Annotated in this window: 53 protein-coding genes and 1 pseudogene (2 of these 54 only partly in view); 33 read left to right on the plus strand and 21 right to left on the minus strand. The window is 73.6% G+C overall.

Going from position 1 to position 57,166, the window contains the following annotated elements:
- The 6 genes in view from ACYQ77_RS36040 to ACYQ77_RS36065 are tightly spaced (at most 10 nt apart) and all read left to right on the plus strand, a layout consistent with a single transcriptional unit that may run on beyond the window.
- A protein-coding gene (locus tag ACYQ77_RS36040) for a LysM peptidoglycan-binding domain-containing protein (protein WP_459719797.1) crosses the window boundary here: on the plus strand, positions 1–526 show its 3' portion. The gene continues 305 nt to the left of window position 1, outside the view; the window shows 526 of its 831 coding nt (coding positions 306–831); the start codon falls outside the window, past its left edge; it ends in the stop codon at positions 524–526.
- On the plus strand, positions 523–2,832 hold the full coding sequence (locus ACYQ77_RS36045; protein WP_459719800.1) for a phage baseplate assembly protein V: 2,310 nt from the start codon (positions 523–525) through the stop codon (positions 2,830–2,832). The genes ACYQ77_RS36040 and ACYQ77_RS36045 overlap by 4 nt, the downstream gene beginning before the upstream one ends.
- A 10-nt stretch (positions 2,833–2,842) precedes the next feature.
- Positions 2,843–3,244, plus strand: coding sequence for a GPW/gp25 family protein (locus tag ACYQ77_RS36050; protein ID WP_459719802.1), 402 nt, complete (start codon positions 2,843–2,845; stop codon positions 3,242–3,244).
- Positions 3,244–5,196, plus strand: a complete 1,953-nt coding sequence (locus ACYQ77_RS36055) for a putative baseplate assembly protein (protein ID WP_459719805.1) — start codon at positions 3,244–3,246, stop codon at positions 5,194–5,196. The genes ACYQ77_RS36050 and ACYQ77_RS36055 overlap by 1 nt, the downstream gene beginning before the upstream one ends.
- A complete protein-coding gene (locus tag ACYQ77_RS36060; protein ID WP_459719808.1) occupies positions 5,193–5,708 on the plus strand; it encodes a phage tail protein in 516 nt (171 codons plus the stop codon). Before ACYQ77_RS36055 ends, ACYQ77_RS36060 begins: the two co-directional genes overlap by 4 nt.
- Positions 5,705–7,279 carry a zinc ribbon domain-containing protein gene (locus ACYQ77_RS36065; RefSeq protein WP_459719811.1) on the plus strand — a complete coding sequence of 525 codons (1,575 nt, stop codon included), beginning with the start codon at positions 5,705–5,707 and terminating at the stop codon, positions 7,277–7,279. Before ACYQ77_RS36060 ends, ACYQ77_RS36065 begins: the two co-directional genes overlap by 4 nt.
- Here ACYQ77_RS36065 and ACYQ77_RS36070 read toward each other — a convergent pair whose 3' ends face one another.
- Positions 7,280–9,847, minus strand: a complete 2,568-nt coding sequence (locus ACYQ77_RS36070; protein WP_459719813.1) for a BTAD domain-containing putative transcriptional regulator — start codon at positions 9,845–9,847, stop codon at positions 7,280–7,282.
- A 121-nt stretch (positions 9,848–9,968) separates the two neighbouring features.
- On the opposite strand from ACYQ77_RS36070, the gene ACYQ77_RS36075 reads away from it, so the two are divergent.
- From ACYQ77_RS36075 to ACYQ77_RS36090, 4 genes are all read left to right on the plus strand, one after another.
- Positions 9,969–11,294, plus strand: a complete 1,326-nt coding sequence (locus tag ACYQ77_RS36075; protein WP_459719815.1) for a COG1470 family protein — start codon at positions 9,969–9,971, stop codon at positions 11,292–11,294.
- Between the two features lie 79 nt (positions 11,295–11,373).
- Positions 11,374–12,003 (plus strand): helix-turn-helix transcriptional regulator, encoded by a 630-nt coding sequence (locus ACYQ77_RS36080; protein ID WP_459719818.1) that lies wholly within the window; start codon positions 11,374–11,376, stop codon positions 12,001–12,003.
- Between the two features lie 4 nt (positions 12,004–12,007).
- Positions 12,008–13,015 (plus strand): S-methyl thiohydantoin desulfurase domain-containing protein, encoded by a 1,008-nt coding sequence (locus ACYQ77_RS36085; RefSeq protein ID WP_459719820.1) that lies wholly within the window; start codon positions 12,008–12,010, stop codon positions 13,013–13,015.
- 149 nt (positions 13,016–13,164) lie between these two features.
- Positions 13,165–14,769, plus strand: a complete 1,605-nt coding sequence (locus tag ACYQ77_RS36090; protein WP_459720061.1) for a PucR family transcriptional regulator — start codon at positions 13,165–13,167, stop codon at positions 14,767–14,769.
- Here the strand turns inward: ACYQ77_RS36090 and ACYQ77_RS36095 are convergent.
- The 3 genes from ACYQ77_RS36095 to ACYQ77_RS36105 all read right to left on the minus strand — a co-directional run bounded on the left by ACYQ77_RS36095 (position 14,738) and on the right by ACYQ77_RS36105 (position 17,292).
- The gene (locus tag ACYQ77_RS36095; RefSeq protein WP_459719823.1) at positions 14,738–15,889 is read right to left on the minus strand and encodes a lytic transglycosylase domain-containing protein; all 1,152 of its coding nucleotides are present in this window, start codon (positions 15,887–15,889) and stop codon (positions 14,738–14,740) included. The two genes, ACYQ77_RS36090 and ACYQ77_RS36095, sit on opposite strands and share 32 nt — an antisense overlap.
- 96 nt (positions 15,890–15,985) lie before the next feature.
- The gene (locus ACYQ77_RS36100) at positions 15,986–16,330 is read right to left on the minus strand and encodes a hypothetical protein (RefSeq protein ID WP_459719826.1); all 345 of its coding nucleotides are present in this window, start codon (positions 16,328–16,330) and stop codon (positions 15,986–15,988) included.
- Positions 16,331–16,407: 77 nt separating this feature from the next.
- On the minus strand, positions 16,408–17,292 hold the full coding sequence (locus tag ACYQ77_RS36105; protein WP_459719828.1) for an amidohydrolase family protein: 885 nt from the start codon (positions 17,290–17,292) through the stop codon (positions 16,408–16,410).
- 145 nt (positions 17,293–17,437) lie between these two features.
- Between ACYQ77_RS36105 and ACYQ77_RS36110 the strand changes: the two genes are divergently transcribed.
- The 8 genes from ACYQ77_RS36110 to ACYQ77_RS36145 all read left to right on the plus strand — a co-directional run bounded on the left by ACYQ77_RS36110 (position 17,438) and on the right by ACYQ77_RS36145 (position 25,892).
- On the plus strand, positions 17,438–18,808 hold the full coding sequence (locus ACYQ77_RS36110) for an MFS transporter (protein WP_459719831.1): 1,371 nt from the start codon (positions 17,438–17,440) through the stop codon (positions 18,806–18,808).
- A 9-nt stretch (positions 18,809–18,817) separates the two neighbouring features.
- A complete protein-coding gene (locus ACYQ77_RS36115) occupies positions 18,818–19,366 on the plus strand; it encodes a TetR/AcrR family transcriptional regulator (protein WP_459719834.1) in 549 nt (182 codons plus the stop codon).
- 632 nt (positions 19,367–19,998) lie between these two features.
- On the plus strand, positions 19,999–21,069 hold the full coding sequence (locus ACYQ77_RS36120) for a FecCD family ABC transporter permease (RefSeq protein ID WP_459719837.1): 1,071 nt from the start codon (positions 19,999–20,001) through the stop codon (positions 21,067–21,069).
- A gap of 13 nt (positions 21,070–21,082) precedes the next feature.
- The gene (locus ACYQ77_RS36125; protein ID WP_459719840.1) at positions 21,083–22,027 is read left to right on the plus strand and encodes an ABC transporter substrate-binding protein; all 945 of its coding nucleotides are present in this window, start codon (positions 21,083–21,085) and stop codon (positions 22,025–22,027) included.
- Complete coding sequence (locus ACYQ77_RS36130) at positions 22,024–22,785, plus strand: ABC transporter ATP-binding protein (RefSeq protein ID WP_459719843.1); 762 nt, start codon at positions 22,024–22,026, stop codon at positions 22,783–22,785. Before ACYQ77_RS36125 ends, ACYQ77_RS36130 begins: the two co-directional genes overlap by 4 nt.
- 31 nt (positions 22,786–22,816) lie before the next feature.
- Positions 22,817–23,419: a TetR/AcrR family transcriptional regulator gene (locus tag ACYQ77_RS36135; protein ID WP_459719846.1), complete on the plus strand. Its 603-nt coding sequence runs from the start codon at positions 22,817–22,819 to the stop codon at positions 23,417–23,419.
- Complete coding sequence (locus tag ACYQ77_RS36140) at positions 23,416–24,273, plus strand: crotonase/enoyl-CoA hydratase family protein (RefSeq protein WP_459719848.1); 858 nt, start codon at positions 23,416–23,418, stop codon at positions 24,271–24,273. Before ACYQ77_RS36135 ends, ACYQ77_RS36140 begins: the two co-directional genes overlap by 4 nt.
- A gap of 2 nt (positions 24,274–24,275) precedes the next feature.
- Positions 24,276–25,892, plus strand: a complete 1,617-nt coding sequence (locus ACYQ77_RS36145; RefSeq protein ID WP_459719850.1) for an AMP-binding protein — start codon at positions 24,276–24,278, stop codon at positions 25,890–25,892.
- 359 nt (positions 25,893–26,251) lie between these two features.
- Here ACYQ77_RS36145 and ACYQ77_RS36150 read toward each other — a convergent pair whose 3' ends face one another.
- Positions 26,252–26,824: a sigma-70 family RNA polymerase sigma factor gene (locus tag ACYQ77_RS36150; protein WP_459719853.1), complete on the minus strand. Its 573-nt coding sequence runs from the start codon at positions 26,822–26,824 to the stop codon at positions 26,252–26,254.
- Positions 26,825–26,887: 63 nt separating this feature from the next.
- Between ACYQ77_RS36150 and ACYQ77_RS36155 the strand changes: the two genes are divergently transcribed.
- Positions 26,888–27,604, plus strand: a complete 717-nt coding sequence (locus tag ACYQ77_RS36155) for a zf-HC2 domain-containing protein (RefSeq protein ID WP_459719855.1) — start codon at positions 26,888–26,890, stop codon at positions 27,602–27,604.
- Positions 27,605–27,631: 27 nt separating this feature from the next.
- Positions 27,632–28,207 (plus strand): copper resistance CopC family protein, encoded by a 576-nt coding sequence (locus tag ACYQ77_RS36160; protein WP_459719858.1) that lies wholly within the window; start codon positions 27,632–27,634, stop codon positions 28,205–28,207.
- An 8-nt stretch (positions 28,208–28,215) separates the two neighbouring features.
- On the opposite strand, the gene ACYQ77_RS36165 is transcribed toward ACYQ77_RS36160, so the two are convergent.
- From ACYQ77_RS36165 to ACYQ77_RS36225, 13 genes are all read right to left on the minus strand, one after another.
- Positions 28,216–29,586: a WXG100 family type VII secretion target gene (locus tag ACYQ77_RS36165; protein ID WP_459719859.1), complete on the minus strand. Its 1,371-nt coding sequence runs from the start codon at positions 29,584–29,586 to the stop codon at positions 28,216–28,218.
- Positions 29,586–29,888 carry a WXG100 family type VII secretion target gene (locus ACYQ77_RS36170; protein WP_459719862.1) on the minus strand — a complete coding sequence of 101 codons (303 nt, stop codon included), beginning with the start codon at positions 29,886–29,888 and terminating at the stop codon, positions 29,586–29,588. The genes ACYQ77_RS36165 and ACYQ77_RS36170 overlap by 1 nt, the downstream gene beginning before the upstream one ends.
- Positions 29,885–30,283, minus strand: coding sequence for a YbaB/EbfC family nucleoid-associated protein (locus ACYQ77_RS36175; RefSeq protein WP_459719865.1), 399 nt, complete (start codon positions 30,281–30,283; stop codon positions 29,885–29,887). Before ACYQ77_RS36175 ends, ACYQ77_RS36170 begins: the two co-directional genes overlap by 4 nt.
- On the minus strand, positions 30,273–31,007 hold the full coding sequence (locus tag ACYQ77_RS36180; RefSeq protein ID WP_459719867.1) for an ESX secretion-associated protein EspG: 735 nt from the start codon (positions 31,005–31,007) through the stop codon (positions 30,273–30,275). The genes ACYQ77_RS36175 and ACYQ77_RS36180 overlap by 11 nt, the downstream gene beginning before the upstream one ends.
- Positions 31,004–31,342 (minus strand): hypothetical protein, encoded by a 339-nt coding sequence (locus ACYQ77_RS36185; RefSeq protein WP_459719870.1) that lies wholly within the window; start codon positions 31,340–31,342, stop codon positions 31,004–31,006. The genes ACYQ77_RS36180 and ACYQ77_RS36185 overlap by 4 nt, the downstream gene beginning before the upstream one ends.
- Complete coding sequence (locus ACYQ77_RS36190) at positions 31,329–32,432, minus strand: WXG100 family type VII secretion target (protein ID WP_459719872.1); 1,104 nt, start codon at positions 32,430–32,432, stop codon at positions 31,329–31,331. Before ACYQ77_RS36190 ends, ACYQ77_RS36185 begins: the two co-directional genes overlap by 14 nt.
- A gap of 80 nt (positions 32,433–32,512) precedes the next feature.
- Positions 32,513–34,663, minus strand: a complete 2,151-nt coding sequence (locus ACYQ77_RS36195; RefSeq protein ID WP_459719874.1) for a helix-turn-helix domain-containing protein — start codon at positions 34,661–34,663, stop codon at positions 32,513–32,515.
- Between the two features lie 96 nt (positions 34,664–34,759).
- Complete coding sequence (locus ACYQ77_RS36200; RefSeq protein WP_459719876.1) at positions 34,760–35,311, minus strand: DUF308 domain-containing protein; 552 nt, start codon at positions 35,309–35,311, stop codon at positions 34,760–34,762.
- A gap of 92 nt (positions 35,312–35,403) precedes the next feature.
- Positions 35,404–36,639, minus strand: a complete 1,236-nt coding sequence (locus ACYQ77_RS36205; protein ID WP_459719878.1) for a threonine/serine exporter family protein — start codon at positions 36,637–36,639, stop codon at positions 35,404–35,406.
- Positions 36,636–37,079, minus strand: a complete 444-nt coding sequence (locus ACYQ77_RS36210) for a DUF6069 family protein (RefSeq protein WP_459719881.1) — start codon at positions 37,077–37,079, stop codon at positions 36,636–36,638. The genes ACYQ77_RS36205 and ACYQ77_RS36210 overlap by 4 nt, the downstream gene beginning before the upstream one ends.
- Positions 37,076–37,201, minus strand: coding sequence for a hypothetical protein (locus ACYQ77_RS36215; protein WP_459719883.1), 126 nt, complete (start codon positions 37,199–37,201; stop codon positions 37,076–37,078). Before ACYQ77_RS36215 ends, ACYQ77_RS36210 begins: the two co-directional genes overlap by 4 nt.
- Positions 37,202–37,228: 27 nt before the next feature.
- On the minus strand, positions 37,229–39,841 hold the full coding sequence (locus ACYQ77_RS36220; RefSeq protein ID WP_459719886.1) for a LuxR C-terminal-related transcriptional regulator: 2,613 nt from the start codon (positions 39,839–39,841) through the stop codon (positions 37,229–37,231).
- A gap of 169 nt (positions 39,842–40,010) precedes the next feature.
- The gene (locus ACYQ77_RS36225) at positions 40,011–40,241 is read right to left on the minus strand and encodes a hypothetical protein (RefSeq protein WP_459719889.1); all 231 of its coding nucleotides are present in this window, start codon (positions 40,239–40,241) and stop codon (positions 40,011–40,013) included.
- 417 nt (positions 40,242–40,658) lie between these two features.
- On the opposite strand from ACYQ77_RS36225, the gene ACYQ77_RS36230 reads away from it, so the two are divergent.
- The 11 genes and pseudogenes from ACYQ77_RS36230 to ACYQ77_RS36280 all read left to right on the plus strand — a co-directional run bounded on the left by ACYQ77_RS36230 (position 40,659) and on the right by ACYQ77_RS36280 (position 50,859).
- Positions 40,659–41,126 (plus strand): DUF7144 family membrane protein, encoded by a 468-nt coding sequence (locus ACYQ77_RS36230; protein ID WP_459719892.1) that lies wholly within the window; start codon positions 40,659–40,661, stop codon positions 41,124–41,126.
- 4 nt (positions 41,127–41,130) lie between these two features.
- A complete protein-coding gene (locus ACYQ77_RS36235; RefSeq protein ID WP_459719895.1) occupies positions 41,131–42,249 on the plus strand; it encodes an AI-2E family transporter in 1,119 nt (372 codons plus the stop codon).
- A gap of 16 nt (positions 42,250–42,265) precedes the next feature.
- Entirely contained in the window at positions 42,266–42,778 is a 513-nt protein-coding gene (locus ACYQ77_RS36240; protein ID WP_459719898.1) for a DUF1269 domain-containing protein, read from the plus strand.
- Positions 42,775–43,263, plus strand: a complete 489-nt coding sequence (locus tag ACYQ77_RS36245; protein ID WP_459719900.1) for a DUF6292 family protein — start codon at positions 42,775–42,777, stop codon at positions 43,261–43,263. The genes ACYQ77_RS36240 and ACYQ77_RS36245 overlap by 4 nt, the downstream gene beginning before the upstream one ends.
- Positions 43,264–43,365: 102 nt before the next feature.
- A pseudogene (locus ACYQ77_RS36250) lies at positions 43,366–44,441 on the plus strand (M24 family metallopeptidase).
- Complete coding sequence (locus ACYQ77_RS36255) at positions 44,438–45,772, plus strand: APC family permease (RefSeq protein ID WP_459719903.1); 1,335 nt, start codon at positions 44,438–44,440, stop codon at positions 45,770–45,772. The pseudogene ACYQ77_RS36250 and the gene ACYQ77_RS36255 overlap by 4 nt, the downstream one beginning before the upstream one ends.
- Before the next feature lie 3 nt (positions 45,773–45,775).
- Positions 45,776–47,206, plus strand: a complete 1,431-nt coding sequence (locus ACYQ77_RS36260; protein ID WP_459719906.1) for an APC family permease — start codon at positions 45,776–45,778, stop codon at positions 47,204–47,206.
- Positions 47,203–47,631, plus strand: coding sequence for a hypothetical protein (locus ACYQ77_RS36265; protein ID WP_459719909.1), 429 nt, complete (start codon positions 47,203–47,205; stop codon positions 47,629–47,631). The genes ACYQ77_RS36260 and ACYQ77_RS36265 overlap by 4 nt, the downstream gene beginning before the upstream one ends.
- A complete protein-coding gene (locus tag ACYQ77_RS36270; protein ID WP_459719911.1) occupies positions 47,624–48,997 on the plus strand; it encodes a M20/M25/M40 family metallo-hydrolase in 1,374 nt (457 codons plus the stop codon). The genes ACYQ77_RS36265 and ACYQ77_RS36270 overlap by 8 nt, the downstream gene beginning before the upstream one ends.
- Complete coding sequence (locus ACYQ77_RS36275) at positions 48,994–49,422, plus strand: DUF7144 family membrane protein (protein WP_459719914.1); 429 nt, start codon at positions 48,994–48,996, stop codon at positions 49,420–49,422. The genes ACYQ77_RS36270 and ACYQ77_RS36275 overlap by 4 nt, the downstream gene beginning before the upstream one ends.
- 78 nt (positions 49,423–49,500) lie before the next feature.
- Entirely contained in the window at positions 49,501–50,859 is a 1,359-nt protein-coding gene (locus ACYQ77_RS36280) for a hypothetical protein (protein WP_459719917.1), read from the plus strand.
- Positions 50,860–50,972: 113 nt separating this feature from the next.
- Here the strand turns inward: ACYQ77_RS36280 and ACYQ77_RS36285 are convergent, their stop codons facing one another.
- The 3 genes from ACYQ77_RS36285 to ACYQ77_RS36295 all read right to left on the minus strand — a co-directional run bounded on the left by ACYQ77_RS36285 (position 50,973) and on the right by ACYQ77_RS36295 (position 54,410).
- On the minus strand, positions 50,973–52,373 hold the full coding sequence (locus ACYQ77_RS36285) for a hypothetical protein (protein ID WP_459719920.1): 1,401 nt from the start codon (positions 52,371–52,373) through the stop codon (positions 50,973–50,975).
- 112 nt (positions 52,374–52,485) lie between these two features.
- The gene (locus tag ACYQ77_RS36290; RefSeq protein WP_459719923.1) at positions 52,486–53,349 is read right to left on the minus strand and encodes an NAD(+)/NADH kinase; all 864 of its coding nucleotides are present in this window, start codon (positions 53,347–53,349) and stop codon (positions 52,486–52,488) included.
- Positions 53,350–53,879: 530 nt separating this feature from the next.
- On the minus strand, positions 53,880–54,410 hold the full coding sequence (locus ACYQ77_RS36295) for a histidine kinase (protein WP_459719926.1): 531 nt from the start codon (positions 54,408–54,410) through the stop codon (positions 53,880–53,882).
- Between the two features lie 196 nt (positions 54,411–54,606).
- Here ACYQ77_RS36295 and ACYQ77_RS36300 point away from each other — a divergent pair, with 196 nt between their 5' ends.
- Together ACYQ77_RS36300 and ACYQ77_RS36305 are read left to right on the plus strand one after the other, a co-directional pair.
- On the plus strand, positions 54,607–56,517 hold the full coding sequence (locus ACYQ77_RS36300) for an Hsp70 family protein (protein WP_459719929.1): 1,911 nt from the start codon (positions 54,607–54,609) through the stop codon (positions 56,515–56,517).
- Between the two features lie 140 nt (positions 56,518–56,657).
- On the plus strand, positions 56,658–57,166 hold the 5' portion of the coding sequence (locus ACYQ77_RS36305) for a sigma-70 family RNA polymerase sigma factor (protein WP_459719932.1). The gene runs 13 nt beyond the window's last position; 509 of the gene's 522 nt are visible here — the first part of the coding sequence; it begins with the start codon at positions 56,658–56,660; its stop codon lies off the right edge, out of view.

Here is a 57,166-nt window from a genome sequence, read left to right on the forward strand (position 1 = left end):
GCTCGACCTCGGCTCGGTGAGCGCCGCCGCGGCGAAGCTGACGTCGATGGGCGGCGGTGGCACGAACAGCACGTCGTCCACGAAGGACACCAGGGGCGCCGCGCTGCTCGCCCGGCCCGTCTACTACCGGCTGCCGGTCCTGCTGTTCAGCTGGGGCATCCACGGACCGCGCGGCTCGAACCTGCCGGTCACGCTGGAGAAGGTGACGGTCGAGTACCAGCGGTTCGACCCGCTCGGCATCCCGGTGTGGGCGAAGTTCTCCCTGACGCTCGTCGAGTACACCGCGCCGAAACCCCGGACCAACCCGACGTCCGGCGGGGTGCCGGGCCGGGCCACGCACACGCTGTCGCAGGGCGAGAACGTCGTGCAGATCGCCAACCGCGCGTACGGCTCGCCGAACGCGTGGCGCGCGGTGGCGGAGGCGAACGGCATCGACGACCCGCTGCGGGTGCGGCCGGGGCGGACGTTGTCGCTGCCGCCCGCGGAGACCGTGGACGCGGCCGTGCGGGAGGAGGAGGCGTCGTGACGGACCCCGTGGAGACGATCGCCAACGTCGAGGCGACCGGCAGGCCGAGCGTGCTGGTCGACGGCGCCGCGCTGACCCCGGAGGCCGCGAGCAGGCTGCTGCGCGTGGTGGTGGACAACGACGTGCACCTGCCCGGCATGTTCGAGCTGACGTTCCTCGACGTCGACGGCACCGCGCTGAAACTCGCACGCATCACGATCGGCGCCGCCGTGACGGTGTCCGGCGCGAGCGGGACCGGGCAGCCGCTGCCGGTCATCGTCGGTGAGGTCACCGCGATCGAGGGCCTGGTGCAGGGCATCACGATGCGCACGCTGGTGCGCGGGTACACCGCGGCGCACCGGTTGCAGCGGGCCCGGCGCAGCCGCAGCTTCCTCAACGTCACCGACGCCGACGTGGCGCGGCAGGTGGCGACGCAGGCGGGGCTGCGGGTCGGCACGGTCGTCGCCACCAGCACCACGCACGCCTACCTCGCGCAGGTGAACCAGACCGACTGGGAGTTCCTGTCCGCCCGCGCCGCCGAGATCGGCTTCGAGATGGGCGTGTCGAACGGGCTGTTCTACTTCCGGCCGGGCAGCGGCAACGCGACCGCGGCGGGCGGCGGCGTGGCCGGGCGGATCCGCGGCGCCGCCGCGCGGGTCGCGGGCGGCGGCACGACCGTGCCGGTCCGCTTCCCCGACAACCTGATCAGCTTCCGGCCGCGGATCACCGCGGGCAACCTCACCCCGGACGTCGAGGTCCGGGTGTGGGACCCGATGGCGCGGCAGGCGATGGCGCAGACCGCGACGACACCGTCGGGCAGCACCCCGTCGCCCAACTCGCTGGGGCGCCAGTTCGCGGGCAGCCGGCTCGGCGCGCTCGGCGGCGCGCTGGCGGGCGCGGCGAGCGCACTGGCGTCCGGCAACGTCGGCGGCGCGGTGAGCGGGATGAGCTCGGCCGTCCAGTCGGCGGCATCGCAGGCGACCGGCGGGCTGCTCGGTTCGCCCGTCGGCTACCTCGGACCGCCGCCGAGCCCGACCGCGCACGTCATGGTGGACGAGCCGTTCGCGGACGCCCGCAGCATGGCCACGTCCGGGCCGATGGTCGCGAGCGCGCTCGGCACCGACTTCGGCAGCACCTTCGCCGAGGCCGAGGGCGAGGCGAAGGGCAACGCCGCGATCCAGCCGGGCGGCAAGGTCGACGTGCAGGGCGTGCAGTCGGTGTTCGCGGGCACGTGGACGGTGTCGCGGGCGCGGCACGTGTTCGACGACTCCGAGTACGGCTACCGGGTGGTGTTCTCCGCGCACGGCAGGCAGGACCGGACCGTCCTGGGCCTGACGTCGAAGAGCAGCAGGCGCGCCGCCGGGCGGGGTGTGCTGGACGGCGTGGTGTGCGGGGTGGTGTCCAACTGCGCCGACCCACTCGGCAAGGGCCGGGTGAAGGTCGCGCTGCCGTGGCTGTCGCCGGACTTCGAGACCGACTGGGCGCCGAACGTGCAGTTCTGCTCCGGTCAGCGCGGCGGCGCGATCTTCATGCCCGAGATCGGCGACGAGGTGCTGGTCGCGTTCGAGTTCGGCGACGTGCGGCGGCCCTACGTGCTGGGCTCGATGATGAACAACCACACGCAGTGGAGCATCGCCCGCTCGGGGCCGATCTTCGCGGGCGGTCTCATGGGGCTGGCGAGCGCGGCGGCCGGTCAGGCGGCGGGCGCGGCCGGTTCCGCGCTGGGCGCGTCGGCGGGACCGCTGGGTGCCATGGCGGGCAAGGCGATCGGTGAGACAGCCGCCGCGCAGGCGACGTCGGCGATCGCGAGTTCCGGCGCCACCCTCGCGCCCGGCATGGTCAGCGAGGTCAACCACCGCGGGTTCGTGTCCAGCACGGGGAACGCGCTGCTGTTCTACGACGTGCCGCTGCCGCTGCCCGTGCCGACGCAGGCCGACGTCGGCGCGGTCGCGGGTGTGTCGCTCGACAACGCCGGTGGCACCGGCACCGGCGGCGGCTCGCTCCTCCCGCCCGGCACCGGCGCGCTCGGCTCCGCGGTGCGGCTCGGGTCGCAGAACGGCGAGTTCGGGTTGACCGTCGACCAGGTCAACGGTGGCGTGAGCCTCACGGCCAAGCCGATCCTCGGCGTCACCACGATCCCGGTGCCCAGCATCAACATCGCCGCGGAGAACGGCTTCGTCAACATCGCGTGCGGCGAGATGGGGATGATGCTGGTCGACGGCGGCGCGAACCTGATCATCAAGTCGGCGGCCGCGATCACGCTCGAGGCGCCCACGGTCAACGTGGTGGGGCTGCTGACCGTCAACGGCGTCCCCATCCCCCTGTGAGGTACCGGACATGGACGACTTCATCGGCCGCGGCTGGTCGTTCCCGATGGACGTGACCGCCAACGGCACCATCGCCACCATGGGCGGCCCGCGCAAGCTGGAGCAGGCCATGGCCATCGTGCTCACCACCTACCCGGGTGAGCGGCCGTTCCGGCCCGCGTTCGGGTCCCGGTTGCGGGACTTCGCGTTCGAGGGCGCGTCGGTCGACGTGTTCGCGGCCATCGAACGGGAGGTGCGGGACTCGCTCGGCATGTGGGAGCCGAGGGCCACCGTGCGGGACGTGACGGTCGCCGCCGACCCGGACCGGCCGAACCTGCTGCACATCGACATCACCTACGTGGTCAAGGGCGAGAACGACGAACGCAACCTCGTTCACCCCTTCTACACGATTCCCGACGAGGGGGACTACTGATGGTGCTGCCCGCGCCCAGCCTCGACGACCGCCGGTTCCAGGAGTTCGTCGACGACGCCAAGCGGTACGTGATGCGCCGCTGTCCGGAGTGGACGGACCACAACGTGTCCGACCCCGGCGTCACGCTGATCGAGACGTTCGCGTTCATGACCGAGCAGCTGTGCTACCGGCTCAACCGCGTGCCGGACCGGCTGTACGTGAAGTTCCTGGAACTGCTGGGGTTGCGGATGCTGCCGCCGACGCCGGCCGAGGTGCCGGTGACGTTCTGGCTGTCCACACCGGCCAGGTCGCCGCTGGTGATCCGGGGCGGCACCACGGTGTCCACGACCCGGACCGAGAGCGAGGACGCGGTCGTGTTCACCACGCTCGCGGACCTGCCGGTGCTGCCGACGTCGATCAGCGCGGTGCGGCGCGTCACCGGGCGCGGGGTGGCGAGCGAGAACCAGACGAACGCGATCGAGATCGGCCAGGAGTTCCCCGCGTTCGACGAACCACCGCAGCTCGACGACGCGCTGCTGATCGGGCTCGCGGACCCGGCGCCGAGCTGCGCGGTGCGCATCGACTTCGACGGCGAGACCTCCGGTGTCGGCGTGAACCCCAAGCACCCGCCGCTTGCGTGGGAGGCGTGGACCGGTGCGGAGTGGACGGAGTGCGCGGTGACGACCGACGAGACGGGCGGGTTCAACCGGCCGGGCCGCACGGTGGTCCACCTGCCCGCCGGGCACGAGGCGAGCGTGATCGAGGACCAGCGCGCCGGGTGGCTGCGGGTGCGGGTGGTGGAACCGCTGCCCGGCCAGCCCGCGTACAGCTCGTCGCCCGTCGTGCGGTCGCTGACCGCGGGCACGGTCGGCGCCACGGCCAGGGCGCTGCACGGCGAGGTGGTGGAGTTCGAGGAGCTGGGCGAGTCGGAAGGCGTGCCGGGGCAACGGTTCCGCGTGCAGCGCACGCCCGTGCTGTCCGGCGCGCACCAGGCCGCGCTGGAGGTGGCGACCGACGACGGATGGGCCGAGTGGACCCGCGTCGACAACTTCGCGGCGAGCGGCCCGGACGACCGGCACTTCGTGCTGGACTGGGTGGCGGGCGAGGTCGAGCTGGGCCCCGCCGTGCGGCTCGAGGACCGGACGCTGCGCCAGTACGGGGCGGTGCCGCCGCCGGGAACGCGGATCAGGATGCGGCGGTACTACTGCGGTGGCGGGGTGCGCGGCAACGTCGCCCGGTACGCGGTGGACACGCTGAAGGGCTCGATCCCGTTCGTGGCCGGGGTGACGAACCTGCACCCGGCCGCGGGCGGGGTGGACGGCGAGACGCTCGACGAGGCGAAGGCCCGCGGCCCCATCATGCTGCGGACCCGCAGCAGGGCGGTGACGGCGGAGGACTACGAGGCGATCGCGCGGGAGGCGGCGCCGGAGGTGGCGCGCATCCACTGCCTCACGGCGGGCGAGGACGACGTGGCGCACGGCGCGGTGAAGGTGCTGGTGGTGCCCGCGGCGTCGCAGGTGGCGCGGGAGCTGGTGTTCGCGGACCTCGTGCCCGCCGAGGGGACCCTGGAACGGATCGCGCGGCGGCTGGAGGACGTGCGGCTCGTCGGCACCCGGGTGCTCGTCGAACCGCCGCGCTACCGCGGTGTCACGGTGGTGGCCCGCCTCGTGGCGCGGACCAGGCTCGACCCGGAGGAGATCCGGGTGCGCGCGCTGGCGGCGGTGTACGGGTACCTGAACCCGTTGACCGGCGGGGAGGACGGCACGGGGTGGCCGTTCGGCAGGCGGGTCACCCACGGCGAGGTGTTCGCGCTGCTGCAGTCGGTGCGCGGTGTGGACGTCGTGGAGGACGTGCGGATCTACGGCGCGAACCCGGTCACCGGCGAACGCGGCGCGGAGGTCAGCCGGCTGCCGGTCGGCGCGGGCGGGCTCGTGTTCTCCTACGACCACCAGATCCGCGTGGAGCGGTCATGAGCCTGCCCTCGCCGTACCCCCTCATCGACCACCTGCCCGCGATCTTCGCGGACAGCCCGTTCGCGGTGCGCTGGACGGCGGCGTTCGACGACGTGCTCGCGCCGCTGATCAACACGATCGACTGCGTGCACGGGTACGTGGACCCGCTGCTGGCGCCGGAGGAGTTCGTGCGCTGGCTGTCCAGCTGGTTCGGCGTGCTGCTGGACGAGAGCTGGCCGGTGCAGGCGCAGCGGGCCGTGGTCGCGGAGGCGGTGGACCTGTTCCGGATGCGCGGCACCATGGCCGGCCTGCGGCGCCACCTGGCGGTGGTGGTGGACGGCGAGGTGACCATCACGGAGAGCGGCGGCACGTCGGTGTCGGTGCGGCCGCGGCCGGACCCGCCGTCGGACGTCGAGCACTGGGTGCGGGTCGTGGTCCGCCCCAACGGCCCCCTGTCGGAGGCGGCGGTGGAAGCCGTGGTCCGCGCGGCGAAGCCCGTGCACGTGGCCCATTCGGTGGAGGTGGCCCGGTGATCGTCTGCACGATGTGCGGCAACCACAACGACGACGCGGCCGCGTTCTGCGGGGACTGCGGGAAGTTCCTCGAGTGGAACGGGGAGAAGGTGGCGCCACCGCCCGAGGTGGTCGTGGTGGTGGTGGAGGAGCCACCGTCGGCGGTGGCGGAACGGCTGACCTGGTGGGGCCGCGTGCGGCGGCGGGTGCGGTCGTGGTTGCCGGAGCGGGTGTACGTGGAGTCGGGCCGTCCCGCGGCGGCGGCGGTGGCGACGTGGACGTCGGAGGCCGAGCCGCCTGTGGTGTCGCCGCCGCCTCCGCCCGGTGGGAAAGCTCCGCCACCTCCGCCTCCGGGGGCCAGGAAGGCACCGCCGCCACCACCCGGGGCGAAGAAAGCGCCGCCGCCGCCTCCAGGGGCGAAGAAAGCACCTCCTCCCCCGCCGGGAGCGCAGAAAGCCGCGCCACCGCCACCACCCGGTGCCAAGAAGGCACCGCCACCACCACCCGGGGCGAAGAAGGAGGCACCGCCACCGCCGGGCGCGGCGGTGCCACCGCCGGGCGCGAAGACGGCACCGCCACCACCAGGAGCCAGGAGCCCGGCCGCGGGACCGGCAACGGCGACCACGAAGGTCGTGCCACCGCCGCCACCCGCCGCGGCCACGGCGCCGGACGGCGACGACGCCGAGCGCGCCATCGACCCCACCCTCGTGGCGGCGCTGGCCCAGCCGGTCAGCGGCACCGCGGAGGCGCGCCCGGAGCAACCACCCGAGCTGGCCCCCGCCCCGGCGATCAAGAAGACCCGCGCCGTGGTGAAGACCAAGCCGACCCGGCGCCTCGAACCCGACGACCTCGTCTGCGCCACCTGCGGCGAGGGCAACGCCCCCACCCGCAACTTCTGCAGCCGCTGCGGTGAGTCCCTCGCCGACGCGGGCGTCGTGCGCCTGGTGTGGTGGCGGCGCCTCTTCCGGCGCCGCACGAAGCGGTTCCCCGCCGGGACGCGACCCGGGCAGAAGGGCACGCGGGAGCACCGGTCGTGGCTCGCCAAGCTCTCGTTGCGGCGGGTGCGGGCCGCGCTCGTGATCATCGGGCTGCTGCTCGGCATGGTCTACGCGCTCTACCCGCCCTTCCGCACCACCGTCTACGAGAACCTGCGTGCCGTGTACCGCAAGATCGTGCCCACGCTCGACCCCATCCGGCCCTCGACGGTCAGCTCGGCGACCGCGATGCCCGACCACGAGGCGAAGTTGCTCGTCGACACGTACAAGGACACCTACTGGGCGGCGCAGCTGGGCGGCGGGCACCCGAAGGTCACGTTCCGGTTCGACGAGAGCTACCTGCTGCGCAGCGTGATCATCCACTCGGGTGCGGCGGACTCGTTCGCGCAGGACGGGCGGCCGTCGATCATCCGCCTGACCTACAACACCGGCAAGACCGAGAACGTCCTGCCGCAGGACAGTTCCCGCGCGCAGACCATCGACCTCAAGAACACGACGCTGGTCACGAGCGTCACCATCGAGATCATGGACGTCTACACCGGCACCGAACGGCAGACCGTCGCGATCAGCGAGATCGAGTTCTTCGCGCTGAAGTAGTCACGCCTCGGCCAGCAGCGCCTGGTACACCTGCCGGGCGCGCCGTGCCGCGCCCGGGTTGCCCTCGCGCTGCCTGGCGTCCGCGAGCAGGGTCCACAGCCGGTGGTCCAGCTCGTCGATCGTCAGCCCGCGCTCGCACAGCTCGACCGCGGCCGCGACGTTCCCGTGGTCCAGTTCGAACCCGGCCAGCTCGGCCGCCACCGCGACGGCGTCGCCGCGCACGGCCTCCCTGCGGGTCAGCACCCACTCCGCGGCGCCCTCCTCCACGAGCAGTTCCCCGCGGTAGTGGTCGAGGACCGCGCGGCCCGCGGCACGCACGCGGTCGACGTCCCGCGCCTGCCGCGCCGCGCGCCACGCACGCACCGCCGCGTCGAACTCCACCACGTCCACCGTGCTGCCGGGCGGCAACCGCAGCAGGTACGCGCTGCCCTGCCGCACCACCCCGCCGGTGTCACCGAGCCGGGTGCGCAGCAACGCCCGCAGGCTGGAGATCGCCACCTGCAGCCGGTGCTTCGCCCGCTTCAGCGGCGCGTCCGGCCACAGCGCCGCCACCAGCCGCTCCTCGTGCATCGGCTGGCCGTACTGCATCGACAGCACGCGCAGGACCCGCCGCGCCTGCGCCCGCAGTTCCCCGAGGTCCACCGGGTCTCCCGCCACCACCAGCCGGAACGCGCCCAGGCACCGCAGCTCGGCGGGCGGGTGCGGGACCGGCTCGACGACGGCGGGCCGGGGCCGGGGCACCACGGGGTGCGGCGCCTCGCGTGCCGGGTCGAGCCACTCCGGCGGCAGGAGCGCACCGAGCCGGTGGGCCCTGCCGAACGCGCCTGCCCGCAGGGCCACGGCATCGGGCCTGCCCGCCCGGATGGCGCCCGCGGTGAGCAGGCACGCCGCCAGCAGCGCGCCCCACTCGTCACCGCGTTCGTCGCAGTCGGCGACGATCGCCGCCGCGTCCGCGCACGCGTCCTCGTCGACGACGGCGCCCGCCGCGCGGGCGATCCGCGCCAGCCACAGCCAGCCCGCGTCCTCCGCCTCGACCGCGAGGAACCCGAACGTCGCGACCGACCCCTCCCCCTCCAGGCACGCCCGCACGACCGCGACGAGCAGCCGCGCCGCCAGCGACACGAACGGGTCCGCCCGCTCCGCGAGCGGTCCGGCCAGCTCGAGCGCGAGCGCGGGCCTGCCGTGCAGCAGCGCCGCCACCGCCCGCCCGAGTGTCCACTCCGGACTGTCCGGGGGCAGCGCCATGGCGACCAGCCGGGCCGGCTGGCCGCGCACCGCGGCGGCGAGGTGCGCGGACACGTCGTCGACGAGCGGGCTGCCGGGGCGGCCGTCCGGGATCCAGTGCGCGAGGCGGGACCGCTCACGGGCGCACTGCCAGCGGTCCCTGCGGTCGGCGAGCCGGTCCTCCGCGGCGAGGTACCGGTCGTAGGCGGCGGCGAACCGGCCGTCGGCACGCAGCCTGCGGGCCTCGGCGAGCAGCACCCACGGGTCCTCGTCGAGCACCGCGCCCGGCACGGCGGCCGACGCGCGGGTGCCGCCGTCCCCGGCGCCGAACCGGTGCAGGACACGCGCCGCCGACACCCAGTCGCCCGCACGGGCGTAGCCGCGGTAGCCCTCCGCCCAGTGACCGGCGGCGACGAGCCTGCGTGCCGAGATGTGGTAGGTCTTCCTGGTCAGGTGCGCGCCGCGCCGCTCGAGGTGGGTCTCCTCCAGCAACCGCTGCAGCAGCGTGTGGAAGCGGTACGCCGGCCCGTCCGACGGGACCCGGAACGTGAGCGCCTGCCGGGCGGCGAGGTCCGCGAGCACCGCGGCGCTGTCCGTGCGGCCGAGGTGCGCGTCGCACAGCGCCGGGTCGAGCACCCCGAACGGGCTGACGTCGACCATGAAGTCGCGCGTGTCCTCCGCCAGCGGGCCGAGCACGTCGCGGGACAGGAACTCGCGCAGCCGCTCCGACGCGGCGAGCGGGTCGGCGAGCGCGGCCGCGCGGGCGGCCGGTGCCAGCAGGAGCGTGTCGAGGTGCACGGTGCGCAGCGCGACGGCGAGCCCCTCGACCCGTTCGCACAGCGCGGCGGCGTCCGCGCCGGGCAGCGGGCTCGCGTACACGTCGGCGAACAGCCGGGCCACGTCGTCGGCGGACATCCGCAGCTCCGGGTAACCGACGCGGTGGACGGGACCCGGCACGTCGGCGACCCGCAGCAGCCGGTCGTCGCGGGTGGCGACGACGAACCGGACGCCGGGCGGCGCGTCGGCGACGAGCGCGGTGAGCGCGGCCGCGTCCAGTGCGTGCGCGTCGTCGACGAACACCGTGCGGCCGTCACTTTCGTGTGCCACGTCGGCGTGCACGGCGGCGAGGTCCCCGGGTGCGCACACGAACGACAGGTGCCCGTCGGTGCGTGCCGCGAGCTGGCGGAGCAGCACCGTCTTGCCCGCGCCCGCCGGGCCGCACACGAGCCGCAACCGGGCGTCCTCGGTGGACTCGAGCGCGGCCAGCAGTGCCGTCCTCGGCAACGTGCCGGTCAGGCGGTCTCGCCGTCTTCCCCGGTTCGATCCGGTCGGGTTCGCAGGCACGTGAGGAAGTTTCACCCTGTGCGACCGGCCTGTCACGGGGCACATCGTCCACCGCGCACCGCCCGCATGGGCAACTCGCACATCGCGAGATGCGCGGGCCGTCTGCCTTCCAGGTCAGCGAATGGTGGCCGCACGGCTGGCTGCCGCCGCCCTCCCCCGGCGCGCGCGGCCCGGCACGCTCACCGGTATGGCCGTGCACGCGATGCTCCGCAGCACCCGGGTCGAGGTCGCGCCCGGCGGTGCCGCGCGCTGCCACGTGCTGATCCGCAACAACTCCGCGGTCGTCGACCAGTTCGTGTTCACCACCCGCGGCGACGTGGCCGGGTGGACCGCGGTGAAGCCCGACCGGGCGAACCTCATGCCGCAGCAGGAGGTGACGGTCGAGCTCACCTTCACGCCGCCGCGGTCGTCCGAGGTGCTCGCGGGCGAGCACCCGTTCGCACTGCAAGTCGCCTCCCGCGAGGACCCGGCGGGCTCCGTGGTGCAGGAGGGCGTGGTCGTCGTCGACCGGTTCACCGAGGTGGCGGCCGGGATCGTGCCGGTCACGTCGTCGGCGCGGCGGGTGGGCAGGCACACCCTCGCGGTCGACAACCTCGGCAACCACGCGCACGGCGTGGAGGTGACCGCGGAGGACGCGGACGCGAAGCTGACGTTCCGGTGCCGGCCGCACGCCCCCCGGCTGGAACCCGGCACGGCGACGTTCGTGCGGGTGCGGGCCCGGCCGAGGAAGTACTTCTGGAAGGGCGAGAACCGCAAGCTGCCGTTCACCGTGAAGGTGCTGGTGCCGGAGTCGGATCCGGTCGAGGTGGCGGCGTCGCTCGAGCAGGGCCCGCTGATCCCCAGCCGCGTCTTCTGGCTCCTGACCGCGTTGTTCGCGCTGCTGATGCTGTTGATGGTGATCGTGTCGATGCTGTTGCGGCAGCGGCCGGTGTCGATCGCGGGCCCCTCCCCGTCGGCGACGTCCACCCCGCCGAGCGTCTCGTCCACGCCGAGCAGGCCGTCGTCGACGACGGCGCCCTCGCGCAGGACGTCGGCGAGCCCCCGGCCGAGGGTCGCGAACACCGGCGCGGGCCGGACCAGCACGTCCGCCGCGCCGGTCACCCGGACCACGTTCACCATCGCCACGCAGGCCTACCCCGGGGTCGGCGGCGGGCCGCAGCAGTTCTCCTACGTCGTGCCGCCCGGCCCGAAGTACCGGGTGACGTCGGTGGTGCTGCGCAACCCGGCCGCCGACAGCGGGCAGGTGCAGATCCGGCACGGGACCGAGGTGATCGGCACCGTCGACCTCGCGGTGGTGGACCGCGACGGCGGCGACGCGGTCACGTTCCGACCGGACGACCCGCCGCTGGTCGCGCCGGGCGAACGCGTGACGCTCGCGGTCACGTGCACCAACCGCCGCGACGCGTGCACGCCGAGCGGGGTGTTCTCGGTCGCGCTCGTGCGCTGAGCAGCGCTGTTGAGCCGGTGTTGAGCGGGCGCACGACAGTGGTGCGCAGACGATCCACCGAAGCGCGGAGGGGCGAGCCATGAGCCAGCGCATCCCTGTTCACGTGACCTCGACCGATCCCATCCTGCAGACCGGGGTGGCCGCGCAGTTGCGGGCACGCCCGGAGGTCGAGCTGGTCGGCAGACCGGACTCGCCGGAGAGCGGCTGCGTGTGCGTCGTGGTGAGCGACGTGGTCGACGACGCCGCGCTGCGGCTGGTGCGCGAGCTGCGCGCGCAGCACTCCCGCCAGGTCGTGGTCGTGTTGTCCACTGTGGACAGCGGGGCGCTGCTGGCGGCGATCGAGGCCGGGGTGTGCGGGGTGGTCACGCGTGCGGAGGCGACACCGGAGCGGCTCGTCACGGCGGTGACCCAGGCGCACGGGATGGGTGGCGTGCTGTCGCCGAAACTGCTGGGGCGCCTGCTGGAACAGGTGAACCGGCTGCAGAACCAGGTGCTCGCGCCGAAGGGCCTGCGGTTCACCGGTCTGTCCGACCGGGAGGCGGTGGTGCTGCGGATGATCGCGCAGGGCATGGAGGTCCGCGAGATCGCGCACGCGCTGTCCTATTCGGAACGCACGATCAAGAACACGCTGCACGACGTGGTGAGCCGCTTCCAGCTGCGCAACCGGACACACGCGGTCGCGTTCGCGATGCGTGAAGGGATGATCTGAGCGGGTGACACACAGGGCGGAGGTGCTGGGCCCCGCCGACGTGCCCGCGCTGGCGGCGGGCGCGACCCTGCTCGCGGCGGGCGCACCGGTCCCCGGGCACGCGCCGGTGCTCGCGGCGCTGGCCGCGCACGGTCCCGTGCGGCTCGCGCCCCTCGCCGGGCTGCCCGGTGAGGCACCGGTCGTCGCGGTCACCGTGCTCGGCGGGCAGGCGTGGCCGGACGACGCCGCGTGGCGGGCGGCGGTGCGGGTGGTCGAGGAGCGGGCGGGCCGCGGGGCCGCGGCGGTCGCCCCGCTGGCGGCGCGGGACGTGCTCGCCGCAGCGCACGCCGCCGCGGCGCTCGGGGTGCCCTGCGCGGACGGGAGCGCCGACGGGCGCGGCGGCAGGCTCGACCTGACCGCGCTCGCGCTCGACGGGCACGCCGCCCACCCCGTGGTGGCGAGCAGGGGCGGGGTGGCGGTCGTGGCCGTGCGGGCGGACAACGGGGCCGCGCACCGCATCGCGACGACGGTGGCCGCCGACATGGGTGGCGCGGCGGTCGCCGCCTACCCGGCCCGCGCCGGGGACTTCACGGGCGGCGCGGTGCGGGAGTGCCTGCTGACCGGACGCGGGCTCCTGCGAGGCGCGCTGCCGGGGACGCCGCTGTTCACCGGCACGGTCGTGGACGTCGCGGGCGGCGACCGCGGCACCGCCACTGTCGCGGGCGGGGACCGGTTGCTGCGAATGGACTACGACGGCACGTACCTCGTCGCGACCGAGGACGGCGTGGTGCGCGCGGCGACACCGGACCTGCTCTGCGTCGTGACGGCGGACCGCGCCGAACCGGTGCCCGCGGCCGGCCTCGCGCTCGGCGGCCGGGTCCACGTGCTCGTGGTGCCCTCGGCGCCGCGATGGCTACTCCACGACGGTCTCTCGGCCGCGGGCCCTCGTCGGTTCGGGTACGACGTCGACCACGTGCGCACCACTGGCACCAGCGGGACCACCCACGGTGTCATGCTCGAGACCGGGACGTGATCTGTCCACACGGCACGCGAAAACCGTATCCGCACAAGGGTTTTCGTCGTTCTACCGGCAGGCGGGCGCGCACGTGGCACAGGGTTGCGGTTCGGGGACGGGCAGGACGCCGGCGGTTCGCGTGGAGCAGAGGAGTGCCGACCGTGTCCATGATGCTCAGCCACCTGCTGTCGTTCGGTTTCTTCCCCGAGCACGTCGTGCTCGCCGCGGACCGGGCGCTGCACAACCCCGTCGCGACGGTCGTCGCGGCGACCGGGCTCGGTGCGGTCGGGAAGGTCGCGCCGATGGCGCTGGTGGTGCTCAGCCGGTCGCACCTGCGTGCCGAGGACGTGAGCACGGACGTCGCCATCCGCGTCGCGGCCGACCGCCAGGCCGCCGGGCTGCTGCTGCAGAACCCGATGGTGCCGGTACCGCTCGCCACCCGGACGCTCGCCGAGCGGGCCGGGGTGCCGCTGGTGCTGGTGGACCACACCGACCCGGACCGGCTCGTGCCCGCCATGGACCGGTTCGTCCGCTCCCCCGGCGCCGCCGACGCCGCGATGATCAGCGTGGTGGCGCACCGGCTGCGCTCCGCGGGCGACACGTCCGAGGACATCGTGCGGATGCTCGCGCAGGCGCTGCGCCACCCGGTCGGGCTGGTCGACACCGAGGGCAGGCTCCTCGCGGGCGCGCTGCCGGGAGAGGCGCTGGTGGCGTGCGCGGCCGGGACGTGGCAGCGCAGCGGCAACCAGTCGGTGCACTCGCTCGGCGAGGACGAGCTGCTGGTCGTCCAGCCGGTGCGCACGGCGCCGTCCGCGCCGGTGAACCTGTCGCTGGCGGCGGTGGTGCCGCTGGCCCCGGCGGCCAGGGTGCGCACGACGAGCCAGGTGCTCGGGGTCGCGGCGTGGGCGGTGGTCGCGCACCTCGCGACGACCGCGGTGCGCCTGGAACGGCAGAGCAAGCAGCACTCCGCGCTGCTCACCCGGCTGCTCGCGGCGGCGGACGACCCGCCACCGCAGGTGCTCGAGCACGCGACGGCGGCGGGCTGGGTGCTCGGCGGCACGCACACCGGCGTCCACGTGCGTGCGCGCGGCGGCACCGATCGCGCGCTGGTCCGCGACCGGCTCGGGGAACGGCTCGGCGCGGAGGGCGTCGCGATGCACCCGGTGCCGGACGCCGACGGATGGTCGCTGTGGACGACGGACACCCCGGGCGGCACCGCGCGCCAGGACGTGGCGGTCGCGGTGCGGCACGCGTTGCTCGCGGTGGAACGGGACTGTCCCGGCGCCCGCCTGTACGCGGGTGTCGGCACCGCCGACGACGGGACAGAGGGGTTGCGCAGGAGCCTGCGGGAGGCGCGGCGCGCGTGCGTGCTGGCCGCCGCGCGGAACACGCCCGGCGCGGTCGAGCACATCGGCACCAACAGCGTGAAACGCCTGCTGTCCAACCACTACCTGACCACCGTGCAGCTCGACCTGGCCCACCAGCTGCTCGCGCCGCTGATGGTGGCGGACGCCTCCGGCGCGCTGGTGCACACGCTGTCGTGCTACCTGGACAACGAGTCGTCCGCGACGGCGGCCGCCGCGGCGCTCGGGGTGCACCGCAACACGGTGCTGCAGCGGCTGGACCGCATCCGCGCGCTGCTCACGGTCGAGTTCAACGACGCCGACGAGCGGCTGGCGCTGCAGCTCGCGACCCGGCTCGTGCAGACCGGACCGCGCGGGGCGGCCGACGCGGAGGACGCTACGGACAGGTCTCGCCGGACGCCTGCGTGACCGGCGCGCCGAGCAGGCCGCCCAGCAGGCCCGTCGCCCCGTCCAGCACGCCGTCGACGACGCACACCACGCCGCCGACCAGTCCGCCGACGGTCCCGGTGAGCACGTCCCCCGGTGCCGGTGCCGGTGCCGGGGGTGTGGTGGCCGGCGGCTCGGGCTCGGGTTCGCCCGGCTCGGTCGGCTCGGTCGGTGTGCCGGACGGCGGCGGCGCCGGGGTGGTGACCGGCGGGGTGGTCGGGTCCGGTGCGCCGGGCGGGGCCGGGGTCGTCGGCGTGGTGGGCGTGCCCGGGCCGGTGACCGGCACGACGGGGTCCGGGAGGTCGGTGAAGCCGGGCACCACGATGGCGCCCTTCTCGTACACGGCCATCCAGGTGCGCACGATGCGCAGGTAGGACGCGGAGTTGTTGTAGCTGAGGATCGCCGCGTCCAAGGCGGCGCCGGTGGCGAGGTCGCGGCCGCCCGCGCACAGGTAGCGGCCCGCCGCGCCGGACGCGTCGAACACGTTGTGCGGGCTGGCGTCGCCGTCGCCGTTGCCGTCGGTCGCCCAGCGCCGCCACGTGCCGGGGATGAACTGCATCGGGCCGACCGCGCGGTCCCAGCGGGTGTCGCCGTCGAAGTGGCCGCCGTCGGTGTCGGCGATCGCGGCGAGGCCCGGGCTGCCGTCCAGCGTCGGGCCGAGGATCGGGTGCGGGGTGGTGCCCGCGCCGTCCACCCGGCCGCCGCGCGCGTGCCCGGACTCGACCTTGCCGATGGCCGCGAGGAGGGACACCGGCAGGTGGCAGCCCGGCATGGTCACCGAGGAGGCGGCGGCCGCGCGCCGGTAGGCCGCGTACACCAGCGCGGGCACCCCGCCCACCGCACCGGCGGGCACCACGGCGATGCCGCCGCCGGGTGTCGTCCGGGTGGCGGGTGGCAGGACCACGGGCGGCGCCGCGCTGTCCGGGACGGGCACCGGGCCGCCGTCCGGTCGCGGCGCCTCGACGGGCGGGATCTCCCGCTCCTCCCTGGCGGGCTGGTCCTGCCGGGGCGGCGGGGCGGCGGCCACCGCGGCCGTCACCAGACCCGCGATCGCGATCGCCGCCCAGGGTTTGCGCGTGCCGCCGTCGCGTCCCACCGCCATCGCACACCCCTTTCCTCTGGGTGCCGACGGTATGGCCGCGCCGACCGCGCCGGTTGCCCCCGCAGGCAACGCCACGGCCACCAGCACGTGCCCTCATTACTCCACAGTGGACTCGGTGCACGAGCACCAGTCGCCGTCACACGGCCTGCCGACTTCGCTGCCGTAGGGGCCCAGGCCGCGCAACGGGGCGAGGAGCTCGGCGCGTTCCTCCTCGGTCACGGCGGGCCGGCCGCCGACCTCGAGGTCCCACGCGGGGGCGCGGGCCCGCACGTCGTTCACGTCGCCGGCCACCCGGCCGGCCACGAACAGCGTGAACAGCGGGTGGTCCGGGAAACTGTTGCGCCGCAACACCCACCACGCGCCGTCCACGCGGGCGGCGTGGACGAACACCGGCGCGCCGGTGCGCCGCCACACGACGGCGCGGGTCAGGTGCTCGGACACGATCACAGCCTGCCCCGCGACCCCGTGGCGTGGCAAGGCGCCCGGTCTCCCGTTCGCGAACCACCCGTGACCGCGGCTCAGCGCAGCCCGAGCACACCGGCGGCGTTGTCCTTGAGCACGAGCGGCAGCACCTCGTCCTTGACACCGAGCGAGGTGAAGTGCTCGATCCAGGTCTCCGGCGCGATGAGCGGGTAGTCGCTGCCGAACAGCACCTTCCGCTTGAGCAACCCGCCCGCGGCCGTGACCAGCTCCGGCGGGAAGTACTTCGGCGACCAGCCGGACAGGTCGATGAACACGTTGCTCTTGTGCGTGGCGATCGAGATGGCCTGCGCCTGCCACGGCACGGACGGGTGCGCGAGGATCACGGTCAGCCCGGGGTGGTCGGCGGCGACGTCGTCGAGCAGCATCGGGTCGGAGTAGCGCAGCTTGATGCCGCGACCGCCGGGCAGGCCCGCGCCGATGCCGTTCTGCCCGGTGTGGAACAACGCGGGCACGCCCAGCTCCTCGATCGCCGCCCACAGCGGGTCGAACCGGGACTCGTTCGGCGCGAAGCCCTGCAGGCTCGGGTGGAACTTGAACCCGCGCACGCCGTACTCGGTGACCAGCGCGCGGGCCTGGTCGACGGCGGCCTCGCCCCGCAGCGGGTCGACCGACCCGAACGGGATCAGCACGTCGGCGTGGTCGGCCGCGGCACGCGCGATCTCCTCGCTCGACAGCGGCGCGCGGCCCAGGTTGGTGCGGGCGTCGACGGTGAACACGACGGCCGCCATGCCGGTCCGCCGGTAGCGCTCGGCCAGGTCCTCGACGGTCGGCGTCCGGTTGTCCGCCGACCTGAAGTACCGGGCGGAGGCGGCCATCAGCTCGTCGTCGAGGGACAGGCAGCCGTGGGCGTCCTGCTCGACGTGCACGTGGACGTCGATGGCGCGGACGGCGTCCAGGTCGATCGCGGGTGTGTAGCTCATCGTCCTCCGATCGGACGGCATCACATTGACCCTGCACGGTGAACAACTGTTTACTCAGGTGGTGAACAACGGTTCACCGTCCAGGACGGGTCACTCCGGTCGCCTCATGATCGTGCTTTGCGGGTGCGGTGTCACCGTGTCGCTGATGCACACGCTGGTGGCGCCGCTGCTGCCGGAGATCTCCCGCACGACGCACCTCTCGCAGGACGCCGCGGCGTGGCTGCTCACCGTGACCATGCTCGCCGGCGCGGTGGGCGCACCGGTGTGCGGCAGGCTCGGCGACATGGTCGGCAAGCGCAGGATGCTCGCGGTCGCGCTGGCGGTCATGTCGGCAGGGTCGCTGCTGGGCGCGCTCAGCTGGGAGTTCTGGTCGCTGCTCGGCGCGCGGCTGCTGCAGGGCGCCGCGTTCGGCGTGCTGCCGCTCGGGATCAGCATCCTCAAGGACGAGCTGCCCGAGGACCGGGTCATGGCGGGCACCGCGACGATGAGCTCCACGCTGGGCGTCGGCGGCGCGATCGGCATGCCGCTCGCCGGGGTGATCGCGCAGGTCATGAACTGGCACGCCGTGTTCTGGGCGGCGACCGCGGTGTCGGTGCTGGCGCTCGTGCTGGTGCTGGTGTTCGTGCCGGAGTCACCCGTGCGGTCCGGTGGGCGGTTCGACGTCGTCGGCGCGCTGGGGCTCGGCGCCGGGCTGGTGGCCCTGCTGCTGGCGGTCTCGCAGGGCAGCGCGTGGGGCTGGGGCAGCCCGGCGACCGTCGGCCTGTTCGCCGGGTCGGCGGTGGTGCTGGCGCTGTGGGCCGTCCACCAGCTGCGGGTGCGGCAGCCGCTCGTGGACCTGCGGACCTCCACGCGTCCGGTGGTGCTGCTGACGAACACGGCGACCGTGCTCGTCGGCGTCGGCATGTTCGCGAGCTTCATGCTCACGCCGCTGACGCTGCAGGCGTCGACCGCGACCGGGCACGGCTTCGGCGTGTCGGTGATGGTCGCCGGGTTGTGCATGGTGCCGATGGGTCTGGGCATGCTGTTCTTCTCCCCGCTGTCGGCGCGGTTGTCGGCGCGGCGCGGCGCGCACGTGACGCTGCTCGTCGGCGCGCTCGTGATGGTGGCGGGGAACGTGGCGCAGGCGCTGCGGCCGGGCACCATCCCGCTGCTGATGGTCGTGCTGATGGTGCTGTCGATCGGGACCGCGCTGTGCTTCTCCGCGATGCCGACGCTGATCATGGCGTGGGTGCCCGCGACCGAGACGGCGTCGGCGAACAGCCTCAACTCGCTGCTGCGCACGATCGGCACCAGCACGTGCGCCGCGGTCGGCGGCACGTTCCTGGCCGCGTACCCGATGCGCGTCACCGGCGAGGTCGTGCCCTCGGCCACCGGTTTCACGGTGACGTACTGGATGGCCGCGGCGGCAAGCCTCGTCGCGGCGGGCCTCGCTCTGGCCGTGACCGCGGTGATCCGCCGCAGCGCGCGCACCACCGCCGAGGAGACCGTCACCAGCGCTGACCTGGCGGTTCAGTAGGCTCCCGCCATGGGCACCCCGGAGGCGGGCGACACGCGGCTGACGATCGTGCGGGCCGCGCGGAAACACTTCACGAACGGCGCGTTCGCCGAGGTGGGGCTGCGCGACATCGCCCAGGACGCCGGCGTGAGCGCGGCGCTGATCGTGAAGTACTTCGGCAGCAAGGAAAACCTGTTCGCCGAGGCGATTTCCTTCGAGGCCGAGGCCGGGGCGTTGCTGGACTGCGAGCTCGACCGGCTCGGTGAGCACCTCGTCCGCACTCTGCTCGACCTGCATGACCGGGCCAGTTCGGATCCGTTCCTGCGGGCGGTGATGGCTGCATTCCGGCCCAACGGGGCGCATTTCTCGGCCACGTTTCAGCGGCACTTCACCGAGCCGCTCGCCGCGCGGCTGACCGGACCGGACGTTCCTCTTCGGACCGCGATGATCTGTGCGCACCTCGCCGGGCTTGGCGCGGTGCGGGTGGCGGTGAAGTTGCCTGGCGTCACCCGGTTGTCTGTTGAGGAGACTGTCGCCGTTTTCGGGCCTCTGTTGCAAGGGCTCATCACACCGGGGTGACTCTCTCCGGCGGGGTCCTCTGCGGGGGTTTCGCGGTCCTGGGTTTGTCCTCGCCGGACGGGCGTCCTCGCCGGAGGGCGTCCTGCCGGACGGGCCTCCTCGCCGGAGGGGCTGGTCTCCGGGATGGCAGGGGGTCTTGCACGGGGCTGGGTTGGCAAGGACTGGTGTCCGTGGCTGCCTGCCATCCCGTCGACCTCCCACGGGCTATCACACCGCGTCAAGGGGGCCCGGGCGGTTTGGTCTTCGGGTTGCGTCGGGCTTCCGGGCCCCCTTGACACGGCGTGATCGGGCTTCGCCAGGTCGACGGGATGGCAGGCAGCAACCCTTGTGGTGAGCTGCGCTCGGCTTGGGCGGGCGCAGCCCGCTTCGCGGGCCGGGCGCTGCGCGCCCAACCCGCGAGTCTCCCGTTCAGGACTCGCGAGTCCCCCGTTCGGAGCTGGCGAGTCTCCCGTTCGGAGCTGGCGAGTCTCCCGTTCGGAACCACCGTCCATCGACGCGGCCCCAGCCCACCCCTGCTGTGGTGAGCCCCACTGCGACACCTTCTCGCCATCCTTAGGCTGTTGCAAGTAAGTTGCATCAATAGTGGTCGAACACGAGGGGGCGGTGTGGCGCTGGGCAGCACCAGCATTGAGGTGGCGGACCTCGATGACGACCTCGGCCACGCCGCCCGTCGGCGGTCGACCGCCCTCTGGGTCGGCGGGCTGTCGGCCGCTCTCCTGGTCACGCTCGTCCTCGCCGTCGGGATCGGGGCCGTCGCGATCGATCCCGCCACCGTCGCGCGGGTCGTCGGGCATCACCTGCTCGGCCTGCCTTCGGACATCACGTGGACCACCGCCCAGAACTCGATCGTCTGGCGGGTGCGGTTGCCGCGCGTCGTGCTCGGGGCGGTGGTCGGTGCCGCCCTGGCGGTGTGCGGGGTGGCCCTCCAGGCGATGGTGCGCAACCTGCTCGCCGACCCCTACCTGCTCGGCGTCACCTCCGGGGCGTCGACCGGCGCGGCCGCGGCCATCCTCTTCGGGCTGGGTGCCGGGTTCGGCGAGCACGCGCTTTCCGTCAGCGCGTTCCTCGGGGCGCTCGGCGCGTCCGTCGCCGTGTTCGTCGTCGCTCGGGCCGGTGGGCGGATCACCTCGCTGCGGCTGCTCATGGCCGGGGTCGCCGTCGGCTACGCGCTCTACGCCGCCACCAGCTTCCTGATCTTCGCCGCCGACTCGGCTGAAGGGGCTCGGTCGGTGCTCTTCTGGCTGCTCGGCTCGCTCGGGCCGGCTCGCTGGTCGTGGCCGCTCGCGATCGTCGTCGTGGTGGTGTGCCTGACGATCGCGCTCCTGATGGTCTGGGGGCGCCGCCTCGACGCCCTCGCCATCGGCGACGAGACCGCCCACACCCTCGGCGTACCACCGGCCCGCTTCCGCGTGCGGCTACTGCTCGTGGTCTCGCTGTGCGTCGGGGCGGTCGTCGCGGCGTCCGGGGGGATCGGGTTCATCGGGCTGGTGGTCCCGCACGTCGCCCGGCGGTTCGTCGGCGCGGCGCACGGGCGGGTCATCCCCGTGGCGGCGCTGATGGGCGCCATCTTCCTCGTCTGGGCCGACGTCGCCGCGCGCACGCTGCTCGAACCGCGCGAGCTGCCCATCGGCATCATCACCGCCCTCGTCGGCGCTCCGTTCCTGTTGCTCCTCGTCCGGCGTTTTCACGCGCACGGCACCTGAACCAAGGAGACCCGTGCGCCGCCTGTGGATCCTGACCATCGCCCTGTTCGCCACCGCCTGCGCCGCGACCACCGACGCCGGCAGCGGCGTGACCGTGCGGAACTGCGGCACGGACGTCACGTTCGACGCGCCGCCGGAGCGGATCGCGTTGCTCGAGAGCGCGCCCGTCCCGATCCTGCACGGGCTCGGCGTGCTCGACCGGGCCGTGCTGCGGGCGGGTGCGTTCCCCGCGGCGTACTACGACGCGGCGACCAACGCCGCGATCGCCGGCATCGAGTCGCTCGGCGAGGACCTCGACGAGAGCGGGCACCTGCGGATCTCGCAGGAGGCGATCATCGCCCGGCAGCCGGAGCTGGTGCTCGGCCTGCCAGACGGCATCACCCGCGAGGGTCTCGCCTCCTCGGGCATCGACGCGCTGGTGCAGCCGGTGTACTGCCCCGACGGCGTGGCCGCGACGACCTTCGACGACCTCCACGAGCAGATCGAGCTGTACGGCCGGGTCTTCGACCGCGCAGGCGAAGCCGACCGCATGGTCACCGACCTCCGCGAACGTGTGGCCGCGGTCGAGGAATCCGTTGCCGGGCAACCGGAACGCACGGCGGCCGTGCTCTTCCCCACCGTCGGCGGCGGCAGCGGCTACGCGTACGGGAACCGGAGCATGGCGCACCCTCAGCTCGAGGCGGCCGGGTTCCGCAACGTCTTCGCCGACGTCGACGAGCGGGTCTTCGAGGTCACCACCGAACAGCTCATCGACGCCGACCCCGACGTGCTGGTCCTGCTCCACGTCGACGGCGATCCCGGCGACGTGCGGGACGCGCTCGTCAGCCTGCCCGGCGCCGACGGTCTGCGTGCCGTGCGGAACGACGACATCCTGGTGCAGCTGTTCAACTTCACCGAGCCGCCCACACCGCTGTCGGTGACCGGGCTGGAGCGCATCGCCGAACGGTTCGCGCGGTGATCACCGCCGAGTCCGTCTCATTCGGCTACGGACCCGGCCTCGTGCTCGACGGGGTCGTGGTGTCCGTGGCACCCGGCCAGGTCGTCGGCCTGATCGGGCCGAACGGCAGCGGCAAGACCACGTTGCTGCGCACGCTCTACGCGGCGCTGACCCCGCGCGCGGGACTGGTCACAGTGGACCGAACGCCGGTCGGCGACCTGGCGCCCCGCGACCTCGCGCGCCGGCTTTCCGTTGTGGCACAGGAGGGTGCGAGCGAACTGCCGCTCACGGTCACCGACACCGTCCTGCTCGGCCGGGCGCCGCACCTGACGACGTTCCAGCGCCCCGGCCGCGACGACCACCGCATCGCCGCCGCGGCGCTGACCAGGGTCGGCGCCCGGCACCTGGCCGGCCGCGTGTTCGCCGGGCTGTCCGGCGGCGAGAAGCAGCGCGTGCTCATCGCGCGGGCGCTGGCGCAGCAGACCTACCACCTGCTGCTCGACGAACCGACCAACCACCTCGACATCCGGTACCAGCACGAGGTCCTGCGGCTCGTCCGCCGCCTCGAGGTCACGACCGTCGTGGTGCTCCACGACCTCAACCTCGCCGCCCGCTACTGCGACGAACTCGTCCTGCTCGACGCGGGACGGGTCGCCGCGGCGGGCACACCCGACGCCGTCCTGCGCCCGGAGGTGCTGGAGCCGGTCTACGGCATCGGCGTCCGGCGCGTCACCACCGACGACGGTCTCCAGCTGCTGTTCCGCCCCCTCGACGATTGACAGTCAGATGTGACTGTGAAACGGTGCGCGCATGCCCACCGGTGTGCGGACGGCGCAGCGCGAGGCCACGAGGCGCCGGATCCTCCAGGTCGCGGTCGACCTGCTGGTCGAGCGCGGCCTGGCCGCCACGACGACCGTGGAGGTGCAGCGGGCGGGCGGGTTCAGCCGCGGCGCGCTGCTCCACCACTTCCCCACGCGGGAAGCCATGCTCGGCGCCACGATCCGCACCCTCATGGAACACAACGAGGCGGCGGTGCGGGCGGCCGAGGCCGAGGTCCCCGCCGGGCTGGACCGCGTCGAACGGGCCGTCCGCGTGCTGTGCCGGACCGTGACGCGGCCCGCGTTCGCCGCCGAACTCGAGCTGTGGGCGGCCGCGCGCACGGACACCGCGCTGCGGGACGTGCTGCGTCACGAGGAGAAGCGGGCCCGGGTGGACCTGTACCGGGTGGTCGGCGAGGTGTTCGGGCCGGACCTGGTGTCCGCCGAGCGCTACCCGCTGGTCGCGGCGCTGACCGTGCAGTTCCTGCGGGGGCTGGCGATCTCCGACGTGCTGCGCGGCGAACGGGGCGCCGAGCGGCTGGTGACCGGGTGGGCCGAGGTCGTGCGCACGATGCTGGAAGGGAGCGGCACATGATCACCTACGAGGTGCGGGACCGCAAGGCGTACCTGACGTTGAACCGGCCCGACCGGCTCAACGCGATCACCATGGAGATGGCGCGCCTGCTGCGCGAACTGGTCGACCGCGCCAACGAGGACCCCGACGTGCACGTGATCGTGTTGCAGGGCAAGGGACGCGCGTTCAGCGCGGGCTACGATCTCAAGCTGTACGCCGAGCAGGGCGACGTCATGCAGCCGCCGGTCTGGGACCCCATCAAGGACTACCAGCACATGAAGCGCAACACCGACGACTTCTTCAGCCTGTGGCGCTCGCTGAAACCGACGATCGCGAAGGTGCGTGGCTACGCCGTCGCCGGGGGCAGCGACATCGCGCTGTCGTGCGACCTCGTCGTGATGGCCGAGGACGCGCGGATCGGGTACATGCCTGCGCGGGTGTGGGGGTGCCCGACGACCGCGATGTGGGTGTACCGGCTCGGCGCGGAGCGGGCGAAGCGGATGCTCCTGACCGGCGACACCATCGACGGCGCCACCGCGGCCGCGTGGGGCCTGGTGGTGGCGGCGGTGCCGGACGCCGAGCTGGACGCCGCGGTGGAGGCGCTCGCGGACCGCATCGCCGGCGTGCCGGTCAACCAGCTGGTGATGCAGAAACTGATGATCAACCAGGCCTACGACAACATGGGCCTGCAGGGCACACAGCTGCTGGCGACCCTGTTCGACGGGATCACCCGGCACTCGCCGGAGGGCCGCTGGTTCCAGGAGTTCGCCGCGCAGCACGGGTTTCCGGCCGCGGTGCGGTGGCGTGACTCGGGCAGGCCGATCCCCGACGGCGGCGGCCCGATCCCGGCCGGCGCCGAACTCGACGAGGAGTGAGCATGGCAGCGTTGTCGTACCGCCCCGCGGACACCAGCCGTCCGGTGCTCGACCTGACCACGGGCGACCTGCTGCGCGCGGTCGCCGCCGACGCGGGTGACCAGACCGCGCTCGTGGAGGTCGCGCCGCCCGGTGCGCCGTCGCTGTCCGGCGCCGACCGCACCGACCGGACGTGGACCTACCGCGAGCTGCTCGCCGAGGCGGAGCAGTGCGCGCACTGGCTGCTGACGCGGTTCGCGCCGGGCGACCGGATCACCGTGTGGGCGCCGAACATCCCCGAGTGGGTCGTGCTGCAGTACGGCGCGGCGCTGGCCGGCCTGGTCGTGGTGACCGCCAACCCCGCGTTGCGCGCGGCCGAGCTGCGGTACGTGCTCGAGCAGTCCCGCTCGTCGGCGCTGTTCCACACGGCCGGGTTCCGCGGCAGCGACATGACCGCCATCGCCCGCGAGGCGACCGAGCTGCCGGCCTTCTCCTTCGCCGACTGGCAGGACACGGTCCGCGCCCACCGGGACGGCGGCACGCTGCCGACCGTGCGGCCGGAGGACGCCGCGCAGATCCAGTACACGTCCGGCACCACCGGGTTCCCCAAGGGTGCCCTGCTGCACCACCGCGGGCTGGTGACCAACGCCCGCTTCATGATCGACCGCACCCGGTTGCGGCACGGCGGCGTGCTCGCGTCGGCGATGCCGCTGTTCCACACGGCGGGCTGCGCGATGGGTGTGCTCGGCACCGCGCACCAGCGCGCCACGTTGGTGCTGTGCCGGCTGTTCGACCCGGCGCTCGTGCTCGACGCGGTGGCGCGGCACGGCGCCGACCTGCTGGCCGGTGTCCCGACGATGCTCATCGCGATGCTGAACCACCCCGGGTTCGACCGGTTCGACCTGAGCGGCCTGTCGTGCCTGCTGTCCGGTGGCAGCCCCATCCCGCCCGAGCTGGTCCGCCAGGTCGAGGACCGGTTCGGCGCCAGTGTCACCGCGGTGTACGGCCAGACCGAGCTGTCCCCGGTGGTCAGCCAGACCAGCCCGGACGACACCCCGGAGGACAAGGCCCTCACGGCGGGCCGCCCGCTGCCGCAGCTGGAGGTCGCGATCCGCGACCCGCTCACGGCGGAGGTCGTCCCCCTCGGCGAGCAGGGCGAGATCTGTGCCCGCGGCTACCAGACCATGCTCGGCTACTTCGACATGCCCGACCGCACGAGGGAAACCGTCGACGAGGACGGGTGGCTGCGCACCGGCGACCTCGGCACCCTCGACGCCCGCGGCTACCTGACCGTCACCGGCAGGCTCAAGGACATGATCATCCGCGGCGGCGAGAACATCTACTCCGCCGAGGTCGAACAGGTGCTGTTCACCCACCCCGAGGTCCGCGAGGCCACCGTCCTCGGCCTACCGGACCCCCAGTGGGGCGAGGTCGTGGCGGCGGTGGTCGTACCGGCACACCCGGACCACCCCCCGACGGCGGCGGAACTGCACGCCCACTGCCGAGCCCACCTGGCACCCCACAAGACCCCGACCCACTGGTTCCACACCACGGAGCTCCCCCTGACCGGCTCCGGCAAGATCCAGAAGTACCGCCTACGCGAACAACTGGACGCCGCGACCCTCCCACCCCTCCCCTGACCCACCCGCGAGTCCCCCGCCCAAACCCCGCGAGTCCCCCGTTCAGGCCCCGCGAGTCTCCCGTTGAGAACCCGCGAGTCTCCCGTTGAGAACCCGCGAGTCCCCCGTTGAGGACGCGCGAGCCTCCCGTTCAGGACCGGCGAGTCGGCGTTTCGGTGCTGTCCGTGCGACGCGAACCGGCGACTCGCATGTTCCGAACGGGAGACTCGCGGGTCCCGGGACGGAGACTCGCGGGTCCCGGGACGGGGACTCGCGAGTTCCGAACGGGAGACTCGCGAGTTTCGGAAGGGCGACTCGCGAGTTCCGGGAGGGAGACTCGCGGGGTCCGAACGGGAGACTCGCGGGGTTCGGGGGGGGGGTTAGATTGCGTCGTGTTCTTGGGTTTTGTCGGTGGACAGCAGGTCTTGTCTTGCTCTTGCCACCCGGGAGCGGATGGTGCCCACCGGGACGCCGCAGACCTCCGCGGCCTCCACATAGGACATGCCGAGGACCTGGGTGAGGACCAGGGCCTCCCTGCGTTCCGGCAGGAGTGCGCCCAGGAGGACGTTGACCTCCACGACGTCCTCGAAGCCCGGGGCGGACTCGGTGCTGTCGGCGTGCAGGCGGTCCGCGGCCTGGGTCCAGTCCACCGCGCCCGTGGTCCGCGGGCGGGACGTGACCATCCTGATGTGGTCGACGACGGCCCGGCGGGCGATGGACATCAGCCACGTCCGCGCGCTCGCGCGGCCCGCGAACGACGGCAGGCTCGGCAGTGCGCGCAGGTACGTCTCCTGCGTGAGGTCGTCGGCCAGGCCGACGCCGCCCAGGTGCGCCACCAGCCGCCACACGTCGCGCTGCGTGGCGCGGACGAACCGCTCCAGCGCGCCCCTGTCCCCCTTGCCCGCGGCGATCGCCAACGCGGTCAGCTCGTCAGCACCACCCGGAGTCGCCACGGCGTGGAGGGTAACCGAGAATCCGCCGGGAACCACAGGCCCATTCGGCACGACAATGAGACTGTGGAGTGCCTCACGTGTCGCGAGTCCCTGTCGGCCAGACTGGACGGCGAGGCCGAGCCCGTCCCGGCCGCGCAGGTCGACGCGCACCTGGCCGGGTGCGGTGCGTGCCACGCCTGGCTGCGACGCGCCGAGGAGCTGAACCGGCTGGTGCGGGTGCGGCCCGCCGCGCCGGTCCCCGACCTGACCCACGCCATCCTCGCCGACGCGCCCGTGTTCGAACCCGAGCAGGGCTGGGGTGTCCGGGGCGCGCTGGTGTGCGTCGCGGTCGCGCAGGTGGCGCTCGGGCTGAGCCAGCTCGTCGGCGCAGGCACCGCGCACGCGCACGCCGGGCACCTGCTCAACGAGAGCACCGCGTGGAACCTCGCACTCGGCATCGGCATGCTGTGGGCCGCGTTCCGGCCCCGGGCCACGACCGGGCTCGTGCCCATGCTGGCCGGTTTCCTCGTCGTCCTCTTCGCCTACTCCGCGCATGATCTCCTCACCGGCGCGGCGCCGGTCACCCGCGTGCTCGGGCACGGCCTGCTCCTGGTGGGGCTCGTCCTGATGATCATCGTCGACCGGCGGCACCACCCGCACACGCCGGAGTCGGCCCGGGCCGCCCAGCCGGACACCGCGCACGGCCGGGCCGACGGCACGGTCGAGCCGAGCGACCTCGACGTCGCGACCCCCACCGGCCGTCCCCACCTCCGCCCGGCCGGCCACCACCGCGCGGCCTGACGACGGCCACGAAACCCCGAGGAACCAGTGCACCCACGACGACTCGCAGCCGCGTTCCTGCTCAGCGCGGCGGCGGTGCTCGCCACCGCGACCCCGGCCGCCGCGCACGCCGAGCTGATCGCCAGCGACCCCGTGCGGGACGCGACGCTCGCCGCCCCGCCCCAGCAGGTCCAGCTGACGTTCAACGAACCGGTGTCCCTCGACGACGACCCCGTCGTCGTCACCGGACCGGGGAACGTGACGTGGACGGTCGGGCAGCCGGTGGTCGCCGGCGCCGTGGTCACCGCGCCGGTGCGGGCGAACGGGCCCGCCGGCCGGTACACGCTGATCTACCAGGTCCTCTCGCACGACGGGGACGCCGTCACCGGCAGCGTCTCGTTCACGCTCACGGCGGCGGCGCCCCCGCAGGCCACCACGACAACGACGACGACAACGGAGCAACCACCGACGACGACGGCCACCACGTCCGCCGCCGTCGCGCCCGCGAGCGACCCGGACGACGGGGTCCCGGTCTGGGTGTGGCTCCTCGGCGCGGTCGCGGTCCTCGCCGCCGTCGTGGTGGTGGTGTCGCGGGCAGGGCGGTCCCGCGGCACCGGTTCCTGAACGGGCGGTCAGGAACCCAGCTCGCGGAGGGCGACGACCTCCGACGGAACCACGTAGTCCTCCTCGTGGTCCTCGACCACCTCGTACTTGCGGTGGTGCTCCTTGTCGCCGTCGCCGGCGGGGTGCGCGGCGCCCATGGCCCCCATCGGCATCGCGGCCGGCGTGCCGCCACCGGACCCCCGGACCACCTGCGCCCTGCCCGTCTGGCGGGTGGTGTCGCCACCACGCCCGCCCGCGACGCCCGCCCCCGACGGCAGACCCGGCGCGACACCACCGGTCTGCACGCCACCGCCGCCGAAGCCGCCGCCGGGAACTCCCCCGCCGTGACCGGACAGGCGGGCCGAATCCGGCGCACCACTGTGGACCGACGGGATGGACGGCATCGACGGGACCGCGCCCGACGACCGCGTCGACGGGTACGGCAGCCCGGCCGAACCTGCGGCGGAGCCCGGGTCGCGGTAGCCGGGCATGGCGCCGGGGGACGCCGAACCGCCGGACGACGAAGACGTGGGCGAGCCGGACGGTGCCGCACTGCCGGGATCGGCCGCCGCCATCGTGTCGGCGAACTCCTGGCCGCTCATCCGGTCCGCGCCGCCCTGACCGCCGCCCGCACCGCCCTCGCCCGACGCCTGGGCGGCCACGCTCTGCCTGCTGATGCCCGACAGCGCCTGGTTGATCAGGTCGACGATGGCCATGCCGCCCTGCACCAGCTTCATCAGGTTCTCGCCGCTGGCCAGCAGCGCGGCGAGCTTCGCGGCGATCCGCAGCGCGTACTCGACGGCGATGCCCACGCACGGCGGGATCGCCTCCACGACGCTCTGCCCGAAGGTCTCCCCGGCCCGCGCGATGGCCTGGGTCATGATCGGCACGATCTGCGCGACCGCCTCGGCGATCAGCTCGGTGACCTCCGCGATGGCCTGCGCCACGACCTGGCCGGCGCCGACGATCGCGCTCGCCACCGTGGTGCTGCCCTGGCCGAGGCCCGCGATGCCGTCCGCGTGCTGCGCGGCCGCGTCCCGGTACTCCGTCGCGGCGGCGCCGGACCACCCGGAGGTCTGCGTGTTCGCCGACGCCCGGTATGCGTCGGCGACACCGCCGATGTCCTGCCCCGCGGCGCCGAAGTCCTGCGACCCCGACGCGACCGAGGCGGAGTTGCCGCCCTGCAGCTGGGTGAGCCCGTCACCGAGGAACGACACGAGCGGCATGAACCAGCCGAGACCGGCGGCGGCCAGCCCGGACAGCGGGTTGAGCGTCGCCTCCAGCAGGCCGAGCGGTGCGCCCGGCACACCGAGCCCGGGCGCCACCCAGCCCTTGGCCTGCACGGCGTCGTCGGTCGCCTTCAGGTCGACGACCATCTGCGCGGTGTTCGTGTCGGTCATCAGGGGTACTCCCGGTTGAGGATGGTGGCGTTGTCGCCGTCGGTGTTCTCGTAGCCCGCCGCCGTCCTGGTGAGGCCGGTGCTCAGCTCGGCCACCGAGGACGACGTGCCGGTGACCGAGTTGGCGACCTGGGTCATGGCGCCCTGCAGGCCGGTGGACAGGAACCGGGCGAACAGCCCGAGCGCGAGGTCGGCGAGGCCGCTCGGCAGCCGCCCGCCGATGGCGGACAGCGCCTCGGCGATGTCGCCGACGTTGCCCGCGTGCCCGTGGAGCTGTCCTGCGTCGACGTCGAAGTCGGTCATTGCGTGATCTCCGGGTTCGCGAAGTAGTCGTCGTCATCGGGGTCCCTGGTCGCCGGCACCCCGGCGGGCAGGTACTGCTTGATCACGTCCAGCGCGGGGGTGTCGCCGAAGTACCTGGTGGAGATCCCGGCGATCTGGGCACTGACCGCGTGCCGCGCCTTCCGCGTGGTCTCGAGGATCAGCCGCGCGAGGTCGTCGGCCTCGAGCGTGCGGGCCGCCGGGGTGAGCCGGAGGTCCTCGAGCGTGCCGCTGGCGCTGACCCGCACCGCCACCTCACCGCGCGGCGAGGACGCGGTGCTGCCGACCTGCCCCAGGCGCGCACCGGCCTCCTTGGCGCGGGTCGCGATCTCGGTGAGCCGCTTGTCGTACTGCGCGAGCCACTCTTCAGGATCCATCGTGTTCCCTTCTGGCGATCATGGCCACGTCGTGGAGTGCGAAGCGCAGCTCGTTCTGCCGCAACGAGTTGACGCTGATCCACCCGTCGTCCGCGCGGTGCACGCGCACGCGCCCACGTGGACCGTCCAACCACGACAGTTCGGTGTCGCACCTGGTGGTGCCGCGGTGGTCGCGGCGGCTCCCGCCGAGCTGCCCGGTGCCGGTCAGCTCGGGGACGACCACCTCCAGCTCCGCGAGCACCTTCGGGTCGTCGCCGCCCGGCGGGAGCGTGATCGGCATGAGCACGGCGGGGTCGGCCTCGGGCACCAGCGCGGCCAGCTCCCCGGCCAGCGCGTTCTGCGCGACGCGGCGGATCCGCACCCCGTTCGCGGCGTCGTCGCCGGTGAGGGGCTGGTGGCAGACCAGTGCCCACGACCGGTAGACCATGGCCACGACACCGACCGCCCCGTCCGGCCCGGTCAGCACGAGGTCGACCGTGCCCCGGTACTCGCGCAACGCCGTGACCACCTCGGCGGCGATGCCGAGCGGGCCGCGTTCCCCCGCCAGGCCACGCGCCCGCAGCGTCACGCCGGCCGCGGCGAACAGCACCTCCCGCTCCCCGGGGATCCGGCCGAACTCCGGCACCCGCAACGGGAACGGGAACGGCGTGCCCGCGTGCGTGGCGAGCAGGTCCAGTTCGACCAGGCCGAAACCGACCCCGTCGAGCACGGGCGCGGCGGTCATCCCAGCGTTCCCTCGTCGGTGAGCCGCCACGCGATCTCGGCGTCGCCGTCCCGGTAGCGGTCCACGGTGTCCCGCAGCGCGCGGTGGTAGCTGGCGAGCTCGCCGTCGGCGGCGCTGACCTCGCCGGTGAGCCCGGCCGGTCCGGCTGCCTCGCGCAGCCGCGCCGCCAGGTGCAGCGCGGGTGGCGCGGTGCCGAGCGGTGGTCTGCGCTCGGCCAGCCGCCCCGCCGTGGCGACGAGGCCGTTCGTCTGGTCGCCGATGTCGGTGAGCGTGCGGACCTGCCCGGTCAGCTCGTCGGTCAGGACCTCGAACCCGTGCGACTTACTGGAAGCCAATGTCGTTCTCCCTCTCGGTCACGGCCCCGATCACCGGGGCGCTGGTCCGCTCGTCCACCGCGAACAACCCGTTGTCCACGTTGGGCAGCCGGGTCTCGTGACGCTTGTCGTGCTCCTCGTCGCCCGGCCGCGCCGCGGACGCGGGCGCGAAGAACCCGCCCGGCCCCATCGCGCGCTTCGCCGCCTCGGACAACGCGGCGCTCTCGGCGGCGAGGACGCCCTGCACGGGCGGCGGCCCGCCGCCGACGAGCCCGCCGGGGCCCGGGGTGGCGCCGCCGACCAGCCGCGACCACGGCACCCCGCCGGTGCCGCCACCCGCGGACAGCCCGCCCGCCGACAGGCTCGCCGCGCTGGTCGTCGCGCCGCCGTCCTGCGCGGCGCCCTTCTTCCCGTCCACCGCGTACTGCCGCGAGGTGGTGGCGCCCGGCCGGGTGGGCACGACCTGGCGGCTGCTGTTGTGCAGGCTCGACTCGTACTGCTGCATCACCCGCACCGCCTCGGCCTTGGACGCGCCCGCGACGGCGTCGGCGGTGAAGATCCGGGCGCCGCCGACCAGGATCGCCTGGATCGGGTGCAGTGGCCCGGCGCCGACCGCGCTCGTCGCGAGCGTCATGGGGTCCGGCGGCGGGGGCGGCATGGTGTTGCGTGCGACGGCCAGCGCGTCACCGGCGTCCGCGGCCGCCTTCTGGACCGTGCCCGCGCGGGCGCCCGCGTTCCAGATCCGGTCGGACAGCTCGGCGAGCCGGTCCGCGGCCAGGTCCGCCGCCTGGCCCTGCCAGTTCGCCCGCAGCCCGTCCGCCTCGCGGCGCAGCGCGTCCGCGTAACCGGTCAGCGCGGTGCTGTGCCTGCCCCACTCGGCGGCGACCGTGCTCACCTCGCCGACGTCCGCGTCCTCCCACAGCATCCGGTACAGCTGCTCGTGGGTGTAGGCGTTCCAGTTCGTGCCGCCCGGCGGGGTCGGCGCACCGAAGAACTCCGCCCACACGCTGTCCAGCGCGTCGGTCACGGCCAGCGCCAGGGTGCCGAGCGGCCCGTCCGGACTGAGTACCGAGGTGACCGCGCTCGTCAGGTCCTCGACAGTTTCGAACACGTCACCGACCGTGGCGCCGGACCGGCGCCCGGACCAGGACCTGGCACCGGCCATCTGTGTCCGGTCGGGAAAACCGCAGGTCAGGGCACGTTCGCGAGGTGCGCCTGGAGGCGGGCGTGCCGGAACTGGTAGACCGCGCCGACCTGGCGCAGCACCCCGCGGCGGCAGGCGTCGTCGAGGAAGTCGGCGACGTCCCAGGGCAGCCGCCCGGTGAGCGGCAGCCACACGCGCGCGAACACCAGCCACTGGCCCCACGCGGTCAGGCTGGTGCCGATCGCGAGCCCGATCACCGGGCCGAGCACGAGGTCGAGCGCGACGGCGCGCGGGTCGACCCGCCCGGCCGCGAACGTGATCACGAACAGGTGGGTGAGCCCGAGGACGAGCCCCCACGCGAGGAAGGCGAACACGACGGTCGCCCGGTTGGTGCGCAGCAGGCCGGCGGGGCTCACCACGGACCGGATGTCCACCGGCGCCTCGAGACCGGCGGTCAGCCCCCACCCGAACCCGATCACCGCACCGAGTCCCGTCCCGGTCGCGAGCGCGCCGAGGAAGCCGAACCCGACGAGGCCCATCGGGTCGAGCCCCGCCTCGGCCGCGAGCCCCAGCACCACCCCGAGCCCGGCGCCGCCGACCACCCCGACCCCGAACCGCGGGGCGAACCTCGTCCGCAGCTGCCGGGCGCCGCCGCGGGCACGCAGCCGGACCCGCGACGGTTCGAACGCGCCGCCGCCGAACGTGAGCCCGGCGCCGTGCGCGGCGCCGAGCGCCAGCCCGAACCCGAGCCAGTTGCCTGCGCCCGCGGTGAGCCCGACCAGGCCGTTCCCGCCGGACAGCAGGTCGACGAGCCCGATCGTGACGCTGGTGAGCAGACCGATGACCAGCCCGGACAGCAGCCCGACGACGAGCGTGCGCGACAGCCTGCTCATCGTGGCGCCCAGCCGCCACCACGCGATGTCCGGTGTGCCGAGGCGGTTCGCGTGCCGTGCGAGGTACCCGAGCCAGCCCCGCACCCGGCCGGGGTCCCGGTCCCGGTAGACCGTGGGGATGAAGCTGCCGAGCAGGTGGTCCTCGAGCGCGTACTGGCTGCCGAACCGGTCGGCGTCCAGCAGCTCGGACGGGTCGCGCCCGACGGGCCCGCTGTAGACGGCGCGGGCGAGGCCCACCATCAGCGGGGTGGTGAGCACGGCCCGGAGGTTGACGCACGCGGGCCGGCCGGGGTGCTCACGCAGCTCGGCGAGGACCGGGTCCCACGCGGTGGCGCCCTTGGTGCGGGGCAGGTAGTCGACGAGGTCGCCCACGGTGAGGTCGACGAGCCGGACGGCCGCGGCGGCGGTCAGCGCGTCGGCGACGGCGACCCGCGCGTACTCACCGGGACGGCTGGTCAGCACCATCGGCATGGTGGTGGCGTTGAGCGCGTCGAGCGCCGTCCGGTGCAGCCCGGTGGCGAGCTCGTCGAAGCCGTCCAGCACCGGGAGGACGCGGCCGGCCTCGACGAGGTCGGTCGCGAGGGTCCCCGCGCCCGCCGCCAGCCCGGGGTGGTCGCGCACCAGCTGGGCGGCCAGCCAGTCGCGGAACCCCGTGGTGGCGGGGTTCCACGCCCCGACGTCGAACACCACCGGCACCGGGTCACCGTGCTCGCGGGTCCGCAGCATGTCGAGCACGAACCGCGCGGCGAGCACCGACTTGCCGGACCCGGCCCGCCCCAGCACGACCAGCCGCCCGGACGGGATCCGCCGGTAGACCTCGGCGATCTCGGGGAGGCGGCCGCCGAGGTCCAGCGGTGCCGCGGACTCGCCCGGCAGCACGCGGCGGATGTTCGCCCAGTGGTCCATCACGTCGTCGGGCGCCACCTCCCAGCCGACCGGCAGCGGGAACGGGTCCTGGACGCGGCGCAGCTCCTCCTCCCGGACCCAGCGCGCCCCGACGGCGTGCGCGAGGTCGTCGGCGGCCTCCGCGAGCCGCCGGTGGAACGCCGACTCCGGCCGGTGCGCGTGCTCGGCGGGCAGGTCCCCGCCCTCGGCGACGGCGAGCATCCGCGCCCGGTCGTCGGGTGTGAGGCTGAGCGCGTCGGCGAGCAGCCGGACCGTGTCCAGCTGGGGGTTGGCGCTCTCCCCCTTCTCCAGCCTGCGGATGGTGCGCACCGCGAGGCCCGCGCGTTCGGCCAGGACCTCCTGCGTCAACGCCGTCTGCCGTCGGAACTCCCGCAGCATCACGCTGAACTGGCTCGTCACACCTCGCACCGTAACGACCACGGTGGGGCGTCATGGGCGTCTCGGGGTGGTCGTCGTTTCCAGAATTTCCAGAGTTTCCGCCCGCTCGCGGACACCTCACCGGAAACCGCTTGTCCGGACGTCGGCGGCGCCACCGACGAACGTCATCAACCCGATCGCGACGAGGGACAGCCCGAAGAGCCCGATCATCGCGTGCGCGGTCGGCGCCGGGTAGGCGAGCACGACGACACCGCACGCGAAGCTGACCGCACCCGACGCGGACGTCCAGCCCCCGGCACCGGACACGCCGTGGAACAGCTCGATGCCGCCGTTCACCAGCCACGCCACCCCGAAGAGCACGACGAGGACGGCGGTCGCGTGGAAGGGCGACCGCAGGCACAGCAGTCCCGCCACCACCAGCAGCAGGCCGAGGACCAGGTAGAGCGTCCGCACGCCGCCGTCCCGCCGCAGCGCGGTGACCGCGCGGACGACCCCGGCGACGACCAGGTGCACGCCGACGATGACGGCCACCGTGGCCACCGCCGCGCGTGGCCACATGAGGATCAGCAGGCCGGTGACCGAGGTGAAGAGACCGAGACCGACCCGCCAGCCGTGCGACGGGCGCGTCGAGATGACCACCTTGGCGCGCGTGTGCCCGTTCAGGATCATCCGCTTTTCCTTCCACGACAACGACATCGGGGCGGATCCGACGATCCGGTACCCCCACGGCCGGCACCTCGCCCGTGCCGGGTGAGTCGCGCTCAGGAGCCGCGCCGCGCACCCGCGAGTCCGCTGTGGACAGCGGTGCCGCACAGGACGCCCAGCGCGATCGCGAGGATCGCCGCGAGCGGCGGCACGAGCTGCGCCACGGCGGACGCCGCGGGGTCGGTGACCGCCTCCGTCACGCCGATCAGCCCCACGGCGCCCGGCGCGAGCAGCCAGAACGCGGGCAGGAACGTCACCTGGGCAGGCGGCCCGGCGGGGAGGCGGGACACGGCGAGCGCGACCGGCGTCATGGCGAGCGCGCCGACGAAACCGCTGCCGTTGGGCCCGAGCAGCCACTCGCCGGCGAGCTGCCCGAGCCACGCGGTGCACAGGACCGCCATGAGCCACGGCAGCGCGCCGCGTGGCGCGGAGAAGTAGACGGACACGGCCACACCGAACAAGACGACCCCCAGCGTCGGCGCCCACCAGCCGAGGACGTCGCCGGGTTCGTCGCGTGGCACGGCGTCGCCGGGCAGCCCCGCGAGCGCCGCACCCGCGACGATCCCCGCGGTCAGCAGGAGCAGCTGGAAGGCGCCGTACACGAGCCGTCCCGCCCCCGCGACCATCTCCCCGGACGCCAGCTCCATCGTGCCGGTGACCAGCACGCCGCCCGGCAGGAACGCGACCAGCGCCGCGACGAGCGGGCGCAGCCCGGGGTCGGCGAACCCGTGCCGCACGGCCGCGAACGCCACGAACCCGGCCACCGCCGCGGCCACGACCGGGATCAGCACGCTGACCGTCCGGTGGCCCGGCACGGCCAGCCGCAACCCGCCGACCAGCGCGCCGAGACCGGCGGCGAGCACCACGTCCCGCAGCGACGGCCGCAGGAGCAGGCACAGCCCGACCGTCATCACCGCGTGCCCGGCCACGACCGCGACCCGCCCGCGCCGCGGCGGCAGCGTGCGCATCTCGTGCAGCCTGCGCAGCCCGTCCGCTGGCGCGACCGCACCGCGCTCCGCCTGCCCGACCACCTCGTAGACCACCGAGATCTGGTCCAGCCGCAGCGCGCCGGTGAGCTGCGGCACCGACTCGATCGTCGCCGGGCCCGCGGCGTCGAGCGCGATCACCAGCGCGGTGGGCAGGACGATGACCCGGACCCCGGCGGCCCCCGCCGCGACCGCGATCCGCGTCATCCGCTCCTGCGTCTCGCCGACCGCCGCCCCCGCGAGGCTCAGCGCCCGGCCCGCCTCGAGCACGAACGCGTACAGCTCGCCGTCCGCCCGGCCGTTCACACCGGGCGCCGCACCGCGGCGCGGGCGACGGCGGTGAGCGTGCTCGTGACCGCGATGCCGATGACGAGGTTGAGCACGGCGGTCGCGGCCCGGCTCGCGAACCCGGTGGCGAGGCCGAGCGGCACCGCGGTGGCGATCGCCGTGGCGAGTGCCATGATCCACGTGAAGAAGCGCCCGTACCGCGGTGTGGTCAGGGCCAGCACCTGCAGCAGCGCGGTGGCGACGACCGCGACAGCGGCCGCGGCGAGCGCGTAGGTCACCGTGCCGGCGCCGCCCCACACGCCGTCGCCCCGCGGCGCGAGCACGGCGACGTCCAGCAGTCCGCGCGCGATCACGATGCCGGTGACCGCGACGAGCGCGGCGACGAGCGCGGTGGCGAGCCCGCCCGCCCACAGCCTGCCCGCGTCCAGCCGGGCCGTCGACGGCGGCGGACCGGTCATGCCGGCTCCCCGTCCGCCGGGGGTCTCGCGGTGCCGCGTGGCGGCGGCAACGCGCGTTCGAGGCGTTCGAGCAGCAGCGGGCCGATCATGACCACCGCGATGACGACGATGACGAGCACCATGGCCTTCTCCTCTCTCCGGGGGGCGCCTCACAGCAACCCGCGCCTGCGGGCGACGGTGATCGCGTCGCGGCGGTGGCTCACGCCGAGCTTGCGGTAGATGCCGCGCAGGTGGGTCTTCACCGTGTTGACCGAGACGAACATCGTGTGCGCGATCTCCTCCGCCGTGCGCATCGACGGCAGCTCGGCGAGCAGGGCCTGTTCCCGCTCGGTCAACCCGTCCGTCGGGTCCGGCACGGACGACGGCAGCCGCGACAGCACCTCGGCGGCGAACGCGTCGAGCCTGCCGAACCGGCCCGCGCCACCGGCGAGCAACGCGCGCACCGACTGCCCGGCGTCGCGGAACACCCGCATGGCGCTGTGCGGGGCGGACCGCCCCAGCGCCTCGGTGAGCGCCTCGTGCGCGCGGCGGTCCTCCTCGCACCGGTCGGCGAGGTGTGCCTCCAGCAGCCAGGCGTGCACGGTCGTCGCGGGCGAGAACGTCCGCACCTCGCCGTCGAGCACCGGTTTCAGCAGCCGCCGGGTCGGCCCGACCTTTCCCTTGTGCGCGTGGAGGATCGCACGCAGCAGCACGCTCTCGCCGCTCTCCCCCAGCAGTTCCCGCACGTTGTCCAGCACCTCGGCCGCCCACAGCCACTCGCCGACGAGCAGCGCCATCCGCTGGTGGATCGGGGCGGTGTAGGCGATCAGCACCGGCGGGACCGCCCGGCCGCTGAGCCGCTGCCAGTGGTTGCGCAGTCCCACGACGACCTCGTGCGGGTTCGCGGCGTCCTCGAAGTCCACCACCGCGTCGAGCGTGCGGGACAGCAACTCGATCGTCGGGTCGACGGGCCCGTCCGCCAGTTCCGCCGCCACCGCGGCGAACTTCCGCGCCCGGTCGATCTCGAGCCGTTCGTAGGCCTCGATCCCCAGCAGCGTGTAGGCGTAGGCGCACCGGGACGTGCCCGCCCACTCCCTGCGTTCCGCGACCGCGAGCGCCGCCCTGGCGCGGACACCCATCCCGGCCAGGTCACCCTCCGCGCCGGCGAGGGCCGCGAGGTGGGTCTCACATTGCAACCGGACCCCGTCGCGCCCCTCGGTCTCCGCGAGGGTCAACGCCCGGCGCAGGTCCAGCACGGCCGCCCGGTGCCTGCCCAGCCACGCCGCCGCCACACCGCGGTTGACGAGCGCGAGCAGGTCGACGTCGACGTCCCCGGTCTGCCCGGCCCGCGTGGCGCGCAGCGCGGCGAGCGCGTCGGCCACCTCGCCGTCCAGCCGGTTCCGCTGCAGGTGCACGGTCGCGTGCAGCGCGCGCAGCCGTTGCGTGCGCAACGGGTGCGCGGCGTTGTCGACGCTGCGCAGGAAGCGGTCGACCACCGGCACGTCCCCGAGGTCGAGCGCCGTGGCGGCGGCGACGAGCGCGACCGACGGTCTGGCGAGGATGTGCGGCCGGACCGAGTCGAGCACGCGCCGCAGCCTGCGCGCCTGCCCGTCGAGCACCTGCGCCAGCCCGAACTTCGCCACCAGCCGCGTGACGAGGTCGTCGTCACCGGAGGCGGCCGAGTGCTCGATCGCACGCAGCTCGTCCCCCGTGCCGAGGTACCACCCGGCCACGGTCCGGTGCCGATCGCGCAGCGCCGACATCTCCCGCCGGCCGAGCTCCGCACGCAGGTAGCCGCGCAGGAGCGGGTGGTAGCGGTAGGACCTGCCCTCCCCGTCCCGCCGGGACACCACCACACCGGACCGTTCCAGCCAGTCGATGATCTGGCCCGCGTTCTCCTGCCCGGACAGCTCCGCGGCGAGCTGCGTGGTGAACGTGGGGCAGACGCACGTGGCGAACATGAACTCCTGGACCTCGCCCGGCTGCCGCGCGACCACCTCGGCGATGAGGTAGTCGGCGACCACGTGCTCGTCCCCGCCGAACGCGGTGATGCGCTCGCCCGCCGACCCGGCCTCACCCATCGTGAGCGCGGCCAGGCGCAGCCCGGCCGCCCACCCCTCGGTCCGTTCCATCAACAGACCGAGTTCTTTTCCGGAGAGTTCCACGCCTTCCCGGACGTACAGCAGGTGTGCCTCGGTCGGGGTGAAGACGAGATCACCGGGACCGATCTCGCGCAACCGTCCCTCGAGCCGGAGCCGGGGAAGAATCAACGGTGGCGGAAATCGGGCGACGAGGACCACGGGCAACAGGCACGGTGCGTGGCGCAGTAAGAAATTCACCGTTCGCAACGTGGTGTCCGACCGCAGGTCGTGCACGCCGTCGAGGACCAGCACGACGGGCTCGGACGCCTGTTCCAGCGCCTCGACGAGCGCGGTGAGCACCCTCGGGTACGGGTCGTCCGCGGTCGGCGCCGGCTCGCGCCCGCCCCAGACCCCTGTGGACGCCAGCGCCTGGCAGACGGCGGACCAGAACCGTTCCGGGTCATCGTCCTCTGTGTCCACCGAGACCCACGCGACGCGGGTCGCGGTGCGGGAAACCCGTTGGCGCGCCCAGGTTGCGAGCATCGTGGTCTTGCCCGCGCCCGCGGGCGCGCACACCAGCGTCACCGACGGCCCGACCTCGGTCGCCGCGACGGCGGCGTCGAGCAGCAGGTGGAGCCGCTCGCGGACGAGGACGTTCGGCGCGGTGGCGGGGACGCGCACCTTGGTCGCGGCGACCGGCACGAGCCGGTCCCCCGTCCTCGCCTCCCCCGGTTGCGCGGTATCGGCCGTGTCATCAGAAGTACCGGCCCCATTCGGTCGCATCATTCTCCCTGTCGTCGAACAGTAAGACCTTCATGCGTCAACACCCCGACCAGTCGAACAGAAAACAAAAACGGCGTGCACATCCCGGCTATCCCTCCCCTGCGCGAGAACTGTCGGACGCCGCCACCAGAAATATCAGGCGCACGATGTTGCGAAATCCACCGACGCTTTCCGCGAGGAAAATATCCGCCGCTATCCGGCCCGCGACGACCCCGTCGGCGGCGCCCTCGTCACCCGCGTCGTGCGCCGAGACGGCGAGCGATAGCGCCACCCCCGCGAGCGCCATTCCGACCCGGTTGCGACCCCGCGAACTCCCCATGCGGCACCCACCTCCACCAGCGGCGTGACCTGTCGCCACGCCGGACGGAGCCATACTGCGCGACGGGCGGAGGACGGCTCTTCCTCCCCTCCGGGTGAATGGCCCCGACAACGGCTCACACTCGCCGGGTGCCATATCACGAGAAGATGTCACGGTCACGATTGCGCGCTCCCGTCGGGCGTCAAATCAACCGAACTCGTCGATCCGGACAGTGCCGCGGTGGCACAGCGTACATTGCCCCCGGCCAATGCGGTTCGCCGTCCGCCGGGATTCCCCGGCACCGGGCATCCAACCACCATTCCACGCCGGCGAGCGGATTACGAATCGTGCGCCACCTCGCCCGTCGCGGGCGAGGTGGCGCACGCCGCGCCGGTGTGACCGTTACCCGGACGTGAACCACCGGCGGAAAGGAATCCGATGAGCGAGCACCCACGTCTCGACCGGCCGACGGTCCCCGTGACCGACTGGCTCGAACCCGGCCCGGACGCGGACGTCCGCACGCGCACGAGCGCGTGGACCGGGTGGCTCGCGTTCGCGGGCGTCCTGATGGTGATGACGGGCGCGCTCAACGCCACCAAGGGGCTCGCGAACGTGCTCGCCGACGAGTTCTACGTCGTCGCCCCCGCACAGGTGCTGACCTTGGACTTCACCGCGTGGGGATGGCTGCACATCGCGGTCGGCGGGCTCGTCGCGCTCACCGGAGCCGCGCTGCTCACCGGTGCCCGCTGGGCGCGGCCGGTGACGGTGGTGGTCGTCGTCATCACCGCCGTCGCGCAGGTCGCCTGGGTGACGGTCTACCCCGTGTGGTCCGCGGTGGTGATCACCCTGTGCGTGGTCGTGATCTGGGCGGTCGTCCGCCACGGCGACACGGCCGGCGACCGGTGACGCCGTGCTCCCGGCGAAGGTCCCGGTGGTGCCACGCGGGCTCGCGATCCTCCTCGGCACGGCCGCCGCGGTCGTCGTCGTGGCGGGTCTGCGGGCGGCCGCGTGGCTCGTCGCGCCCACCCTGCTCGCGCTCGTCGTCGTGATCGCGGTCAGCCCGGTCCACAGGTGGTTGCGGCGGCACGGTTTCCCCGGCTGGCTCGCGACCGCCACCCTCGTCACGACCGTCTACGGCGTGTTACTCGTCTTCGCACTCGTGGTCGTGCTGTCCCTGGCGCGGCTGGCCGCGCTGCTGCCCGAGTACACCGAGCGCACGCGGGCGCTGGCGACGCGCGCGGCGGACACGCTGGCGGCGTGGGGCGCAGGCCCGGAACGGATCGGTGAGCTGGCCCGCTCGGTCGACCCCGGCCGGGTGCTGTCGTCCGTCGGCTCGCTGCTCGGCGGCCTCACCTCGGTCGCCACGAGCCTGGTGTTCCTGCTGGCGCTGCTGTTCTTCTTCAGCGCGGAGACCGGCGGCATCGACGTCCGGCTCGGCGCCGTCGGCCGGGAACGGCCGCAGGTCCGCCGCGCGCTCGACGGGTTCGCGGGCAAGACCCGCCGTTTCCTCGTGGTGACAACGGTCTTCGGGTTCGTCGTGGCGGTGCTCGACACGTTCGCCCTGCTGTTGCTGGGCATTCCCCTCGCCGTGCTGTGGGGACTGTTGTCGTTCGTGACGAACTACATCCCGAACATCGGGTTCCTGCTCGGGGTGGGGCCGCCCGCGGTGCTGGCGCTGCTCATCGGCGGGTGGGAGCGGACGCTCGCGGTGCTCGTCGTGTACAGCGTCGTCAACTTCGTGTTGCAGTCGCTCGTCCAGCCGCGGTACGTCGGCGACGCCGTCGGCCTGTCGACGGTCCTCACGTTCGTGTCGCTGGTGTTCTGGGCGTGGGTGCTCGGTCCGCTCGGCGCGCTGCTCGCCGTGCCCGCGACGTTGCTCGTGATGGCCGTCCTCGTGGACGTCGACCCGAGGGCCAGGTGGGCGGCGGCGATGCTGCGCGCACCCGACCGGCCGCGCCGCCGGTCCCATCCCTGGCGGGTGAAGCGCACCGCGGGCGCGGCCGGATGCGATGGCGTCCCAGGCAACTGAACGAAAGGGATGGACCATGGCGACGTTGACCATCTGGCGGTTCGACACCCCCGACGGCGCGCGGCACGCGGCGAACCGCGTGGAGTCCCTCGCCAGGAACCAGCTCGTCACCGTCCACGACGCGGCGGTGGTGTGGTGGCCGCACGACGTCAGGCGGCCGAAGCTGCGCCAGCTGAGCGGTCTCGCGGGACGCGGCGCGCTCTCCGGCGCGTTCTGGGGCATGCTGTTCGGCCTCATCTTCTTCATGCCGCTCCTCGGCGCGGCCGTCGGCGCGGCGGCCGGGGCGGCGGGTGGCGCGCTCACCGACGTCGGCATCGACGACGACCTCATCCGCCGCGTCCGCGACCGGCTCACGCGGGGCACGTCCGCCTTGTTCCTGCTGACCTCCGACGCGGTGGTCGACAAGGTGCGCGAGGTGTTCGCGGACGGCGAGGAACCGGAGCTGTTGTTCACCAACCTGTCCACGGACCAGGAAGAGGCGCTGCGCGCGGTGTTCGCGGAGGAACAGGACGCGGAGACCAGGCCGTGACACTGGACTGCCGGAGCGCACCCGTCCGCGGGCTGCGGCGCTACGTCCGGCTCGTGGCCACCGCGCTCGGCCGCAACGCCGACCGGTCCGTGGTGGAGTGGACGCACCCGGTCGACGCGCACCTCACGCTGCACGACCGGCTGCACTGGTGCCCCGACCGGCAGGTCGCGCTCGGCTGGAACGCGAGCGAGGGCTGGACGATGTTCCTCACCGCGCGGTCGCGGGGGTGCCGGACCCTGCTGCGTTTCCTCGGTGACGACCCGCTCCCCGCACCCGGCGCGGTGGCGGCGTTCAGCGCGGGCATGTTCCACGACGAGTTCACCGGCCAGACGCAGCCACCGCCGCGGCGGTCGGCCGCCGACGACCGCGATCTCGTCGCGCGGCTCGCCGGGTACGCGCTGCCGCACGTCGTGCACCGCGAACGCCGCTACCCGCGCCGCGTTCACCTCCGCGGGGTGATCACGTCGTGGCCCGGCCGTGCCTAGCTTTCGGTCGTGGAACCGACAACGACGACATCGACCGACACGCGGAACCTGGCGCGGAAGTGGCCGCCCCGGCCGTTCACCGCCGACGACTACGCCGCCAGGATGGCACGCACCACCCGGGCGGCCGAGGCGGCCGGACTGGACGGTGTGCTCGTGGCACCCGGACCGGATCTGGTCTGGCTCACCGGGTACGAACCGACGGCGATCACCGAACGGCTCACATTGCTCGTGCTGACCCCCGGGGTCCGCCCCACCCTGCTCGTGCCGACGCTGGAACGCCCCGACGCCGAGGCGGCGATCTGCACGACCGGCGCCGGGGTGGCCGACTGGGACGACACGACCGACCCGTACCGGACGGCGAGCGCCTTCCTCAGACCGGACGGGACGTTCGGCGTCTCCGACGGGGCGTGGGCGAGCCACCTGCTCGGTCTCCAGCGGGCGCTGCCGGGCACCACCTACCGGGGGCTGAGCGACTGCCTGCCCATGTTGCGGGCGGTGAAGGACGAGGCCGAGCTGTACCGGCTCACCGCGGCGGGCGCGGCGGCCGACGCCACCTACACCGAGATCGTCCGCATGCCGTTCGCGGGGCGCCGGGAGTACGAGGTCGCCGCCGACCTCGCCCGGCTGCTCCGCGAGTTCGGCCACGAACGGGTCGACTTCACCGTGGTCGGCTCCGGGCCGAACGGCGCCCGTCCGCACCACGAGGCGGGCGACCGGGTCATCGGCCGGGGGACGCGGTCGTGCTGGACTTCGGCGGTCTCCTCCTCGGGTACGGGTCGGACACCACGCGCACGGTGAGCGTCGGCGAGCCGGCACCGGAACTGTCCCGTGTGCACGAGGTCGTGCGCACCGCGCAGCAGGCCGCGTTCGAGGCCGTGCGGCCCGGCGTCACGTGCGCGGAGATCGACCGGGTCGCGCGGGACGTCGTCACCGAGGCCGGGTACGCGGCGGCGTTCATCCACCGCACCGGGCACGGCATCGGGGTCACGACGCACGAGCCGCCGTACCTCGTCGCGGGCGAGGAGCAGGTGCTCGAACCGGGGATGTGCTTCTCGATCGAACCGGGGATCTACCTGCCCGGCCGGTTCGGCGTCCGGATCGAGGACATCGTCACGGTCACCGCCCACGGCGGGCGCAGGCTCAACAACACCGACCGCGCGCTGCGGGTGGTGGCGTGAGCACCGAGGCCGGGGCCGGCAAGCGGGCGATGACGGTCCGGGGCGCGGCGTTCCTCGGCGTCGGGTCGATGGTGGGCGCGGGGATCTTCGCGCTGCTCGGGGAGGCGGGGGCGGTCGCGGGTTCGGCGGTGTGGCTGTCGTTCCTGCTCGCCGGGCTGGTCGCCGCGCTGCAGGGGTACGCGGTGGCCAAGCTCGGCGCCCGGTACCCGTCCTCCGGCGGCATCGTCACGTTCCTGATCCAGGGGCACGGGCGGGGACACGTCACGGCGGTCACGTCGTGGCTGCTGTACTTCGCGGCGCTCATCGTGACCGCGATGGTCGCGGTCTCGTTCGGGCACTACGGCACCGACCTGTTCTTCGGCGGCAGCGCCGTCTGGGCCAAGGTGCTGACGTCCGCGGTGATCCTCGTGGTCGCGACGATCAACATCGCGGGCGCGCGGTTCATCGACCGGTTCCAGACCGCGATCGTGCTCGTCCTCATGGCGGTGTTCGCGGTGTTCCTCGCGGTGACGCTGCCCCGGCTCGACCCCGGCCTGCTCGCGCCGTCCACCTACCCGCCCGCCTCGGACGTGGTGTCGAGCGTGGCGCTGACCTTCTTCGCCTACCTCGGGTTCACGGTCGTCACGTTCACCGGCGGCGACCTGCCGAACCCGGCGAGGAACCTGCCGAAGGCGATGTTCCTCGCGCTCGGCATCACCACCGGGCTCTACATCCTGGTCGCCACGGGCGTCTTCGGCACGCTGACCGTGGACCAGGTCGTCGAGAACGGCGACACGGCGCTCGCCGAGGCCGCCCGGCCCGCGCTCGGCGACGCCGGCGTCGTGATGATCGCGGTCGCCGCGATGCTGTCCACCTCGTCGTCGGTCAACGCGAACATCTACGCGGCGACCGGCTCCACCGCGCAGCTCGCGCGGGCGGGGCTGTTCCCGCCGGTGTTCGGCAGGCTGGCCCGCGTCGGCGGCACCCGGGGTCTCGTGATCTCGGTGGCCGCGATCCTGGTGCTGGCCAACCTGGCCGACCTCACCGCCATCGCGTCGCTCGGCAGCGTGGTCGCGCTGGCGATCTTCCTCGTCACGGCCACCGCCGCCTTCCGGGTGCGGGCCGAGATCGGTGCGCGGCCGTGGGTGCTCGTGGCCGCCATCGTCGTCACGCTCGCCGTGCTGGCGGTCTTCGTCGCCGACACGGCGCGGACGGCCCCGCGGACGTTCTCCGCGATGGTCGGGATCCTCGGCCTGGCCGTGGTCCTGGACGTCGTGTGGTCGGTGGTGCGGCGCAGACGATCTCACACCCGGCGGGCGAAGCCCGGCGCGGCGGCCGGATCGGACGCTTGAGCCATGACGCAGTCCACGGATCGACCGGTAGGCCGGCCGAAGGCGCCCGCCGCCGCATGGATCTCCTGGGTCGCGCTCGCACTGATGACGACCAGCTCGGTGGCCAGCCTGCGGCCGGCGCCGACGATGGCCGTCTACGGCCTCGCGTGCGTGTTCCTGTACCTGTTGCCCGCGCTCGTGTTCCTGCTGCCGACGTCGCTCGTGTCGGCCGAACTCGCCTCCGGCTGGTCCGGCGGCGTCTACAACTGGGTGGCCCGCGGCATCTCCAAGCCCGCCGGTTTCCTCGCCGTCTGGTGCCAGTTCGCGATGACGATCTTCTACTACCCGAGCCTGCTCGGGTACGTCGCGAGCACCCTCGCCTACGTGTTCAACCCGGACCTCGCCGCCAGTGGCCTCTGGACGGCCGCGGTGATCGTCGTCGCCTACTGGTCCGGGGTGTGGATCTCCTCGCGGGGCACCAAAGGCGTCGCCGGCCTCGCGAGCGGCGGGCTGATCATCGGCACGCTCGTCCCCGGGGTGGTGCTGGTGGTCCTCGGCATCGTGTTCCTCGGGCAGGGCAACGTGTCCGCGGCGCCGATGGACGCCGGTCACCTGCTGCCCGCGTGGGCCGGGCTGGCGAGCCTGGTGCTCATCGTGAACAACTTCCTGTCCTACTCGGGCATGGAGATGAACGCGGTGCACGTGTCGTCGCTGCGCGAGCCGGGCAGGCAGTTCCCGAAGGCGATGTTCTTCGCCACCGGGCTCGTGCTCCTGATCTTCATCCTGCCCGCGCTCGCGATCAGCTGGGTGGTGCCCGCCGAGGAGCTGTCCCTGACCGCCGGTGTCATGCAGGCGTTCGACGCCGTGTTCGCGCAGTTCGGCTGGCAGATCCTGACCCCGGTGGTCGGCGTCATGCTGGTCACCGCGTCGCTGGGCGGGATGCTGACCTGGCTCGCGGGCCCGTCCAAGGGGCTGCTGCTGATCTCGCGCGAGGAGGGCTACCTGCCGCCGTGGCTGCAGCGGCGCAACAAGCAGGGCGTGCAGCAGAACATCCTCGTCGCGCAGGGCGCGCTGACCACGGTGATCGCGCTGCTGTACGCGTTCATCCCGGACGTCTCCAGCACCTACTGGATCTTCTCGGTGATCACCACCCAGGTGTACCTGATCATGTACCTGCTCATGTTCGTGGCCGCGGTGCGGTTGCGGCGCAAGGAACCCGGCCACCCGCGCGGCTACCGCGCCCCGATGCTGGTGGGGCTGTGCGGGGTCGGCTTCGCCGCGTCGCTCGCCGCGCTGCTGGTCGGGTTCATCCCGCCGTCGCAGTTCGGCTCCGGCAACGCGGGGGTGTACGTCCTCGTCGTCGCGGGCGGCGCGCTCGGGCTCGGCCTGGTGGTGCCGTACCTGTTCTACCGGTTCAGGAAACCGTCGTGGCGGCAGCCGGAGGTGGCGTCGTGACCGGGAAGCGCGAACGGATCATCCTCTACAGCGTCGTCGGCGCACTGCTCGTGGTCCTCGCCGCCGTCGGGGTGGTGACGTGGCGCGGCGCGCGGGAAACCCGGGACGCGCAGGCGAAGGCGGACCGGCTCGTCGCGGCACTCGTCGAACTGGGCGCGACCGCGCCGGACCGCGACCAGGTCGTCCGGGTGCTGGGCACCGACGGCGGCCGGGTGTGCGCCGACCCGAGCGGGGCCCTCAACCGCGCCGCACAGCTGGGCGGCATGACGAACGGCGCGGGCGGACCGGGCACCAGGCCCGTGCTCGCCGACAGCGAGCTCGTCCAGGGCGAACTGGCGATCATCGCGATCTACTGCCCCGGCGAGCTGTCCGAGTTCCAGGAGTTCGTCGACGACCTGCGCACCGCGGAGCTGACCGATGAGTGAACTGCGGGACCGGATCGCCGCCTTGCTGCCGAGCGCACGCGACGACCTGGCGGAGCTCGTGGCCATGCGGTCGGTGGCCGACGCACGGCAGTTCCCCGCCGAGGAGTGCGCACGCGCCGCGACGTGGGTGCTGGACGCGTTCGTCGCCGTCGGGTTCACCGACGTCCGCCTCGTCCCGACCACCGACGGGAGCCTCGCGGTGCTCGGGGCACGGCCGTGCGGGGACCCGGACGCGCCCACCGTGCTGTTGTACGCCCACTACGACGTGCAGCCGCCCGTCGACGAGGCGGCGTGGCGCACGCCGCCGTTCGAGTTGACCGAAGTGGACGGTCGCTGGTACGGCAGGGGCGCCGCCGACTGCAAGGGGAACATCGTCGCCCACCTCACCGCGCTGCGTGCGCTGGGGAGCGACGTCCCCGTCAACCTCAAGCTGGTCGTGGAGGGCTCGGAGGAGCAGGGCACGGGCGGGCTGGCGGACCACCTCCGGCAGCGCCCGGAGGACCTGCGCGCGGACGCGATCCTCCTGTGCGACACCGGGAACGCCGCCGTCGGCAGGCCGGGACTCACCGTGAGCCTGCGTGGCATGGTGAACCTGGTGGTGACGGTGGAGACGCTCGAGTCCGAGGTCCACTCCGGCATGTACGGCGGGCCCGCGCCGGACGCGCTCGCCGCACTCGTCGCGATCCTCGCCACCCTGCGCGACGCCGACGGCAACACGCGGATCGCCGGCATGGACGGCGACCGGACGTGGTTCGGCGAGCCCTACCCCGCCGACCGGTTCCGCGCCGACGCCGGTGTGCTGCCCGGGGTCGCCCTCCTCGGCGACGGCGAGGTCGCCGACGTCCTGTGGGCCCGCCCCGCGGTGACCATCCTCGGCATCGACTGCCCGCCGGTGCTCGGCTCGTCGGCCGCCATCGCCCCGAGGGCATCGGCACGGCTCAACCTGCGGGTGCCGCCGGACATGGACCTCGACGACGCGGAGACGACGCTGGTCGACCACCTGCACGCCGCGGCGCCGTGGGGTGCGCACGTCCGGGTCGAGGTCGAGGCACGCGGCGCACCCTTCCGCGCCCCGGTCGACGGCCCGGCGTACCACGCGATCGCCGAGGCCATGCAGGAGGCGTACGGCGTCGCGCCGACCACGCTGGGCCAGGGCGGCTCGATCCCGCTCGCGACCGAACTCGCCCGGGCACACCCCGGCGCCGAGATCATCCTGATGGGCGTCGAGGAGCCGCGCGCGCTGATCCACGCGCCGAACGAGAGCGTCGACCCCGCCGAGATCGCGGGCATCGCACTGACCGAGGCGCTGTTCCTGCGCCACTACCCGGCCAAGCGCCGAATCGCAGACCGAGGAGCCCCACGATGACCACGCACGCGAAGGACACGCACGGCCTCGTCACCGACGACGCCCCCTCGAACTGGGCGGGCGGGCTGGTGACGTTCGCGGGCGTCATGCTCGTGGTCGCCGGCGTGTGGCACGCGCTCGCCGGCATCGCCGCGCTGTTCAACGACGACCTCTACATCAGCACCCCGGACTACGTGTACGCCCTGGACCTGACCGGCTGGGGCTGGGGCCACCTCGTGCTGGGCCTGCTGGTCGTGGCCACCGGCGGCGCGATCCTCAACGGCCGCACGTGGGGCCGGATCGCCGGCATGGTGCTGGTGGTGCTCAGCCTCATCGCCAACTTCGTGTTCATCCCCTGGTACCCGGTCTGGTCGCTGGTGATCATCGGGCTCGACGTCGCGGTGATCTGGGCGCTGGCCGCGTGGCGCCCGAAGGGCGGGGTCTGATTCCGGGGCCACCCGGGGGAACCCGCGTGGGCCGAACGTCCCATTGCCCCTGCCCCGGGCCGATGGGACGTTCTCCCCATGCGTGTCGTCCCCCTCCTCGCCGCCGCCGCGCTCGGCGCGTCCCTCGTCCCGTCGCCCGCCGTCGCCGCGCCCGTGCCGCTCGCCGGCCCCAACCCGTACCTGTCGTGGCTGCCCGACACGGCCCCGGCGGACGTCGCGGCGTGGCAGGCCAGGATGGCGGCCGGGTCCGCGAACCGCGGATCCACAGTGGACAGTTCGGTGCCGGTGGTGCGCGAGGCGGAACCGGCGGGCACGCTCGGCCGCAACGACACCCTCGCGCAGGCCGAGCGGGTGGCCGCGCGCACACGCGTCCTGGGTCGGCTGTCGCCGTCGGCGGACACCGGTGACGTGGACGTCTACCGGTTCGAGCTGCGCGCGGGCGACGTCTTCGCGGCCAAGGTCACCGGAGCGGGCCACCGCCTCACGATCTTCGACCCCGCCGGCACGCAGCTGCAGGGCTCGGCGCAGGACTTCACGAGCCTGTACCCCGAGTCCTCGCCGCTGCCCAGGGGCGGCAACGCGGTCGCCGACCACGTCGCGGCCGTCGGCGGCACGCACTACCTGGCGGTCGCGGACGGCGACGGCGACTACGAGGTGGTGTTCCAGGCGCACCGGCCGCCGTTGGAGCGGGAACCGTTGCCGCAGGTGGTCTTCCTCGACTTCGACGGCGCCATGGTCGACATGGCGAGGTTCGAGATCGAGCCCAACCCCGGGGTGCGCACGCTGAGCCCGTTCTCGGCGTTCCTCGGCCAGTGGGGCCTGACCGCGGCGGACGAACCGGCCGTGGTCCGCCGGATCGTGCGCACCGTGCGGGAGAACCTGGCCGAGGACGTGCCGCACGCCCGGCTGCTGGTGCTGAACTCGCTGGACCACCCGGACCTCTTCGGCAGGCGGAACGTCAGCCGGGTCGTCGTCGGCGGCACCACCGAGGAGGCGGGGTTCGCGACCGTCGGGATCTCGGAGTCCATCGACCCCGGCAACTTCGCGCACGAGGAGTCCGCGCTGGTGCTGCAGGACTTCCTCGCCCAGCCCGCCGGGCCGCCGGTGTCGCTCAACACGTACCTGACGGCGGCGAGCGACCGCGTGGCGTTCGTCGGCCGCGCCATCGGCAACGTCGTGTCGCACGAGATCGGGCACTACGTCGGCAGCTGGCACACCGACAACACGAACACGACGCTGAACCTGATGGACGCGGGCGGCGGCCCGTACGTCGCCGACTTCTTCGGCGCGGGCCCGGACCGCGTCGGCGGCACCGCCGACGACACCGACACCGACCTCACCACGGACGTCTTCCGCCCGCTCGAGGAGTTCACCGGCCTCGAGGACACGGTCACCCGCACGCGGTACGGCCTGCCCGCCTCCTGGCCACGCCACTGAGACCCGCCGTGAGCCGCCCCGTCGTGGGGCCGGGGCGGCTCACGGCCACGATCGCCGGCCGGGGGCGCTCCCCGACGAGCGGTTGACCACACGGTGAGCGCCGGCGGCGCGGCTCACACGCGGTCGTCGAAGAGCTGGGTCCACCGGCCGTCGAAGCCGCCTGCCGCCGCCGTGTACCAGGTGCCCGTGAGCCAGACGCCGGACTCGCGGTGGTCGGCGCTGTCGACGATGCCCGTGTGCACGAAGAAGTCGTGCTGGCGCCAGTAGGCGTTGTGCGACGCGAGGTCGCCGCTCGCCACGCCGCGGCTGCGGCCCGCGCTGTCGAGCCCGACGCCCTCGTAGCCGCCGAAGTCGTCCGACCCCGAGATCTCGTCGGCGTTCTCCTCACCGGAGTAGGCGCCGTAGAACCAGTTCTTGGACAGCACCCCCTCGCGGCCGTCGGTGAGGTCGGACGCGCCGCTGTCCCGGGACGCCGTGTAGAAGCGCTGCAACCCGGCACTGACGACGGCCGTACCGTCCTCCGCCGTCACCGGGCTCTCCAGCAGCACGTCGCTGCTCTTGTCGGCGAGCCAGTGCGCCTGCCAGTTCGCGTGCTGCCAGTGGGTCGGCACGACGTCGGCGAGGTCCTGCAGTTCGTACGTGATCCGCTTGACCGCCTGCCACGGCACGCCGGTCCCGTTGTCCACCTTGCTGGCCAAGGCGTTCGCCGTCGCCGCCGTGACGGGCTGGGCCCGCCACGTCGCGACCGCGGCCGCCGAGGTCTCCGGCACGAACGCGTAGTGCACGTTCTTCTCGTTGTCGTTGTTGATGTCGGTCTCGGCCTTGCTCGTGCCCGCCATCCGCGCGGCGATCGTGCTCCACGGCGTGGTCGCGAACCGCAGCTCGTGGGCGTGCGGGTTGATGTTCGGCAGGTCGAAGTCGCTGTGGTCGGCCTGCCACAGCAGCAGGTGCTTCCCGGTCGCGGTGGGCATGAAGTTCACGGCGCTGTCGGTGCCGCGCCGCATCACGTGGTCCTTGTGGCTCGTGACGGTCACGTGCCCGACGGTCTCCCCCGTGCCCGGGTTGCCGGTGACCCCGCGCAGGACGATCTCGATCCGTTCCCAGTCGTGGATCTCGGTGAAGTCCTTGTCGGCGGCGTTGTACACGTGGTACAGCAGCACGAGGTTCTTCGCCCCGGCCTCGGTGTACTCGATCAGCGCCGTGTACAGGGTGGGCCGGATCCGCCAGTGGGGGTTGGCGCCCGCCGTCGCGTACTGCCCGACCGTGCGCCACTCCACGCGGTTGTCGCTGAAGTTCCCGTCCCGGTCGAAGTCGTAGTTGGACAGCCAGTCGCTGCCCTCGCGCCCGTTGTTCTCGTCCCCGCGCTTGAGGATCACCGGCGCGTAGTGCGCCAGGTAGGCCTGCCGCTGCGCGGTGGTGAGGCTCCACACCTCAGCCGCCGCGCTCGACCCCGGCCACGCCACCGATCCCGCCGCCAGCACCAGTGCGAGCATCAGCACTCGTAAACCCGTCACCACAACCCCCGACGTCGTGATCCAGCCCACCCAACTTAGTCGGAACCGACCGTCGTGGGCATCGGCCGTCTGCCGGGTTCCCCCTGCCTGCTGTCGGGCGAGCAGTGACCGGTCAGGCCGGCCGCACCGGGATCTCCGGGGAGTCGGTCAGGCCGAGCTTGCGGCGGGCCCGCTGGTAGAACGTCGTCATGCCGAGGCGCACGACCCGCGCGGCACTCGGCCGGGCACGCAGCTCGATGCGGTCGCCGGGACCCACGTAGCCCGCGACCTCGCCGTCGACCTCGACCGCGAGCCGCCCGCTGGTCGGCAGCATCTCCAGCTCCACCGCGTCGTGCACCGACAGCACCACGCCCCGGCTGTACGCGGAGTGCGGCGCCGCCGGGGTGACCAGCAGCGCCTCGACGGCCGGGCTCGTGATCGGGCCGCCCGCCGAGAAGCTGTAGGCGGTCGACCCGGTCGGGGTCGCGACGATGACGGCGTCGGCCGCGTAGCTGACGAACTCCTGCCCGGCCACCCGCACGGCCACGACCGCGCTGCCGTCGCCGGGCACCCGCACCACCGCGACGTCGTTGAAGGCGGTGACTGTCCGGTCACCGAGCCACGCGTCGACGGCCAGCCGCGGCTCGACGGTGAACTGGTGGTCGTCGATGGCCGACAGCGCCGCGGGCAGGTCGGGCACGTCCACCTCGGCGAGGAAGCCGAGCTTGCCGAGGTTCACCCCGAGCACGGGGGCGCGCTGCCCGTCGGCCAGCCGCATCGCACGCAGCATCGTGCCGTCGCCGCCGAGGCTGACCAGCAGATCCGAACGGCTCGCCAGCTCGGCCGCGCTCACCGCCACGGCAGCGCAGTCGAGCCGCACCACCTCGTCGGCGACCCCGAGGATCTCGATCCCCCGGTTCGCCGCCCATCCCAGGATCGCCTCGACCGCCGCCGCGGAGTCCCGCCGCGGGTGCAACACCAGTCCGGCCGCGTGCATGTCACCGTTCCCCGAAGGTCGTCATGGCCCGAGTCTGCCCGCACCGCGGCGGAACGGCCTCCCGGAACCGGTTCCGGCACCCGGCTTTGGCCGGTGATCTTCTCTTCGGCTGGTGGTGTTTCGGGCTTGTCGGGTCGCCGTCCGGGGTTTCGCCGTCCGGGTTTCGCCGTCCGGGGTGGTGTCCTCGCCGGACGGGCGTCCTCGCCGGAGGGCGTCCTGCCGGACGGGCCTCCTCGCCGGAGGGGCTGGTCTCCGGGATGGCGGCGGGTCTTGCACGGGGCTGGTTTGGCAGGGACTGGTGTCCGTGGTGGTGCCTGCCATCCCGTCGACCTCCCACGGGCTATCACACCGCGTCAAGGGGGCCCGGCGGCTTTGGGTATGTGGGTGCGTCGTGCTTCGGGCCCCCTTGACCCGGTGTGATCGGGCTTCGCCAGGTCGACGGGATGGCAGGCACCCTTCAGGGGGTTATGGGGCTTCGCCCCGCTTCGCGGGGTTCGGGCGCTGCGCGCCTCGGCTGGGGTGGCTGACGGTCACGCGCAGCGGAGCAGCGCCCGGTGCTCGCGGCGCTGGGCGGCGCCCGGTTCCTGGTCGGTGATGTGCACGCGCACGAGCCTGCGCCCGCGGACGCGTACCCGTACCACGCTGCCCGGGGCCAGCGTCTGGAAGTGGTCCGCGATGAGCAGACCCGTGCGGGACCGCGCTTCCGCGCCGAGTTCGGCCGCCGGGAGGTCGAGCAGGAGGAGCCGCAGGCCCTGGTGCTCGGCCACGGCGCGCAGGCCCGGGCCGAGGCCCGCGCTCGCCAGCACGGGCGGGTAGATCACCGAGCCGACGCGGCGGAGGTTCTCGAGGATGGCGAGCACCCGCTCCTGTGCCACGGCGACCTTCTCCTCGACCCTGGCGTCGGCGGTGGTGGCGGAGATCATGCCGAGTTCCAGTGCCAGCACCGAGATGTCGGCGACCGCGCCGTCGTGCAGTGTCCTTTCCAGACCGACCCGCTGCCGCACGTGCACCCTGCCGGGCGGGCAGAGCAGCCCCGGCAACCACGCACCCAGACGGCGCACCCAACCGACCACACCACGCACCCTGCCAGCGTTCTCGGCGCGCGCCCGCGGGACAAGGGTGCGGTCCCTCCCGCCGGGTAGGGATATCCCCCGCCCCGTGTTGCTCCGCACCGTAATCAACCTGCGATTATCTGTGATTGACTTGACTTGCGTGGGGTTGCTTTGATGGCGCGGGGACTGATCACAGGGAGGTGTCGTGCGCTACGCGGTCGGTATCGACCTGGGCACCACATTCACCGCGGCCGCCGTCAGCCACGTGGACGGTACGCGCATGGTCGCGCTGTCGCACGACATCGTGGTGCCCGCGGTCGCCTGTCACACCGCGGACGGGAAGCTGCTGACCGGCAGCGCCGCCATCGAGGCCGCGGCAGGCAACCCGGCCCGGCTCGCCCACGGCTTCAAACGCCGCCTCGGCGACCCGACGCCGCTCATGCTCGGCGGTGCCGCCTACTCCCCCGCCGCGTTGATGGCCGCGCAGCTCCGCGACGTTCTCGGCCAGGTGACCAGGGCGATGGGCGGGCCGCCCGCGTCGATCGTGCTCACCTGCCCGGCGATCTGGGGGCCGTACCGGCGCGAGCAGTTCGCCGAGGTGCCGCGGCTCGCCGGGATCACCGACTACGAGCTGATCACCGAACCGGAGGCCGCGGCCCGGCACTACAGCCGCGAGCGCACGCTCGGCGACGGCGAGACCGTCGCGGTCTACGACCTCGGCGGCGGCACCCTGGACACCACCGTCCTGCGCATGCGCGCCGGCGCCATGGAGATCCTCGGCACCCCGGAAGGCGTCGAGCACCTCGGCGGCATGGACTTCGACGACGCCCTCGTCGCCCACCTCGACGAACGCCTCGACGGCGCGATCAGCAGGCTCGACCCGATCGACCCGGCCGCGGCCGCCGCGCTCGCCGACATCCGCGCGCTGTGCGTGCACACCAAGATCGAGCTGTCCACCGAGCCGGACGTGGCGCTGACCGTGCCGCTGCCGTCCGGGCCGCGGGAGGTGACGGTCACGCGGCTGGACTTCAACGCCGCGATCCGGCCGTCCGTGGAGCTGACGATCGGCGCGCTGCGGCGCACGATCGCGTCGGCGGGGCTGCGCGACGACGACCTGTCGGCGGTGCTGCTCGCCGGTGGCTCGTCCCGGATCCCGCTCGTGACGCAGCTGGTGTTCGCCGAGTTCGAGAAGCCGGTGCGGGTGTCCCAGCACCCGAAGTTCACCGTCGCGCTCGGCGCGGCGACCGTCGCGGCCGCCGCGCTGACCAGGCCCGCGCCCGCCGTCGCGCCCCCACCGGTCGTCGACGCCGTGGTGGCGCCCGCGCGGAGCAGGCGCCGCTGGCTGGTACCGGCGGCCGCGGCGGTGCTCGTCGTGGTCGCCACCCTCGTCGCCGCGCTGATCATGGCCGGCGACGACGGGAACACCGTCGACGCGGCCACCGGCACCGAGCACCCGACCGCCACCACCACGACGACGACCACCCGCACGTCCACGAGCACGCCGCCCGCCACGATCGCCGCCCCGGGCACCGGTTCCGCGCAGGCGTCGGTGGACGCGCCGCCCCCGCCGCCGACGCCGCTGACGGTGTTCGGCGACGACCTCGCCGGCCCGTACCGGGCGTTCATCGCGTCGCCGGAGAAGTGGGACGGCACCGAGGTGATCGGCGGCTCGGCGGCGCACACGGCGATCTCGGCGCGGATCGCCGACGGGCTGCGGGTCACGTGGCACGGCGGCGAACCCGCGCAGGTGTACCTGCAGACGGTGAACGCGACGAAGGACCTGTCGTCCTACGTGGACAGCGGGGGCGCGCTGCGGTTCTCCGTGTTCGTGCACTCCGCGGGCGCGGGCACGACGTCGCTGGCCGCGCACTGCCGCTACCCGTGCGGCGCCGAGCTGGACGCCACCGAGCTGTTCCGGGGCCTGCCGTCCGGCACGAGCACCGAGGTCACCATCCCGCTGACGTGCTTCACCGCGGCCGGCCTCGACAAGGCCATGGTGAACACGCCGTTCCTCGTCTACTCCCAGGGACCGCTCGACGTGACGTTCCGTGACATCCGCTGGGTTCCCGGCGCCGCGGATGACCCGGATGCCACACCCTGCTCCGCCCTGTCGTGACGCAGGGTTGGTCAAGGGGGGTTATCCCTACGTCGTGACGCGGGATAACCCCCTGACCCGGAGGGAAAGCCCCAGCGACTTCGCCGTCCGCCGGCGCGACGCTTCTCCTCGAAGCGCACGCGAGACGGGGAGGTCGGGACATGGCCGGCAGCGGGGTCAGCATCGACGCGGTGATGAGAGCCCACGGCGCGGCTCTCCAGAACTACGCGAACCGCCTGACGGGCGGTGACCGGCACGCGGCCGAGGACGTGGTGCAGGAGACGTGGGTGCGGGCGTGGCGCAACCTCGACCGGCTCACCGAGAACCACGGCTCGGTCCGCGGCTGGCTGATGCGGGTGGCGCACAACATCGCGGTCGACCAGCACCGCGGCAGGCGTGCCCGGCCCACCGAGGTCGAGCTGCCCGACCAGGACCTCGAGTACACCGCCGTCCTGCCCCCGGCGAGCGACGAGGTGGAGACGAGGGTCGTGGTGAGCGCGATCCTGGACCGGATGTCCCCGGTCCACCGCGACACCCTCGTGGAGGTCTACTACGCCGACCGCACGGCCGCCTCCGCCGCGAAGGCGCTCGGCGTACCCGCGGGCACGGTGAAGTCCCGGCTGCACAACGCGTTGCGCGCACTGCGCACCCTCGTCCCGGGCAGGCAACT

The sequence above is a fragment of the Actinophytocola sp. KF-1 genome (genome assembly GCF_054661535.1).

Excerpts from the sequence above, each read along its gene's own strand:
- ACYQ77_RS36055 (WP_459719805.1), top strand. The coding sequence starts at position 3,244 with ATGGTGCTGCCCGCGCCCAGCCTCGACGACCGCCGGTTCCAGGAGTTC.
- ACYQ77_RS36075 (WP_459719815.1), top strand. The coding sequence starts at position 9,969 with ATGGTGGCCGCACGGCTGGCTGCCGCCGCCCTCCCCCGGCGCGCGCGG.
- ACYQ77_RS36115 (WP_459719834.1), top strand. The coding sequence starts at position 18,818 with ATGGGCACCCCGGAGGCGGGCGACACGCGGCTGACGATCGTGCGGGCC.
- ACYQ77_RS36050 (WP_459719802.1), top strand. The coding sequence starts at position 2,843 with ATGGACGACTTCATCGGCCGCGGCTGGTCGTTCCCGATGGACGTGACC.
- ACYQ77_RS36105 (WP_459719828.1), bottom strand. The coding sequence starts at position 17,292 with ATGAGCTACACACCCGCGATCGACCTGGACGCCGTCCGCGCCATCGAC.
- ACYQ77_RS36175 (WP_459719865.1), bottom strand. The coding sequence starts at position 30,283 with ATGGATCCTGAAGAGTGGCTCGCGCAGTACGACAAGCGGCTCACCGAG.
- ACYQ77_RS36145 (WP_459719850.1), top strand. The coding sequence starts at position 24,276 with ATGGCAGCGTTGTCGTACCGCCCCGCGGACACCAGCCGTCCGGTGCTC.
- ACYQ77_RS36200 (WP_459719876.1), bottom strand. The coding sequence starts at position 35,311 with ATGATCCTGAACGGGCACACGCGCGCCAAGGTGGTCATCTCGACGCGC.
- ACYQ77_RS36080 (WP_459719818.1), top strand. The coding sequence starts at position 11,374 with ATGAGCCAGCGCATCCCTGTTCACGTGACCTCGACCGATCCCATCCTG.
- ACYQ77_RS36280 (WP_459719917.1), top strand. The coding sequence starts at position 49,501 with ATGCGTGTCGTCCCCCTCCTCGCCGCCGCCGCGCTCGGCGCGTCCCTC.
- ACYQ77_RS36210 (WP_459719881.1), bottom strand. The coding sequence starts at position 37,079 with ATGACCGGTCCGCCGCCGTCGACGGCCCGGCTGGACGCGGGCAGGCTG.
- ACYQ77_RS36165 (WP_459719859.1), bottom strand. The coding sequence starts at position 29,586 with ATGACCGACACGAACACCGCGCAGATGGTCGTCGACCTGAAGGCGACC.
- ACYQ77_RS36110 (WP_459719831.1), top strand. The coding sequence starts at position 17,438 with ATGCACACGCTGGTGGCGCCGCTGCTGCCGGAGATCTCCCGCACGACG.
- ACYQ77_RS36225 (WP_459719889.1), bottom strand. The coding sequence starts at position 40,241 with ATGGGGAGTTCGCGGGGTCGCAACCGGGTCGGAATGGCGCTCGCGGGG.
- ACYQ77_RS36095 (WP_459719823.1), bottom strand. The coding sequence starts at position 15,889 with ATGGCGGTGGGACGCGACGGCGGCACGCGCAAACCCTGGGCGGCGATC.
- ACYQ77_RS36270 (WP_459719911.1), top strand. The coding sequence starts at position 47,624 with ATGAGTGAACTGCGGGACCGGATCGCCGCCTTGCTGCCGAGCGCACGC.
- ACYQ77_RS36135 (WP_459719846.1), top strand. The coding sequence starts at position 22,817 with ATGCCCACCGGTGTGCGGACGGCGCAGCGCGAGGCCACGAGGCGCCGG.
- ACYQ77_RS36060 (WP_459719808.1), top strand. The coding sequence starts at position 5,193 with ATGAGCCTGCCCTCGCCGTACCCCCTCATCGACCACCTGCCCGCGATC.
- ACYQ77_RS36230 (WP_459719892.1), top strand. The coding sequence starts at position 40,659 with ATGAGCGAGCACCCACGTCTCGACCGGCCGACGGTCCCCGTGACCGAC.
- ACYQ77_RS36170 (WP_459719862.1), bottom strand. The coding sequence starts at position 29,888 with ATGACCGACTTCGACGTCGACGCAGGACAGCTCCACGGGCACGCGGGC.
- ACYQ77_RS36090 (WP_459720061.1), top strand. The coding sequence starts at position 13,165 with ATGATGCTCAGCCACCTGCTGTCGTTCGGTTTCTTCCCCGAGCACGTC.
- ACYQ77_RS36275 (WP_459719914.1), top strand. The coding sequence starts at position 48,994 with ATGACCACGCACGCGAAGGACACGCACGGCCTCGTCACCGACGACGCC.
- ACYQ77_RS36260 (WP_459719906.1), top strand. The coding sequence starts at position 45,776 with ATGACGCAGTCCACGGATCGACCGGTAGGCCGGCCGAAGGCGCCCGCC.
- ACYQ77_RS36290 (WP_459719923.1), bottom strand. The coding sequence starts at position 53,349 with ATGCACGCGGCCGGACTGGTGTTGCACCCGCGGCGGGACTCCGCGGCG.
- ACYQ77_RS36215 (WP_459719883.1), bottom strand. The coding sequence starts at position 37,201 with ATGGTGCTCGTCATCGTCGTCATCGCGGTGGTCATGATCGGCCCGCTG.
- ACYQ77_RS36180 (WP_459719867.1), bottom strand. The coding sequence starts at position 31,007 with ATGACCGCCGCGCCCGTGCTCGACGGGGTCGGTTTCGGCCTGGTCGAA.
- ACYQ77_RS36240 (WP_459719898.1), top strand. The coding sequence starts at position 42,266 with ATGGCGACGTTGACCATCTGGCGGTTCGACACCCCCGACGGCGCGCGG.
- ACYQ77_RS36140 (WP_459719848.1), top strand. The coding sequence starts at position 23,416 with ATGATCACCTACGAGGTGCGGGACCGCAAGGCGTACCTGACGTTGAAC.